Here is a 42,769-nt window from a genome sequence, read left to right on the forward strand (position 1 = left end):
GAATTTTCTCGGGGCGCGTCAGCTCTATGAAGGAGGAGACCTCCCGGATCAGCAGGGAGATTTCCAACGTATTCGATTTTGTCAGCCGCGCCTTCGGCGACGGGAATGAAATGCTTCTCCTGGTGACAGAGCTCACGGTCAACGATTACAGCGTCCGTTTTCTCAGTGCGCACGGGAATGAGGAATATTTCCGCTACCATAAAAAGTTCATGCTTTCCGAGAGGGAAAAGGAACTTTCCCGGGAAGTGAATGCGATTTAAGGCAGAATGATACAGGGAAAGGGAACTCTCCCGGCAAGCAAATGCGATTTAAGGCAGAATGGTACCGGGAAAATGAATGCAATGCGAGAAAGAATGGTGCCGGGAAGTGAATGTGTTGTGAAGCAGATTGGAATAGCGCATGGTATCGATAGATAAGTATTTAAAAAAAGACGCAATTCTGTTAAAATATGCACGTAGCGCGGGAGAAAACGAGACAGACAGAATAAAACTTCAGAATTCCGGCACGATTCTTGTGTTTCCGGTTGAGAATACCTACATGATGAATGATCTGCTCACCGGGTTCGGCAGAAACGGGAAGGAGTATGATTTCTCGGTCTATGACAGGGTGCTCGACCGTACCTGGATGGATTCCAGGAGAGTGGAAATGATTCTGATGCGTCTGAAGTATCCGGAGGATCTCGCCCCGGAGAAGGCGGCGGAGTACCGCGGCAGAATCAATGAAAAGCTGGAGGAAATTCTGCGTCATCTCGCGGCTGACCGGAATCTCCCTGTGCTGAAACTTCTGGCGGAAGAGGGATTTTTCAGTGCGGAGAATATTGAGGGCTGCATTAAAACTCTCGAAAGAGCCGGTGAGAGAGAAATGATGCTCTGGCTGATGAACTGGAAGAATCAGGAGATCGGAAGCGACGCGTTTGATTTTTCACTCTGATGCGGCAGGCACGCGTATATGCAGTGGATTGCTGAGATGCGCGCCGCGGAATAAATGATGAATATGATTGAGTGGTTAATAAATCAGGATGATTGTTCCGCAGAGGCAGAATCTGCCTTTCGGATGAATCATAAATCAACTATTTAAATTTTTTCAAAAGGAGGAGCCGGTTATTCCGGCGAGTGGAGATGGAGAAAATTTTCAAACTCAAAGAGCACGGCACAACCGTGAGAACCGAGATCATCGCTGGTCTCACAACTTTCCTGACGATGGCTTACATCCTTGCCGTCAACCCGAATATTCTGGGTACGGTTATGGATCGGAGCGGAGTATTCGTCGCAACAGCTCTTGCTTCGGCGATCGCTACCTTCATCATGGGATTCTTCGCAAATTACCCGATTGCTCTTTCCGCAGGTCTCGGCCTGAACGCGTATTTTGCTTATACCGTATGTCTGGGCGAACTTGGAGGACAGGCAGATGCATTCACAATCTGTCTGACTGCTGTATTTATTGAGGGCATTATCTTTATCATCATGTCCCTGTTCAAGGTACGTGAGCAGATCATCAACGGAATCCCGGCAAACCTGAAGAACGGTATCTCCGCAGGTATCGGACTGTTCGTAGCGTTCATCGGTCTTCAGAATGCGAACATCGTCGTTGCAAATGATTCCACAAAGGTTGGCCTTGGAGACTTCAGCAAACCGGATGTCGCCCTGGCGCTGATCGGATTCATCATCATCCTGATCCTGGTGCATTACAATGTAAAGGGTTCTGTACTGATCGGCATTATCGTTACCTGGGTTCTCGGAATGATCGCACAGGCAGCCGGCTGGTATGTCGTTGACGTTGACGCGGGCGTTTACAGTGTATTCCCGAACTTCTCCGCAGGTCTTCAGCTCGGAGGCATCGCGAACACGGCGTTCAAGTTTAATTTCGCATGGGCAGGACAGCACCTGATTCAGTTCATCGCGATCATGTTCAGTTTCCTGTATGTAGATCTCTTTGATACTGTTGGAACGGTTGTCGGCGTTGCGGACAAGGCGGGACTTCTGGATGAGGACGGAAATCTTCCCCGTGTAGGCCGTGTACTTATGTCTGATGCTATTGGTACTGTTGCAGGTGCCTGCCTTGGTACATCCACGATTACTTCCTTCGTAGAGTCCAGTGCAGGTGTCGCTGCAGGCGGACGCACCGGTCTGACCGCGGTTACAACCGGCGTGATGTTCATCCTGTCCCTGTTCCTGAGCCCGATCTTCCTTGCAATTCCGAGCTTTGCTACAGCACCGGCTCTTCTGTACGTCGGCATGCTGATGATCTCGTCAGCGAAGAAGATTGAATTTGACGGAGATATCGCTGATACGGCAGCCGCGTACATGGCGATGCTGATGATGCCGCTGGCGTACTCCATCGCGACAGGTATCATGTTCGGTATCCTGTCATGGGTTATTCTGAAGGTATTCGAGAAGAAGGCAAAGGATGTCAGCCCGGTAATGTGGGTGGTATTCGTTCTGTTCTGCCTGAGGATTGTATCTCTGGTTACAAACTTCTCGTAAATCAGACAATCAGATCCATCGATTAAATTCAGGCATTAAATCCGGTGTTAAATATGCTTGGTAATAATTAACAGCAATGCATGGCAGTGAAATGAATTGCAATGCGGCGAAGGGGCTGTCGCGTCATCTGATGCGACAGCCCTTTCGCTGCTTAAAAGCCTTATAAAATTCATCTGTGTACCAAACCGTCCGCCAGAACAGGCATTTCCCCCTGCGCTGCAACGGTTTATACAATTCATCCAAGTGTCACGACGACATTTACGTCAGTTTTACCCTGGACAGGAGGAATCACATTGCCTTCGATCGGAGTGCCGTCTATCGTCAGGGATTTCACACCCTTCTGCACATGAGCGGAGTTGTCCACGGTGATGTGGTATCTGACGCCGCGGAAGGTGCGGTCAATGGTGTATCCCTCCATGTTGTCAGGAATGCACGGATCAATTTTCAATCCGTGGAAGGTAGGCTGAACACCGAGGATGTACTGACTCATGGCCGTGAAGGTCCACGCGGCGGTGCCGGTGAGCCAGCTGTTTTTGCCCTCTCCGAAGGTTGGCGCGTCAATGCCGGCGACCATCTGACAGTACACATAGGGTTCTGTGCGGTGAATCTCGCTGATCTCTTCGAGATAGATCGGGCAGGTCTTGCGGAACACCTCGAAGGCGCGGTTGCCGTGGCCGAGAACGGTCTCCGCGCAGGCAATCCACGGATTGTTGTGACAGAAGATCCCTGCGTTTTCCTTATACCCCGGAGGATAAGAGGAAATTTCACCGAGCTCGACATGATATTTTGTGTAAGCCGGCTGCAGCAGGACGATGCCGTATTTTGTCTCGAGCTTCTGCTCAACACTTTTGAGTGCGGTTTCGGCCTTTCCGTCCTCTACTCCGACACCTGCCATTACGCACATGCCCTGAGGCTCGATATAGATCTGGCCCTCTTCACAGGTATGGCTCCCGACAGGCTTGCCATATGCGTCATAGGCACGGATAAACCAGCTGCCGTCCCATCCGGCATCTTCGATGGCGGTCTCCATTTCCCTCACATTCCTGCGGACTTCCGCAGCTTCTTCATCAAGACCGGTCTGATCACACAGTTCTGCATATTCCGTTCCGTATTTGACATACATTCCCGCGATAAAAACAGACTCTGCCACCGGTCCCTCGCTCGGACCGAAGGTCTGAAAGCTTTCGCCGGGTTCCTCTGAGAAACAATTCAGATTCAGACAGTCATTCCAGTCAGCGCGGCCGATCAGCGGAAGACTGTGGGGCCCCCGGTGTGTTGAGGTGAAGCGGAAGCTTCTTCTCAGGTGCTCCATCAGCGGAACGGCCCTGGAAAAATCGCAGTCAAAGGCGCATTTTTCGTCCAGAATTGAGAAATCGCCGGTTTCTCGGATGTATGCACAGACCGCGGCAATCAGCCACAGAGGGTCGTCGTTAAAGCCCCCGCCGATGTCCGCGTTTCCTTTTTTGGTCAGAGGCTGGTACTGATGGTACGTGCTGCCATCCTCGAACTGGGTATTCGCGATATCGATGATCCGTTCACGCGCTCTTTCGGGGATCAGATGGACGAATCCCAGAAGATCCTGACAGGAATCCCGGAATCCCATTCCCCTCCCGAGACCGCTTTCGAAATAGCTGGCGCTGCGGCTCATATTGAAGGTCACCATGCACTGATACTGGTTCCAGATGTTCACAAGGCGGTTCAGCTTTTCATCATCGGTGTGCACGGTATAGGTGGATAACAGCCGGTTCCAGTAATCCTTCAGTTCCTGAAAAGCCTGATCAACCTGTTCATCGGTCTGATATTTTGCAAGAAGCTCATTTGCCGGCTTCTTGTTGATGACATTCGGGGCCTCGAACTTCTGATCCTTCGGATTCTCACAGTATCCCAGAACGAAAATAAAGCTTTCCGAGGCACCTGGCGCGAGATCGACCTTGAGATGGTGGCTTCCAACCGGTTGCCAGCCGTGTGCAATGCTGTTCCTGCTTTCTCCTGCAAGCACTGCCTCGGGATTGGCGAAGCCGTTGTAGAGTCCGATGAAAGCTTCTCTGCTGGTATCGAATCCGGCGATATCGCGGTTCACCGAATAGACGGCATAGTGGTTCCGGCGCTCGCGATACTCGGTTTTGTGGTAGATCGTATTCCCGAGTACCTCTACCTCACCGGTGGAAAAATTGCGCTGGAAGTTTGAAGCGTCGTCCTGTGCGTTCCAGAGACAGAACTCTACGAAGCTGAACAGATCCAGATGCCGCTGGGAAGAGGAGTTGTTTGTCAGAATGATGCGGTTGATCTCACAGTTGTCATGAATCGGTACAAATGCCTGAAGCGTAGCCTCGATCTGATTTTTGCTGCCGGTGATAATGGTGTATCCCAGACCGTGGCGGCAGGAATAGCTGTCGAGTTCGGTCTGTGTCGGCTGCCAGCCGGGATTCCAGATGGTATCCCCGTCTTTAATATAGTAATAACGTCCGCCGTTATCGAGAGGACAGTTATTGTAGCGATATCTGGTGAGACGCAGGAGCTTCGCGTCTTTATAGAAGGAATATCCTCCAGCCGTATTTGAAATCAGGCTGAAAAAATCCTGCGAACCCAGATAATTGATCCAGGGAAGGGGAGTACGGGGAGTGCTGATTACGTACTCTTTGTTCGCGTCGTCAAAGTGTCCGAATTTCATCTGATATCCTCCTTTCAGATTCAGGTGGTTCTGTATATGCATACATAATATAAGACGGGTCTCTTGCGTGCGCGGCGTGACAGCCGGCTTTGTAATCGTCAGGATTCATCATCTGTCAGGTCTCTTGCGCCTGCCGCAACAGGCGGCATTGTAATCGTGAAGATTCATCATCTGTCAGATCTCTTGCGCGTGTCGTTACAGCCGTCCAGACTGGATTTTCGAAGAATCTGTACGAATACGTTTTCGTAACTAGTTTTAGCTCATTATAAGCTTCAATTATTTGAAAGTAAATAGCGAAAACGTTTTCAAAGACAAAGTATATGTAAACTAAACAAAAATATCGGAATATAATTGTGAAATGACAATAATTGACGAATAACCGAAAACGATTTAGAATGAGGTCAACGAAAACGATTAAGCGAGACGGACCAAAGGAGAGATCAGGTCATCATGGTGACGATTAAAGACTTATCAAAACTGTGCGAAGTTTCTCCGGCGACGGTCAGCAAGGCGTTGAACGGCTACGGAGACGTAGGAAAAGAGACGACGGAGCGGATCCTGAGGGCAGCCCGGGAGATGCATTACATGCCGAACGCAGCCGCGAGACAGCTGAAGACCAATATCTCGCATAATATCGGAGTCGTATTTGAGGACGAGACCATGAGTGGTCTGACCCATGAATATTTTTCGCAGATTCTGAACAGCGCGAAGAATACGGTAGAAGCTCTCGGGTATGACATTACGTTTATCAGCCAGACGATCGGCGGGAGATCCTTCACGGAACACTGCAGATACCGCAAGTGTGACGGGGTGCTGATCGCCAGTGTGGACTTCACAAGCCCCGCGGTGCGGGAACTGATTGACAGTGAGTTTCCCACGGTAACGATAGACTATACGTTTAATAATCACAGCTGTGTGATGAGTGACAATGTGAACGGTGCGTACCGGCTGGTGCATTACCTCTATGATAAGGGACACCGGAAGATCGCATTTATCCACGGAGAACAGACGTCGGTTACACAGAAACGGCTGAGCGGATTCTACAAGGCGTGCGGTGAACTCGGAATCGATGTGCCTGAGGACTATGTCATCGAGGGCAGGTATCACGACACAAGGGTATCGGGGGAGGCGACGCGCCGGCTTATGGAGCTGAAAGACCCGCCAACCGCGATCATGTACCCGGATGATTTCTCGTATATCGGCGGAAGCAATCAGTGTGAACGAATGGGGATTTCCATTCCGGGAGACCTGAGCGTGGTCGGATACGATGGCATCAATCTGTCGCAGGTGATTCGCCCGAAGCTTACCACGTGGTATCAGGACGCGGCAAAGATCGGAGAAGTCTCCGGGAGAAAGCTGGTTGAGTCCATCGAGCACAAGAAGAGCTGCATCGCAGAGGAGCTGCTCGTTGAGGGAAAGTTGCTGGAAGGACAGACGGTCAGAGATATTTCCGGAGATCCGCAGACTGCCGTGTAAGCGGTGTGCCGGATCGGGGTAACCGGGAAGTAAACGGGATCGTCTTCCATGGGACTTCCGTGTAAGCACTGTGAATGTGTCAGACGGGCGGTTGAATTGCAGAAAGTCCCGCCGCGAAAGCACGGATCAGATATACAGGCAATAATATTGCACCCAGATGTAATTAATACATAGAGGTAACCTGTCGTTTTGTATATCTAAAAAGAACTCTGTATCAAAATCCAAATTATGACAGCAGAGCTATTTAATGTAAGGGAGGAAAAAACATGAAGAAACGTATGAGAACATTACTCAGTCTTGCAATGGTGGCGGCACTGGTAGTGCCGATGGCAGCGTGCGGCAGCAGCTCCACGGCTTCATCATCCGCGGCATCCTCGTCCGGATCGTCCGCAAGCAGTGCAAGTACATCTGCTTCTTCCGGTGCGGCGGAAGAGACCACGGCTGCATCCTCAAGCTCGGCGGCTGAGGCGACGTCTTCGTCTGCAGATGCTTCCGGAGAGGGAACCGTTCTGAATATCCAGTGCTGGAATGATGAGTTCGCAAATCGTCTTGCGGCTCACTATCCGGGATTTGAGGCTGCTGATCCGAATGATGCCACGAAGGGCGGCAAGATCGGCGACGTTACCGTGAAATTTACCGTTACTCCTTCCGATGACAATGCATACCAGAACAATCTGGATACCGTACTTCCGCAGAACGCGGATGCATCAGCGGACAAGAAGGTTGATATCTTCCTGGTAGAAGCGGATTACGCGCTGAAGTATATTGACGCTGACGCGGATGTTGCGATGAAGCTCTCAGACCTTGGCATTACCGATGACGATCTCTCCAAGCAGTATCAGTATACAAAGGATGTCGTGACGGACGCGAACGGAGATATCCGCGGTTCTTCATGGCAGGCATGCTCCGCAGGACTGATCTTCAACCGTGATATCGCGAAGAAGGTTCTCGGAACAGACGATCTGGACGCGGTTCAGGATGCGGTTTCCAGCTGGGACAAATTCAATGAGACCGCCAAGAAGGTAAAGGATGCGGGCTATCAGATGTGCTCCGCTATGGATACCTATCGTGTATATTCCAACAACGTTTCCGGACCGTGGGTTCAGGACGGCAAGGTTGTGGTTGATGACAACATCAAGGCATGGGCAGATGATTCCAAGGCTCTTGTAGACGCAGGCGAGGAGAACTCCTATGAGCTGTGGTCTGACGACTGGTCAAAGGGATTCTTCAAGGATACTCCGGTATTCTGCTACTTCGGACCGGCATGGCTGATCAACTTCTCGATGCACAGCGATGAGGACGGATCCGTCGGCAAGGACGGCGGCTGGGGTCTGGTAACAGGACCGCAGGGCTTCTACTGGGGCGGCACATGGATCTGCGCGGCAAATGGAACGGACAACCCGACGCTTGTAAAGGACATCATCCTGAACATGACGACAAACGATGATATCATGAAGGAAATCGCTGTTGATGATTCTGACTGTGTAAACAACAAGACCGTTCTGGATGCTCTCGCAAGCGACGAGTCCTTCGGAAACCCGATCCTCGGCGGACAGAATCCGTACGCGATGCTGTCAGCAGGTGCTGAGAAGGTAGATATGAGCAACATCTCCATTTACGATCAGGGATGCAACGAGGAATTCCAGACCGCTATGAAGAACTACTTCGATGGAAATGCTTCCTATGACGATGCACTGGCGCAGTTCAAGAGCGCAATTCAGGAGAAATATCCGGATGTCAGCGTAGACTGACGGAAGGAAAAGGAAAGGAGCGATGGATCCGTGAAAGCTTAAGGATCCGTCGTCCCGGTCGGGGATCTGCTCTGACGGATCCCCGTTTTTATACGCAGATATAAATCGGAGCCATTTGAGTCGGGAGGTCAGGGTATGGAAAAACATAAGAAAAGCAGGATCAAAAGGCATAACCGGTACGGATATATTTTTCTGATACCCTTTATGGCAGTGTTTGTAATCTTTCAGATGATTCCGCTGGTTTCTACCATTTACAACAGTTTTTTTGAAAATTACAGATCGGGTCTGAAGCAGATCGGACCGAATTTCATCGGACTTGCAAATTACGCAAAGCTGTTTACGAGCGGTGATCTGCCGAAGTATTTCGCGAACACCATGATCATGTGGGTGCTTGGATTTGTGCCCCAGATCGTAGTCTCACTGGCGCTTGCAGCCTGGTTCACCGATCCGTCCCTGCACTTGAAAGCGCAGAGATTTTTCAAGACTGTGATTTATCTCCCGAACCTGATTATGGCATCGGCGTTTGCCATGCTGTTTTTCACCCTTTTTGCGGACAGCGGGCCTGTCAATTCGATTCTGATGTCTCTGCACCTGATTGTGAAGCCTTATAAGTTCATGTCTCATATCGGAAGCGTCCGGGGTATGGTCGCGTTTATGAACTTCCTGATGTGGTTCGGCAACACGACGATCCTCCTGATGGCAGGTATGCTGGGCATCGACTCGTCGCTGTTTGAGGCGGCCGAGGTAGACGGCGCCAATGCGAGACAGATTTTCTTCCGCATTACGATGCCGATTCTGAAACCGATTTTTGTGTATGTCATGATCACATCCCTGATCGGCGGCCTGCAGATGTTCGATGTTCCACAGATCCTGACGAACGGAAGCGGAGATCCGATGCGTTCTTCGATGACGCTTATCATGTATCTGAATAAGCATCTGTACAGCAAGAACTACGGAATGGCCGGTGCCCTGTCGGTGATTCTGCTGATCATTACCGGTTTACTGAGTATGGTTGTGTTCAAGACAACAGCGGACAAGCAGGACTGAAAGGAGGGGACAGGAGATGGCTGCAGTACAAAATAACGAAGAAAAAACAGCGAAGGGAACTGTCAGGGGAAGAAGAATTTTTTCCTATATAATACTCATCCTTCTGACCTTCCTGTGTCTGATCTGGTTCTACATTCTGTTCATCAATACCACCAGATCAAACGGTGAGCTGGGCAAAGGGTTCACGCCGATACCGAGTTCACATTTAATTGAGAATCTGTACAATATGCTGCACGGATCGCTTCCCTTCGTGCGGGGCATGCTCAATTCGCTGATCATTGCCGGCCTCAGCGCCCTGTGCAGCACGTATTTCAGCACGATGACCGCATATGCGATTCACGCGTATGATTTCAAGGGCAAGAAGGCCATTTATACCTTTATCCTTGCAATCATGATGATACCGACGCAGGTGTCCGCGCTTGGTTTTGTACAGCTGGTCAGCAAGATGAATCTGATGGATCACTATCTTCCGCTTGTGGTTCCGGCTGTCGCGTCGCCGATAGTATTCTTCTATATGAAGCAGTACATGGACTCGAATCTTCCAGGCTCTCTTCTGGAGGCCGCGAGGATCGACGGAGCCGGTGAATTCCGGATCTTCAACACCATTGTCATGCCGCTTATGAAACCGGCAATCGCGGTGCAGGCGATCTTCACCTTTGTCAACAGCTGGAACAATTACTTCACTCCCGCGCTGATTCTGCACAAGGAAAGCATGAAGACCCTTCCCGTGCTGATTGCGGAGCTTCGTTCCGCAGATTGGCTGAAGTTTGATATGGGACAGGTATATGCGGCTATCACCTTCTCCATCTTCCCGGTCATCTTCGTATATCTCTTCCTCTCGAAGTATATCGTCGGAGGAGTTACGGCCGGAGGTGTGAAAGGCTGATCCGGTATATAACAGGAGTTACGGACGGAGGCGTGAAAGGCTGATCCGGTATATATCCGGAAATTGAATACTGATTCAGAAAGAGGCTGTGAAAGCGGGTACGCTTGAGCAGCCTCTTTGTTTACGCGAACAGTGAGCCGCAGCCGAATGCGAAGTATTCGTGTGCGGCGAGCGTCGCGATAGCGAGATAAAACTCGCGCAGCGTGTTTTATCTCGTTGTGCCCGGGAAAGTTTTTCTGTATATGCACCGCGACACAGCGAAATTCGTCGTCAGTATGATTGCCGCTTGCGGGCATGACGGTTTTCTGTATACGCACCGCTTAAGTTCTTGCCGTACATAGATGGGGCGAAAGTAACTGGGCGGGTGGAGCTTTAGAAAGTAGTGCGGGTATGCATTGCGCGGCAACAAAGGGTTGTGCTATGATAAAACTATCTATGCAAAAAGGACATGAAACAATGAATTATATTGTCTTTGATCTTGAGTGGAACCAGAGCCCCTACGGCAAAAGCCGGGAGGTGAAGCGTCTTCCGTTTGAGATTATTGAGATCGGGGCCGTAAAGCTGGATGAGAACCGGGAGATTGTCGATACGTTTCAGCGTGTGATACGGCCGGTTGTCTACAAATCTTTGAATTACCGCACGCGGGAGATTGTGCATATCGGCAGAGAAGAACTGAAGAACGGCGATTATTTTCCGGATGCGGTCCGGCAGTTCCTGGCCTGGGCCGGTCCGGAATCGATTTTCTGCACCTGGGGCACCGTTGATCTGACGGAGCTTCAGCGAAATATGAAATATTATCAGGTGCTTGAACTGCTGAAGGGACCGCTTCATTACTATGATGTTCAGAAACTGTTCGCGGTCCAGTTCGAGGACATGAAGAGCCGCAGAGCACTGGAATACGGGATTGATTACCTGAAGCTCGGAAAGGACGAGGAATTCCATCGGGCGCTGGCTGATGCCAGGTATACCGCGCTGATTTTTCAGAAGATCGATATGGATGTTGTGCTTGCCTACGACTCCATCGACGTATATCAGAACCCGAAGAAGAAAACCGAGGAAATTCACACGATTTATAACGGGTACAGCAAATACATCTCCAGGGAGTTCAAAACCAAGGAGGAAGCGATGAAGGATCCGGAGGTCTGCAGTACCTACTGCTGCAGATGCGGAAGGAAGTCCCGGAAGAAGATGCGCTGGTTTTCCGTGAATTCGCGGAACTACTACAGCGTGGCCTGGTGTCCGGAGCACGGTTATCTGAAGGGAAAGATCCGGATGAAGCATACCGATGAGGGAAGGGTCTACGTGGTGAAGACCATCAAGATCAGCAGTGAGGCTGAGGCGGATGTGATCCGCAGCAAGCGGGACGGACTTCGCGCGAGAAGGCGCAAAAAAAGGCATGAAACCAGTGGAATGGCTTGACAATGCTTCAGCCGTCTTTTTATAATAGATTGCCTGAAAGGCATATATGGTTTTTTACATGTGACGAGAAAACATTGTAAACCAAAGGAGGAAATTACTGATATGTACCGAAAAGTCGATACAAACCTCAACTTCGTAGAGAGAGAGGGAGAAACAGAGAAGTTCTGGGAAGAGAACCAGATCTTCGAGAAAAGTGTAAAGAAAAATGAAGGGCACCCGATGTATATGTTCTATGACGGACCGCCGACGGCGAACGGCAAGCCGCATATCGGACATGTACTGACCCGTGTGATTAAGGATATGATTCCCAGATACCGCACGATGAAGGGATATGAGGTCCCCCGGAAGGCCGGATGGGATACGCACGGACTGCCTGTTGAGCTGGAAGTTGAGAAGGAAATCGGCATTGAGGGAAAGGATGAAATAGAAGCCTACGGAATCGAGCCCTTCATCAAGAAGTGCAAAGAATCCGTATGGAAATACAAGGGAATGTGGGAGCAGTTTTCCGGCAAGGTCGGGTTCTGGGCCGATATGGACAACCCCTACGTTACCTATTATGATGATTATATCGAGTCCGAGTGGTGGGCACTGAAGGAAATCTGGAAGAAGGGTCTTCTGTACAAGGGATTCAAGGTTGTTCCTTACTGTCCGAGCTGCGGAACGCCGCTCTCCTCCCATGAGGTTGCGCAGGGCTACAAGACCATCAAGGACCGCACTGCGATCGTCCGCTTCAAGGTAAAGGGCGAGGACGCATATTTCCTGGCATGGACCACCACGCCGTGGACGCTTCCCTCCAACATCGCGCTCTGCGTGAATCCGGAGGATGCGTACGCGAAGGTGAAGTGCGCGGACGGATATACCTATTACATGGCTGTCGCTCTTCTGGACAAGGTTCTCGGCCCTGTCGCGAAGGAGGAGGGAGAAAAGCCATACGAGATCCTTGAGACCTTCAAGGGAAAGGATCTGGAATACAAGGAGTACGAGCCGCTGTATCAGTGCGCGGCGGATGCGGCCGCGAAGCAGCACAAGAAGGCATTTTTCGTGTACTGCGATGATTATGTTACGATGACCGACGGTACCGGTATCGTTCATATCGCACCGGCATTCGGTGAGGACGATGCCCGCGTTGGGAGAAAGTATGACGCTCCGTTTGTTCAGATGGTAGACGATCACGGCCGCCTGAAGCCGGAGACCGGAAAGTTCGCGGGAATGCGCTGCAAGCCGACCGAGCACGAGATGAAGGATGAGGGTGCGGTCAGCGCGGATCCCGAGGTCCTGAAGGATCTTTCCGAGAGAAAGCTTCTGTTCGCGGCTCCGAAGGTAGAGCATGATTATCCGCATTGCTGGAGATGCGACACTCCTCTGATTTACTATGCGAGAGAGTCCTGGTTCATCAAGATGACAGCCGTTAAGGATGATCTCGTGCGGAACAACAAGGAGATCAACTGGATCCCGCCGACGATCGGAGAAGGCAGATTCGGAAACTGGCTGGAGAATATCCAGGACTGGGGTATCTCGAGAAACCGTTACTGGGGCACGCCGCTTCCGGTATGGACCTGTCCGGACTGCGGAAAGCAGATCTGTGTCGGCTCCAGAAAGGAACTCGCGGAGCTGACCGGAAATCCGGACGCGGAGCACACCGAGCTTCACAGACCTTATGTGGATCAGTTCACGATCAAATGTCCGGACTGCGGAGGCGAGATGCACCGTGTGCCGGAGGTTATCGACTGCTGGTTTGATTCCGGAGCGATGCCCTATGCGCAGCTTCATTACCCATTTGAGAATAAGGAGCTGTTCGAGAGGGAGTTCCCGGCGCAGTTTATTTCCGAGGCGGTGGATCAGACCAGAGGTTGGTTCTATTCTCTGCATGCCGAGTCCACACTGCTGTTCAACAAGCCTGCGTACAAGAATGTAATCGTGCTCGGCCTTGTGCTGGACAAGGACGGCAACAAGATGTCCAAGTCCAAGGGCAACGCGGTGGAGCCGATGTCCGCGCTGCGCAAGTTCGGAGCGGATGCGATCCGCTGGTACTTCTATATCAACAGCGCGCCGTGGCTTCCGAACAAGTTCCATGACAAGGCTGTGATGGAGTATTCCAGAAGATTCATGGGAACGCTCTGGAATACCTATGCGTTCTGGGTGCTTTACGCGAATATCGATAATTTTGATCCGACAAAGTATAAGCTGGATTATGATAAGCTTTCTGTCATGGACAAATGGCTTCTGTCCCGTCTGAATTCTACAATCAAGGAGACGGATGCGGATCTCGATCAGTACCGGATTCCGGAGGCTGCGAAGAGTCTGGAGTCTTTTGTCGACGACATGAGCAACTGGTATGTGCGCAGATCCCGTGAGAGATTCTGGGCGAAGGGAATGGAGCAGGACAAGATCAATGCGTACCTGACGCTTTATACCGCTCTTGTCGAGCTCTGCAAGGCAGCGGCTCCGATGATTCCGTTCATGACAGAGGACATCTATCAGAACCTCGTCCGCAGCGTGGACAGCAGTGCTCCGGAGAGCATTCATCTGTGCGATTATCCGACCGTGAACGAGGCGTGGATTGATCAGGAGCTTGAGCAGAACATGCGTGAGGTCACGAGGATCGTCGTGCTCGGACGTGCCGCGAGAAATGCTTCCGGAATCAAGAACCGTCAGCCGCTTTCCAGAATGTATGTCAAGGCGGACTTCCGTCTGGATGACTTCTATACCAAGATTGTGACCGATGAGCTGAATGTAAAGTCCGTGGAATTCTCGGATGATCTGAAGGTGGAGTACAGCATCAAGCCGCAACTGAAGACAGTCGGTCCGAAGTACGGCAAGCTGGTCGGAGGCATCCGGAAGGCCCTTTCCGGGCTGGACGGCGCAGAGGCGGTAGAGGAACTCAACGCGAACGGTGTGCTGACGATTTCTGTGGACGGACAGAGCATTTCTCTTTCAAGAGAGGATCTTCTCATTGATATCGCGCAGACCGAGGGTTATGTGGCGCAGGCGGATCAGGGCGTGACCGTGATGCTGGATACCACATTGACTCCTGAGCTGATTGAGGAGGGCTTCGTCGCGGAGCTGATCAGCAAGATTCAGACGATGCGTAAGGAAGCCGGCTTTGAGGTTATGGACCGCATCAAGGTCTATGCAAAGGGCAACCGTCATATCGCGGACATTCTGAAGGCGAACAAAGAAAAGATCTCCAGAGTCGTTCTGGCCGATGATATCGTGATCGGCGAGACGGCCGGCTATACCAAGGATTGGAAGATCAATTCTGAGGAAGTCACTCTGGGTGTCGAGAAACAGTAAGGATATTTCTGGGAGCCCGGATTTGCCGGACTCCCTAATGTCATATCAGCGTCAGGTAAGCCAGAGAAGCTGCGAAGCAGCACAGAGACGCGGGGGTCTGTACAACTGTCAGACCATATTTTATGGCGTCATATATGGTATGGCCGTTTCGTTGAGGTGAGCGCCGGCGGAGAAGATAACCCGCGAGGTGTGTTTGTCTCGTTGTCCGTAGGTACGCCGGTGAGTCTCCGGCAGTGTTTTTTCAGTGAAAGGGGAAAGAATGCTTAATCCGATATTCAAGAAAGATAATTTCAAGAAGGAAGTTAAAGATGAGATCAGAAGACTGTTCCGGACGACTCTGGAGGAAGCAAGCAATCATCAGATCTACCAGGCGGTATGCTATGTCGTCAAGGATGTCATTATCGACAACTGGATGGCGACCCAGCAGACCATGAAGAAGGATGATCCGAAGATCGTATACTATATGTCGATGGAATTTCTGACCGGAAGATATCTCGGCAATAACCTTCTGGCGCTTACCGCATACGGTGAGGTGAAGCAGGCACTGGATGAGATGGGAATTGATCTGGATGCCATCGAGGATGAAGAAAGAGACCCTGCACTTGGAAACGGCGGACTTGGAAGACTGGCTGCCTGCTTCATGGATTCACTTGCCACTCTTGGCTACACCGCTTACGGCTGCGGAATCCGTTATCACTACGGCATGTTCAAGCAGGAGATCAAGGATGGCTATCAGATTGAGAAGCCGGACAACTGGCTGAAGGACGGAAGCTACCCCTTCGAGCTGAAGCGTCCGGAGTACGCGAAGGAGATCAAATTCGGCGGGTACGTCGCGGTTGACTACGATGAGAAGACCGGCAGAAATTATTACCACCAGGAGGGCTATCAGTCGGTACGTGCCGTTCCCTATGATCTTCCGATTGTCGGCTACAACAACAATGTGGTAGACACCCTGCGCATCTGGGATGCGGAGGCCATCAATGATTTTTCGCTGGATTCCTTTGACAAGGGTGATTATTACAAGGCAGTGGAGCAGGAGAATCTGGCACAGACGCTGACCGAGGTTCTCTACCCGAACGACAATCATATGGCCGGCAAGGAGCTTCGCCTGAAGCAGCAGTATTTCTTCGTTTCCGCAAGCATCCAGACCGCGGTGAAGAAGTTCCTGAAGGGACATGATGATATTCATAAGCTTCCGGAGAAGGCGTGCTTCCATATGAACGACACACATCCGACGCTTACAGTCCCGGAGCTGATGCGGATTCTTCTGGACGAGCAGCATCTGGAGTGGGATGAGGCATGGGAGATTGTGACAAAATCCTGCGCTTATACGAATCACACCATCATGGCCGAGGCTCTGGAGAAATGGCCGATCGAGCTGTTCTCCCGTCTGCTTCCGCGTATCTATCAGATCGTCGAGGAGATTAACCGCAGGTTCTGTGAGGCAGTCAAGATCAAGTATCCGCAGAACAGCGATGAGAAGATCCGCAGCATGGCGATTATCTACGACGGCCAGGTGCGGATGGCAAACCTTGCGATCGTAGGCGGATTCTCGGTAAATGGTGTTGCGAAGCTTCATACCGAGATTCTGGAGAAACGTGAGCTGAAGGATTTCTATGAGATGTATCCGTGGAAGTTCTCCAACAAGACAAACGGAATCACGCAGCGGCGCTTCCTGCTTCACGGAGATCCGCTTCTGGCAGAGTGGGTAACCGGTCATGTCGGCAAGGAGTGGGTAACAGATCTGTCCACGATCAGCAAGCTTGCCATCTATGCGGATGATGAGAAGGCGCAGGCGGAATTCAGCAATATCAAGTACCAGAACAAGCTTCGTCTGGCAAAATATATTCAGGAGCACAACGGAATCGAGGTCGATCCCCGTTCCATCTTCGACGTACAGGTAAAGAGACTGCATGAGTATAAGCGCCAGCTGCTGAATATTCTTCATGTGATGTATCTGTACAATAAGATCAAGGAGCATCCGGAACTTCCGTTTTATCCGAGAACCTTCATTTTCGGAGCAAAGGCAAGTGCGGGCTATGAGCGTGCAAAGAAGATCATCAAGCTGATCAATAATGTGGCGGATGTGATCAATAATGACGCGAGCATCAAGAACAAGATCAAGGTTGTCTTCATCGAAGACTATCGCGTGAGCAATGCGGAGATTATTTTTGCGGCGGCGGATGTATCCGAGCAGATTTCCACCGCGAGCAAGGAGGCATCCGGAACCGGAAATATGAAGTTCATGCTGAACGGTGCGCTGACGCTGGGAACCATGGACGGTGCAAATGTAGAGATTGTCGATGAGGTCGGCGAGGATAACGCCTTCATCTTCGGACTGACTGCTGAGCAGGTCATCGATTATGAGAAAAACGGCGGCTATGATCCGATGCAGTATTTCAACAACGACGCCGATATCCGTCAGGTTCTCATGCAGCTGATCAACGGCATGTATTCCAACGGAGACATGGAGATGTTCCGGGACATCTACAATTCCCTTCTGTACCCGCAGAACGGAAACCGCGCAGATGTTTACTTCATTCTCGCGGACTTCAAGTCCTACGCGGCCGCTCAGGAACGCGTGGAATCCAAGTACCGCAATTCGGAGGAGTGGTACAAGAGCGCAATTCTGAATATTGCACATTCTGGAAAGTTCAGCTCGGACCGCACCATCCAGGAATATGTCGATGACATCTGGAAGCTTGACAAGATCGAAGTGAAATCATCTGATTTTCGTGGAGAGGTTTCACCGGAATAACCAGTTGTGCCCGGGGAGCGCAGGCAGCGCATGGATAAGGGATTTCAAGGAGTATAGATAAGATAAACGGGAGGCGATAAACCTTGGATAAAGAGGAATATCATCAGAAATTAGACGAACTGACGGCTTATGTCAGGGAGAAGGATTATGAAAACGCCCTGAGCATCGTCGATTCGATTGACTGGCGCCGTGTCAAGAGCATTAACACCCTGAACATGGTGGCAGATGTATATGAAGTAAATAAGGACTATGAGAGCGCTAAGGATATTCTGGTTCTGGCGTACAGCCGCGCTTCGATCGGGCGGAATATTCTGTACCGCCTGGTAGAGGTCTGCATCCGTCTGAACCAGATCGACGAGGCGGAAAAATATTTCCGGGAGTTTTCCAAGGTCGCCAAAAACGACAATTCACGCTGCCTTCTGCAGTATAAGCTGTTCAAGGCAAAGGGCGCGCCGCTGGAGGCACAGATCGATGTGCTGGAGGAATACAAGGAACGGGAGTATACCGAGCGATGGGCTTATGAGCTTGCCGTCCTGTATTCGAAGGCAGGTGATACAAAGAAATGCGTGGAAACCTGCGACGACCTGATTCTGTGGTTCAGCGAGGGCAGATATGTCATGAAGGCCATGGAGCTCAAGAAGCAGTACGCGGCTCTGACACCTTCACAGGAGCAGAACTATAACCGGATGAAGGCAGCGGCAAACCGCCGGAAACAGGAGCAGAGTGCCGGTGTGGCTTCTGAGGATACAGAGAGCACAGAGGAAGATGCTTCCGCGAGAGCCGGGATATTTAAGGAAGAGGAAAGGGAAGTTCCGGAATCCTCGTCATTCGTGAAGCATGACAGAAATCGCGGGGAAGCCGCTGGTTCTCTGGAGTCAGAAAATCAGGTTTCCGGAAGAGGAAAGCGTTCGGAGCAGGAACATCCGGCGGAGTCCGCGGCCGTGGAATTCAAGGACAGACTGGAGAAGGGCTTCCATCATGTAATGCATTCCTTTGCAGAGGAGGGCGAGACCATTGATTCCGGAAGAAATCAGGATGAGAATGCGACCGTAGATTCCAGAAGGAATTCGGGTCAGCATGCGGGATCTGATCTCCGCAGAACTTCAGATGCGGGGCGGACAGCCGATACAGAGAGAGCTTCAGATGAAGATCTGCGATCGGACTTCGAGAGAAGCGCTGACGGATCGCAGGCTTCGCGTGTCAGCGGAAGCGGGAGACCGTCGAATAATCCGGAATTGAAACAGCAGAATTCTGTTTCAGCGAGAAAACTGACGCCGGCGGCTGCCGCGGCTGAGAAGGCGCGCAGAGAAGGAACCAGCAGGAAGATGGACACCGGAGATTTCAATCTGGATGCATTCCTCGCTGAGACAGCGGGATCCTTCTCGAGCGAAATCGCAGCGGGAGCTGCGAAAAGTGAGACGGCAGGTGATGCAAAAGCCGAAGCGTCTGTGAAAGAGGCAGGCATCGCGAAAGCTGAGGCTCCTGCAAAAGCAGAGGCTCCCACGAAAGCGGATGGGGCTGCGAGAGATGCAGTACCTGTGGAAGAGACAGAGACTGTCGAAATCGAGACTCCGAAAGCAGAGGCTGAGATAGTGGAAGAGAAGGTCTCTGACAGGACAGGAGTTAAGACCGGGACCCGGTTTGAAGAGGCCGAGGTAGTCGAGGAAGAATCACTGGAAGAGGCCGAGGTGGTGGAGGAAGAATCACCGGAAGAGGCCGAAGTAGTCGAGGAAGAATCGCCGGCAGAGGCCGAGGTGGTCGAGGAAGAATCGCCGGCAGAGGCCGAGGTAGTCGAGGAAGAACCAGCGGCAGAGGCCGAGGTAGTCGAGGAAGAATCGCCGGCAGAGGCTGAGGTGGTCGAGGAAGAATCGCCGGCAGAGGCCGAAGTGGTCGAGGAAGAATCACCGGAAGAGGCCGAAGTGGTCGAGGAAGAATCGCCGGAAGAGGCCGGGACGGTCGAAGAGGAAGTACCGGAGGAGACAGAAAAGTCGAAGAATCTGGCGGGCGGGATCCGGCTCCGTGATCTTGAGGAAGAAGATTTGTCCAGAGAGGTCACACCGGAGACATTGAAGACCGGGTCTGGGACAGAAGGAGCAGCTGCAGGCACCGGAAGCGTACCGTCGGAAGAAGTCAGAACAGATGGCACCTCAGCAGACGCGGATTCTGCGAAACCGAAGAAGAAGGAAATTCATTACATCGAGGAACTTGAGATTCCGGATCCGCAGCCTAGTGAGGCGGAGAGAGCCTCTCATACGCATACGATACCTCTGGATACGATCGGTGCTAACACTGTACCGATTTCAATCGACAAGATCCTGAGTGAAGAGACTCCGGAGGAGCGCCGGATCCGTATCATGAACCGGGCAAAGCCGACGCGGATGAATGAGGAACAGCGTAAGATCTTTACATATTTTGCAAGAATCCCCGGAATGGACGCTCAGATTCTGGAAGCGATCAGCTGTGTATATGAGCACGCAGGCGAGAAGACATCCCTTCACGGCAATATCGCGGTCATGGGAGCCCGTGGAACCGGAAAAACCCGTCTGACACACGGACTTGTCGTCGCGATGTGCAAGGATCTCGGCATGGATGCAGCAAAGGTTGCCAGAGTCAGAGGCACTGATCTGAATGAGAAGGATCCCGCAAGAGTTGTAGCCAGAATGGCAGGCGGCTTCTTCATCATCGAGGATGTGTCGGGAATGAACGAGGCTACCGTTGAGAAGCTCAGCCAGGCAATGGAATTTCGGACGGACTGCATGATCACTATCATCGAGGATGAGAAGGTCGCGATGCGGGCGTTTCTCAAGAAATATCCGCGTTTTGCCGCAAAGTTCGACCGCGTCATCTCCATTCCTGTCTTCACAAATGACGAGCTGATCACATTCGCCAGAACCTATGCGACAGAAAATGGTTATAAGATCGACGATATGGCGATTCTTGCGCTTTACACTATGATCGGCAATATGCAGACTGAGGAAGAGCCTGTGACCATCTCCATTGTGAAGGACATGATTGACAAGGCGATCGGCCGCTCTTCGGCGAAGCGGCGCAGAAGCAGGAAGAACAAGAAAGATAAATGGCTTGTGCTTCAGGAGAAGGATTTCAATCTCACCTGAGCAGGCAGAGGATCTCTGGCCGCACCGGAAACGAAGCCGGCGCGGCCAGCTTCTTACATGCAGAGACAGTGTCATGCTGTAGTTTTTATCAGGGAATAGAAAAATTGAGTGAATCAAGAAAAGAGCCATGGCTCGGTACGCCGGCCAGAACAATTGAGATATTGCAGAAGTATGGCTTTCGATTTCAGAAGAAATACGGCCAGAACTTTCTGATCGATCCGCACGTGCTGGAGAAGATTATTCGTGCTGCCGGGATCGGACGGGATGACTGCGTAATAGAAATCGGACCGGGAATTGGAACGCTGACCCAGTACCTCGCCTATGCTTCACGCGAGGTGTATGCGGTGGAAATCGACCGCAATCTGATACCGATCCTGGAGGACACACTCTCGGACTGGGACAATGTGACGGTCATCAATCAGGACATTCTCACACTCGATCTGAACCGCTTTGTGGAGGAGCACAACGGTGGAAGGCCGGTTAAGGTCGTGGCAAACCTTCCGTATTACATTACGACCCCTATTTTGATGGAGCTTCTGGAGAAGAAGGTTCCACTGGAGTCCGTGACTGTCATGGTCCAGAAGGAGGTTGCGGAGCGGATGCAGGCATCCCCTGGGACAAAGGATTACGGGGCTCTGTCACTGGCAGTTCAGTATTATTCCAGACCGGAAATTGTGGCAAATGTACCTCCGAACTGCTTCATGCCAAGGCCGAACGTAGGTAGCGCGGTGATCCGTTTGACCGGCCGCCTGGCGGAAGAAAGAGTCCCGGTACAGGATGAAGGACTGATGTTCCGTCTGATCCGTGCCTCCTTCGCGCAGCGGAGAAAAACGCTTTTCAACGGACTGAGAAACAGCCGGGAGCTTGATTATTCCAGAGAACAGATTGAATCTGCCATGGAGAAATGCGGGCTTTCGGAGAACATCCGGGGCGAGGCACTGGATCTGAAGCAATTTGCGGATCTTGCGGACGCGTTGTCCGAAAACCACTATATCCCTGAAGATGGGTAAATCTTTGGCTGCCTGGCACCCTTTGGCAGAATACCATATTTCCGAATACAAAAACTCCCCGGCATCAGCTGTTCGCTGCCTTGGCAGCGTTCAGATGTGATGCCGGGGAGTTTATATATCAGCTTTCTCGGATTATTCTCCGAAATATCTCTTCAGAAGTCCCTCGAATGCCTTGCCATGTCTTGCCTCATCACGAGCCATCTCATGAACAGTGTCATGGATTGCGTCCAGATTCTCAGCCTTTGCTCTCTTTGCAAGCTCGAACTTTCCTTCTGTTGCGCCGTACTCAGCCTCTACACGAAGCTCAAGGTTCTTCTTTGTGCTTGTGGTTACAACCTCGCCAAGGAGCTCGGCAAACTTGGAAGCATGCTCTGCCTCTTCATGAGCAGCCTTCTCATAGTACAGACCGATTTCCGGATATCCCTCGCGGAATGCTACACGGGCCATTGCCAGATACATTCCAACCTCAGAGCACTCACCCTCGAAGTTAGCCTTCAGGCCTTCCTTGATATCTTCCGGAACGTCAGCGGCAATGCCTACTACATGCTCGGCAGCCCATGTGCGCTCAGCAGTCTCATCGATCTTTACAAATTTGGATTTCGGCTGTTTGCAGGTCGGGCACTTCCAGTCAGCAGGAAGATCCTCGAACTTAACGCCTTCAACCTCTTCATCATAGATGTGTCCGCATACTGTACATTTCCATTTAGCCATTTGAGTTACCACCTTTCTTAAAGAAAAATTGTGCTGTCGTTTTACCTCCTCAGGGTAATCGGACAAAAACCATCATAACCAACTGCAACAATTACACAACAAATCTTATTGGAGTTACAGCTTATGCTGTGGGCTGAATCCCGACGGGGTGATGCGTCTCAGAAGAGTATTCTTCTTCAGACAGGTTCATCGCTTCCTTTTTCTTGCAGTCTGCGCAGATCCCGTAGAAAACAATACTGCAGCTTTCAATTTCGCCGTCAAAGCGGCGGGCTGCTTCCTCCTTGAACCGTTCCGTATCCACAAAATCCATATCTGTCATGGCTCCGCACCTGCGGCAGATAAAGTGATCGTGCGGAAGGACGTTTCCGTCGAACCGGTCCGCGACACCGTCTGCGGCAAGTTTCTGGATTTTGCCAAGATCAGATAAAAGGGAGAGGTTACGGTATACAGTTCCAAGACTGATATTCGGAAATTCCTTCCGTATATCCGCAAAAATCATATCCGCTGTTGGATGATCCTTGCGATGCTGGAGATTATTGTAGATAGCCTCCCTCTGGCGGCTGTGTTTCAATACTGCCATGCCTTTATCCTTTCTTTAAAATAATAATGAGAACGATTACTGTTTATAGTATAGGACTTACCTCCCTTGTTGTCAACAGGTAATTGAAAAAATTTTACATTTCTACATTTCTGCTTTTACAATGCAGATGTGATTCAAAAATTCTGTTTTTATTATACACTGCATCTTAAAAAACGTAGCCTTGTCTGCAAAAAGTCTGTCTTACCTGGTGTAAGTGAGCGACAGTAAGAATTCACTTATTTCGATCGTGCTTCCGTTCCTCAGGAGCCTTGTATCCGTGCAGGCCGATGAGACGCTGGTTGCGGCTTCCGCGGAACAGAAGAGTGACGTCCTTCTGCGCTTCAATGAACTCACCGTCGACGATGAGATCAATATAGGAGAGCATCTCCTCCGTTACATCAGTGTACACTTTTCCGCCCTTCATCAGATCAACATCATAGGTGTAGCCGGTGTAGCACCAGATGTCCTTGGAGGGGTATGCCTCGCGGACCCGCTTCAGAAGCCGGACAAGAACCTGCTGGTTCTCAGGCTCAAAAGGCTCGCCGCCAAGCAGCGTGAAACCCTGGATATAATCCGGTCTGAGTGCTTCAAGAATCTCCTCCGTGGTTTCTTCGGTAAAAGGTGTTCCATAATTGAAATCCCAGGTCATGGAATTAAAACAGCCTTTGCAGTGGTGTCTGCAGCCGGAGACAAAGAGACTGACTCTGACGCCAGGGCCGTCCGCTATATCAAACTCCTTGATGTTCGCGTAATTCATAGACACAATCCTTTCGTAAATACTTGTTCATTTTCTTTAAGAAACATTTTTGACACCTGATGAATTGTTTGACGGATTAACTTTCGTATTATTTTTCCGGACGAAAAAAATACTGCTGAAAGAAGCTGTCATATGCCGGCACAAGCTCTGGCAACTCCGTATCACCCCCGCGATCACCCGCGTTTAAGATGTGTGATGCAAAAGAGACCGCCGCACCGGCCGCTTCCATGATTCCGTGTGTCGCCTGATCCGCTCTGGTGTTCCGGATGACGGAGTCGGGCAGTAGATGCTGCCGGAGACACATGCGGGAGACATATATTCATGGAAGGTGGCTGGTGTGGCGGTCTCAATCAATTCGTAGCTTATATCTGTCAGCGGCACGGAAGCTGCGAAGCGGTTCTCGTGCCGCGGGGACTTATACAGTGCGCAGCACGGAGCAATCCGCAGCTTATACAGTGTGTGGCACGATTTATCGTATGGCGTTACTGTATATTACAGCACTATAGAACACAGATTACAGATTACAGATGAAGGACTCTGTCCTTGATTTCCTGTGTGCGGCCCTGGTTCCAGAACTGGGTTCCGATGTATCCGCAGGTGCGGCGCGCGACGGACATCTTGCTCTGATCGGTGTTTCCGCAGTTCGGGCATACCCAGATCAGTTTTCCGTGCTTGTCCTCCTTGATCTGGATCTCTCCGTCATAACCGCAGACCTCGCAGTAATCGCTCTTGGTGTTCAGCTCGGCGTACATGATGTTGTCGTAGATAAACTGCATCACGGAGATTACGGCAGGGATATTGTCCTGCATGTTCGGAACCTCGACATAGCTGATGGCTCCGCCCGGGGAAAGCTTCTGGAAATCGGCCTCGAACTTAAGCTTCTGGAAGGCATCGATCTTCTCGCGGACGTTGACATGATAGCTGTTCGTGATGTAGTTGTGGTCGGTGACATCCTTTATCACACCGAAGCGCTTCTGCAGGCACTTTGCGAATTTGTATGTGGTGGATTCCATCGGGGTTCCATACAGAGAGTAGCTGATGTGCTCCGCGGCACGCCACTCGGCGCACTTGTCATTCAGGTGCTGCATAACCTTGAGAGCGAACGGTTTTGCCTCAGGGTCGGTGTGACTCTTTCCGGTCATGTATACGCACATCTCATAGAGACCTGCATATCCGAGACTGATGGTGGAGTAGTTGTTGTACAGGAGCTTGTCGATGGTTTCACCCTTCTTCAGTCTCGCGAGCGCGCCATACTGCCAGAGGATCGGGGCAACATCAGAAGGTGTCCCCAGCAGTCTCTCGTGGCGGCAGCGGAGAGCACGGTGACAGAGCTCAAGTCTCTCATCAAGGATCTCCCAGAACTTGTCCATATCCTTTTTGGAGGAGCAGGCCACATCAACAAGATTGATGGTAACGACGCCCTGGTTGAAACGGCCGTAGTACTTGTGCTTTCCGTCGATGTGATTTCTGGATCCGGATTTGTTGTCGTTGTCGCAGAGACCTTCCGGTACACTTTCGTTGTCCGGTGTGAGGAAGCTTCTGCATCCCATGCAGGGATATACATCACCGTTCTTGTATTCCTTCATCTTCTTTGCGGAGATGTAGTCGGGAACCATGCGCTTAGCGGTGCATTTAGCCGCAAGCTCGGTCAGATAGTAGTACTTTGAGTCGGGATGAATGTTGTCCTCGTCCAGAACGTAGATCAGCTTCGGGAAGGCGGGGGTGATCCATACACCTTTCTCGTTCTTGACACCCTGCATTCTCTGGATCAGAACCTCGCGGATGATGGCGGCGAGATCGGTTCTCGTCTGCCCGTCCGGAACCTCATCCAGATACATGAACATGGTAACGAAGGGAGCCTGTCCGTTGCAGGTCATCAGAGTGATGAGCTGGTACTGGATGGTCTGGATGCCGCTCTTGATTTCTTCCGCAAGACGGCGCTCCGTGATGAGGTTGATAATCTTCTCATCCATGTCCTCTCCGCACTCCTGACGCTCGGCGATAACCTCCTTGCGGATCTTCTGCCGGCTGATGTCGACGAAGGGCGCGAGGTGGGCGAGGGTAAAGGACTGACCGCCGTACTGGTTGGAGGCAACCTGAGCGACAATCTGTGTGGTGACATTGCAGGCGGTGAAGAAGCTGTGGGGCTTTTCAATCAGAGTCTCACTGATGACAGTTCCGTTCTGCAGCATGTCCTCGAGGTTGATCAGGTCGCAGTTGTGTTCCTTCTGCGCGTAGTAATCGGAGTCGTGGAAATGAATGATTCCGGCCTCATGCGCCTGTACGATATCCTCCGGAAGGAGAATACGCTTTGTCAGATCCTTGCTGACCTCTCCGGCCATGTAGTCACGCTGGGTGGAGTTGATGACAGGGTTCTTGTTGGAATTCTCCTGCTTCACCTCTTCATTGTTCTGCTCGATCAGCGAGAGAATACCATCGTCTGTGGTGTTTGATTTTCTCGCGAGCGTTCTCTTATAGCGGTAGCGGACATACTTCTGCGCAACCTCAAAGCCACGCATCTCCATGATTCCGGTCTCTACCATGTCCTGGATGTCCTCGACATTGACCGCGTGAGGCGACTGGCTGACACGGTCTGCGACATTGTCAGCAATCGCCTGGATCTGATACGGGTTCATCTGATGAATCTTGTCGACTTCCTTGTTGGCCTTTGCAATTGCGTTGCAGATCTTCGTAATGTCGAAGGTGACCTCTTCGCCATTTCGTTTAATGACATTTGTCGTAACTTTCTTTTCCATTTCTAATCCCCCTGGGTAGTGAAAAAACAGATTCTGGAACTCTGCCTGTTTGAATGTACTATATTTTGTTAAAAACAAAAAGTAGGGCACAACATCTTGTGTGCCCTACTATAATAACCTAACACTTGCAGAATGTGAAGGGGAAACTTGCGAAAAAAGTTCACAAGAAATCTCCGGTAAATTCAGCGTTTTTTAGTGTATAAGCTCTTCGAAAACGCAGAAGGGCTCGACGCACGCGAAGCGTGCGAAAGAGCCCGGATGCGATTTCGAAGGCAACAGGTATGAGGATGAAGCGCGAATGCGCGAAATCCGAATACCTGTTAGCGGCACGGAAGCTGCGGAGCTGCGAAGTGACGCGAAGCTTATACAGAGTAATAAAAGAGAGCTCTTCGAAAACGCAGAAAGGCTCGACGCACGCGAAGCGCGCGAAAGAGCCCGGATGCGATTTCGAAGGCAACAGGTATGAGTCTTTATTAATATGCCTTTGCCCAGATAACCTCGTGCTTCGCGGGCTTTCCGCAGCATACACACCGGTCGCTGATCCGGATCTGCTTGAAGGGAATGCAGCGGGAGGTAGCAGTGGTATCTGCCTTGATCTTGTTTTCACAGGCTTCATCACCGCACCACATCGCTCTCACGAAGCCCGGCTTTTCTGCAACAGTTTTGCAGAAGGTATCATAATCAGTCGCGTCATAGATATGGGTGTCCAGGTGCTCCTTTGCGCGGCGGAACATGTCAGCCTGAATGGTTTCAAGCAGAACGGGAACCTGCTGCGGGATCTCTTCGATCGGGACGATGGTCTTTTCGCGGGTGTCGCGGCGGACAAGAACGGCCTGACCCTTCTCGATGTCCTTCGGTCCGAGCTCGATACGGATCGGGATGCCGCGCATCTCCTGCTCGGAGAACTTCCAGCCGGGACTCTTCTCTGAATCATCGAGATTCACACGGACGCCGGCAGCGGCAAGGGCAGTTTTTACTTCAAGAGCCTTGTCCATGACGCCCTCGGCATCCTGGCGGATCGGAATGATCATGACCTGAACCGGAGCGATATGAGGAGGCAGTACGAGACCGCTGTTGTCTCCGTGCACCATAATCATGGCTCCGATGACGCGGGTGGTCATTCCCCAGGAGGTCTGATGCACATACTTGAGGGTATTGTCCTTGTCTGTGAACTGTACGCCGTAAGCCTTTGCGAAGATGTCGTCAAAGTTGTGACTGGTGCCGGACTGAAGGGCCTTTCCGTCGTGCATCATGGCTTCGACGGTGTAAGTGTGCTTTGCGCCTGCAAATTTCTCCTTCTCGGTTTTCTGTCCCTTAATTACAGGGATAGCCATATCCTGCTCCAGGAAATCGGCATAGACGTTCAGCATCTGAACGGTTCTCTCTTCCGATTCCTCTGCGGTTGCGTGAGCAGTATGACCCTCCTGCCACAGGAATTCACGGGAGCGGAGGAAAGGACGGGTTGTCTTCTCCCAACGCAGAACGGAACACCACTGGTTGTATAATTTTGGAAGATCTCTGTGGGAATGGATGTCTTTTGCATAAAAATCGCAGAACAGTGTCTCGGAAGTCGGGCGCACACAGAGACGCTCAGTCAGCTTCTCGGATCCGCCCTGGGTGATCCAAGCAACCTCCGGAGCGAAGCCTTTCACAAGCTCCGCCTCCTTGTTGAGAAGGCTTTCCGGGATCAGCATCGGCATATATACGTTCTGAACGCCGGTCGCTTTGAAGCGGGCGTCGAGATTATTCTGGATATTTTCCCAGATCGCATAGCCGGCGGGTTTAATCGCCATGCAGCCCTTTACGCTGGTGTATCCGATCAGATCGGCCTTGACGCAGACATCGGTATACCACTGCGCAAAATCGTCTTCCATCGACGTGATTTGCTCTACTAATTTTTTATCCTTTGCCATAGTGAACTCCTGATTATTTATCGATCCTGTACATAACGGTACTTAATGTGGTTGCGGTTTCTTCGTGAACGCAATCAGCATAAATTCTAACCTCAATAGAAATGGTTGTCAAGGCTGACGGTACCGCTTCGTTTGACGATTTTGCCACCGCACGCTCGTGACTTTAGTCATGAGTTAGGTGGCATTTCCTTGAAATTTTAGTGCACATATGGTGTAATATTTATATGGATAAAGATACTATATTTTCAATACCTAAAGATGTTACATATGGTAGAGGTTATGTATATTCCCTGCAATATCATATCGTATGGGCTACAAAGTACAGGAAGTCCATATTCATAGGTGAAATAGAGACGGATATTAGAAATTATCTCCTCGAAACACTTAAATCTTTAGACATGAATATCATTGCCATGGAAATTATGCCCGATCATATACACCTGCTTGTGGATTGTAAACCGCAACTTCGGCTATCGGATGCTGTTAAAGTGCTTAAAGGCAATACAGCAAGGTGGTTATTTTTAAACCATCCTGAAATCAAGAAAAAACTTTGGGGTGGTCATTTATGGAATCCATCATACTTTGTTGCTACTGTGAGTGATGAAGTCTAAAACAGGTTACAGACTACATCAATTCTCAGAAGATTAAATAGGAAGGAGGTCTGCGGTATGCGGATATACACAACTTACAGCGTTAAGATTAAGCATTACAACCATATATTCAAAGATACTGTTGCTATATACAGGCGTGCCGTAGATTATCTTATTGCTGTCTGTATTGATAAATGGGATACCGTTGTTACTTTCAAAGGACAGAGCAGACTTACATATATCGAAAGTCTTGTTCATGCCACGAAGGATAATCCAAGTCCTGAATACGATTTTGATTTAAGATTCTATAAAATGCCAAGTTATATGCGCCGCGGTGCAATTAACGACGCCATCGGAAAAGTATCCTCTTATAAAAGCAATCTGGCTAATTGGAGGGGAAACCCTGCTGGCAAAGAGCCGTTATATCCCAAAGCAGGATATGTATTTCCATCAATGTACCGAACTGTAATGTACAACCAGACAGATGATTATGCTGCACAGATTAAAGTCTATGTCCGTAATACATGGGACTGGATTACTGTAGCCCTTCGTAAAACAGACATGGATTATATATACAGGTATTGCAAAAACAGGAGACAGTGCGCTCCTACTCTTCAAAAACGTGGCAAGGAGTGGTTTTTGGATTTCCCATTTGAAGAAAGCACTACACTTAAAGAGGTATCCATATATGATAAGACCATTGTTTCCGTAGACCTAGGCATAAATACAGCCGCTACTATTTCTGTAATGCGTTCGGATGGCACTATTCTCGGGAGACATTTTTGTAAACTCCCTAAAGAAACAGACTCTCTGATGCATAGCATTAATCGTATCAAAAAGGCACAGCAGCATGGAAACTACAAAACTCCGAGATTATGGGCTAAAGCAAAAGGTATTAACCACGGCATTGCATCAAAGACCGCTAATTATATTATGGATATAGCAGTTCTCTATAATGCAGATACCATAGTATTTGAACATCTGGACCAAAATGGCAAAGTCCGTGGTTCCAAAAAACAGAAGCTCAAAATGTGGCGAAGTCAGGAAGTTCAATCTATTGTTACAAATAAAGCCCACAGATTAGGAATGAGAATCAGTCATATCTGTGCATGGGGAACAAGTAAATATGCATATGATGGAAGCGGCATAGTTCTTCGTGGAAAGGCTGGTGGATTTAACACATATGAACTTTGTAAGTTCCAAAACGGTAAAATCTACAACTGTGATTTATCTGCATCCTATAATATCGGAGCAAGATATTTTATACGTGAAATATTTAAATCCCTGGATGAGAGTTCGAGGTTGGCAATTGAGGCAAAAGTTCCTCAGTCTGCCAAGAGAAGCACCTGCACATTCTCTACTTTAATTAGCTTGAATGCGGAGCTTATGTCTTTAGCGGCATAAGTATCTGAGTTTTAGCTGTATGGTAGAAATGTAGTCCATCTGCTTAAAGCAGATGCAGCCATAAGGCTGTAATAGGAAGCACGCGACTTTAGTCGTGTGAGGCTTCACAGGCTGACGGTACCGCTTCGCTTGCATCAGGCTGTAAAACGGATTATGATGGTAAAAGTTCAGACGGAGAATTTCCGAAAAAGCTGAAGTGAGAGTGGAAAGGTACTGCGTAGTATGAAGATAAGAATACCGGCGACTGTCCGCATGGTTCTGGACAGCCTGCATGCAAAGGGATATGAAGCTTATATCGTAGGCGGATGTGTGCGTGATTCCATTCTGGGAAGAAGGCCGGAGGACTGGGATATCACGACGTCGGCCCTCCCGGAGCAGGTGAAGCGGATTTTTGTGAAGACGGTGGATACCGGAATCGAGCATGGAACGGTGACGGTGCTTGTGGGCGGCAGGGCGCATGAGGTGACGACTTATCGGATTGACGGTACATATAAGGACAGCCGTCATCCGGAGAACGTTACCTTCACGGCGAGTCTGCCGGAGGACTTGAAGCGCCGGGATTTCACCATCAACGCGATGGCATACAATGAGGAAGAGGGTCTGATTGATCTCTACGGAGGAATGGATGACCTGCAGCGCAGGTGCATCCGCTGTGTAGGAAACCCGGAGGAACGTTTTTCAGAGGACGCTCTGCGGATCCTGCGTGCGGTTCGTTTTTCGGCGCAGCTGAATTTCGGAATTGATCCGGAGACGATCGCGGGAATTGTAAAGCTGGCTCCGAATCTGGCGAAGATCAGTGCAGAGCGCATCTGCGCGGAGCTTACGAAGCTGATTACATCAGATCACCTGGAGTATCTGAAGGTGGCTTATCAGGCCGGGATCACAAGGATCATCCTTCCGGAATTTGATGAGATGATGCGAACGCCGCAGAACAATCCGCATCACATGTACAGCGTCGGCGAGCATACTCTCGTCTCCATGGCGGAGGTGAAAAACGACAGAATTCTGCGTTTCACGATGCTTCTTCATGACGTAGGAAAACCGGCATGCAGAACGACAGACGCAAATGGAATTGATCATTTCAAAGGGCACGGAGAGAAGGGCGCTGCCATGGCTGTGAAGATCATGCGGCGGCTGAAGATGGACAACGACACCATCCGCCAGGTGCGGACGCTCATCATCTATCATGACTGGAGAGTAAAGCCGGATGAGAAGCAGGTCCGTCATCTTATCAATAAGGTAGGGAAGGATCTTTTTCCTCTCTTCATCAGGGTACAGGACGCCGATACCATGGCGCAGAGCGAGTGGAAGCGCGAGGAGAAGCTTCGCCGTGTGATCGGAGTGGCTCAGGTCGGAGAAAAAATTATCAGTGAGAATCAGTGCGTGGATCTGAAAGGCCTGGCGATTAACGGCAGAGATCTGATCGACGCAGGAATTCCGAAGGGACCGGAGATCGGCGTCTGTCTCCAGAAGGCACTGGAGCTTGTGCTGGATGATCCGGAGAAGAACAATCGGGAATTTCTTCTCGGCTTCTGTACGGGATCGTCCGAAGAACGGAGCAATCGGTAGCTTGTACAGCATGTGGCATGATGTATCGCATGGCGGTTTATTGTACTGAAAATGCAGGTGAGAGAGCGGCTGTGAGTTCAGACGATTTTCAAAAAATGCCCTGATCATGACGAGAAATTTAAATTCAGACAGAGATCGCGAATCCGTGCGCAGGAAAAATCCTGTGCCAATCGGGAAAAAACAAAAAGGCGGTTGTCAGAAGCCGGAGGATGGTATAAAGTAAACTCTTGAGGATGCTTGAAACACTTGGATTTTCTTGACAAATCAGGCGTCTGATAGTATAAAAAGACCATATATTGTAAATTTTAGGAGGAAGTATTACATGAACAAAACCGAATTAGTGGCAGCAATCGCCGAGAAAACGGGACTTTCGAAAAAAGATTCTGAGAAAGCTCTTGGCGCATTCATTGATACTGTAGCAGAAGCGTTAAAGGACGGAGATAAGGTGCAGCTTGTTGGATTTGGAACCTTCGAAGTATCTGAGAGAGCAGCGCGCAGCGGAAGAAATCCTCAGACAGGTGAGACCATCGAGATTGCAGCATCCAAATCTCCGAAGTTCAAGGCAGGAAAAGCTCTGAAGGATATGATCAAATAACAGCAGCTGCTGAAGAACGGTTGCAGAGCGTTATACAGGTGAAATGACAGGGTGGGACTGCAGCATGGCTGATCCATGCAGCAGTCCCATCGTGTCGTTCGGGCAGTGCCCGTATGACTCTTATATACAGTTTGCGTTTCTTTGAAAACGGAGCAGGATAACAGAAGACAGAAAGGAATGCCATGAGATTAGACAAATATCTGAAGGTATCGAGACTGATCAAGCGGAGAACCGTCGCGAATGAAGCCTGTGACGCGGGGCGCGTCCTGCTGAACGGGAAGACGGCAAGAGCGAGCGCAGAGGTAAAGGCAGGCGACAGAATCGACATCCTCTTCGGCGAGAAGACAGTTTCAGTGCGGGTGCTGAGTGTCCAGGAGACCGTCCGAAAGGAGGACGCACAGTCGACGTATGAGTACGTCTGATGTCGTGCCCGGGAAATCTTGCTTTTTCAAAAACGGACTGCTATACTTCGTATAAGTTCTCTGAAAATGCGGGTGACCGGCGGCGCGGGAAGTGTTAAACAGGCTGCCTGTGGTTTCGGTAACTATCCCTGGTTTTGCGGAATGCAAGGCAAGCGAGGGAATGTTAAGCGGACTGCCTGGCGGTTCGAGGGGAGCGGGTATGATGAAAGCGGATATCATTCTGAAGTGACGCGAGAGCGGCACGAAAGGGATACCATATATTTCTGTGACAGGGGACCGGAATGCGTCAGAATAAAAAAACAATGTTGTGTATCATTGCTGTGGTGGTCGCGCTGATGATCGCGCTGATGGCGGGAAGTGCCAGGCTCAGCAGCAGAATTGCCGAGGGCAATACTCAGATAGAGGAGCTCAAGAAGGAGAACGAAGAGGAACAGAAGCGCACGGAGGAAATCCGCAGCGAGTCGGAATATATACAGAGCGATTCTTACAAGGAGCAGGTAGCGAAGGATAAACTTGGCCTGATCAAGGACGGAGAGATTATTTTCCGGGAATCGGATACGGCCGGAGCAAACAGCGGCACATCTGCTCCTTCAGATTCTTCTTCATCTGCGTCATCTTCTTCATCCTCGGAAGATCAGGAATCCGGGACCGAGAATGCCGGCGGAGATACAGCTTACGGTGGTACCGGCTACTGATGAGATGACCGGGAGCCATATCCGATTCTGCGGATATGGCTTTTTTCAGTGATAAAAAGAAGAAAGCCGGACATTATGGGATGCGATATCCGATTCAGAGGATATAGTTTTTTTCAATGACGGCGGATCGGGAGTGAACAGATGGATCTGATAAGAGAGGCGGATGCTTATATCCGCAGATTCCATATGATCGATGAGGGAGATGTGGTGATTGCCGGTGTTTCCGGCGGTGCGGATTCCGTCTGTCTCCTTCTGGTTCTGGACGCTTTAAGGGAGAAGAGAAGTTTCCATCTGGCGGCTGTGCATGTGAATCACAACATCAGAGGCGCGGATGCGGATGCGGATGAGGAATATGTGAGAACGATCTGCCGTGAAAGAAAGATCCCTCTGTATGTATATTCTTTTCCGGTCACGGAAATCGCGAGGCGGGAAAAGAGGGGACTCGAGGAAACCGGGCGGCTTCTGCGACAGCAGGCGTTCCGGGATGCTGTGGGTAAGGCGGAGAGGCTATTCTTGTCGGAAGAGACAGGTGAGCGTGCAGATAATCCGAAACGAAGAAGGGTAACAGAAGTCCGCGGTCGCGGGGGTGCGGCAGAAGGAGTGAAGATCGCGCTGGCGCATCACGCAAATGATCTCGCGGAAACCGCACTTTTTCAGGCTGTTCGCGGAAGTTCTCTGGCAGGGCTCGCAGGCATCCGTCCGGTCAGCAGGATCGGTGGTGCATGGGAAGACGCGCGTAGGGAAGAACTGACGGTGATACATCCTCTCTTGTTTGTACGCAGATGGGAGATTGAGGAGTGGCTTCAGGAACAGAACATCTGCTGGCGGACCGACGCGACGAACCTGGATGAAGAATACAGCAGGAACTGTCTGAGACAACGGGTGATTCCGTATCTGGAAGAGCATCTGAATCCGGAGGCGGTGCGTCACATTCGCGAGCTGGCCGAGGATGCGGCAGAGGCGGATGAATACCTTCATGCGGAAGCGCGAAAGCGGGAATCCGGACTGGTGGAGGTGGGTTCGAACAGCGATGGCGGCGTCATTGTTTTTCTGAAGGACGCGGTGATGCAGGAAGCAGAGGTTATACAGCGCTATATTCTGATGGATGCTCTGGAGATGGTGTCCGGAAGAAAAAAGAACCTCGGGCGCGAACAGCTGCGGCAGCTCCGCGAGCTGTTCGGCATGTCTGTGGGAAAGGGAGCAGATCTTCCTTACGGCGTCCGCGCAGTTCGGCGATATGACGGAATCCGTCTTGTGCGCGGGGGCGCAGAGCTTTCCCATAAAAGCACGCGCCTTTCAGGCCCGGGTGCGGATTGTTCCTGTGAGAGCGCTGATCTTTCAGGCGCGGGCGCAGAGCTCGCGAAGAGCGCGGCTGTACCGGTGACGGGAGAAGGAACCTTTTTCTTCAGGGGATGGAAGTTTACCTGCAGGCGAATGCGGGGATACCCGGGAGCAGAGAAGAAAATACCGCTAAATCGGTATACGAAGTACTTCGACTATGATAAAATAGGGAACAATATCGTATTCCGAACGCGGTTTGCCGGAGACCGGATTGCTGTCACGGATACCGGGCAGACCAAGAAGCTGAAGGAATACTTTATAAATGAAAAAATTCCGCGGGATGAACGTGGAGAAATTCCTCTTCTGGCATCCGGCCAGCGGATTTTCTGGGTGGTCGGAGGAAGAATCAGCGGGGACTGCAGGATTACAGACAAAACAAAGAATATCCTGGAGATCACCGCGGAGGAGATGACATGCCAATGAGGAAGGTGGACGGACGAAGAAAAGTCCGGAAAGCAGACGATTGTCCGGAAAAAGCAAAAGGCAAATGGCTGTCCGGGAGGGCACGAGACGACTGTCCGGGAAAGGCATGAGACGGTTGTCCGGATAAAGCGGGAAATAGTGTGATAATGATAATTTTATATAGGAGGATTTTCGAATGAGCGAGAAGGTATCGGTTTTGATTCCGGAGGAGAAGGTACAGCAGAGAGTTGCCGAGCTGGGCGCGCAGATCAGCAGGGACTACGAGGGCAGGACAATCACCATGATCTGCGTCCTGAAGGGCGGAGTGGTATTCATGTGTGATCTGGCGAAGAAGATCACCGTCCCGGTGACCATGGACTTCATGTCGGTTTCCAGCTATGGCGGGGGAACCTCTTCCAGCGGGATTGTGAAGATTGTGAAGGATCTGGACCAGAGCATAGAGGGCAAGGATGTGCTGATTGTGGAGGACATTATTGATTCCGGAAGAACGCTGAGCTATCTCCTGCAGATTTTCAAGAAGAGAAAGCCGAACAGCATTCGTCTGTGCACGCTCCTCGACAAGCCGGAGCGGCGCGTCGTGCCGGATGTGAATGTGGAGTACTCCGGATTCCAGATTCCGGACAATTTTGTCGTCGGATTCGGACTTGATTACGATCAGAGGTACAGAAATCTTCCGTACATCGGTGTCATTTCTTTTGATGACGGGGACGCGCAGTAACTGACGCGGGCATCACGATAACGAAATTTTTTGCGGATGAAAAACCAGTATTTATGCGGGGGAATTGACGCGGGCATCTCGATAACGAGATAGTACGGCAGAGTAAGGAGCATAGAACTTTGAACAGAACGAACAACAGAAGAGGGATGGCGGTGTATCTGATCATCATGGCCGTGATCATCGCTTTTTTCCTGATTATACCGACTCTCATGCAGTCAAACCGCGCGGTCAGCGCATCGGCCTATGAGAAATATCTGAAGGACGGCGAGATCAGCCGTGCAGAGATCAGCCAGAACGCCGAGGTGCCCACGGGTAAGGTTTCGTTCACCCTGCGGGATGGAACGGAATATGTGGTGAATGTCACGGATGTCAACGATGCGATTCAGGAGCTGGAAGATCATGACATCAGTTATACGGTGTCTGACGTGTCCCGGTCCGGAGAATGGAGCACGATTCTCATTCCTTTTCTTCTGGGTGTTCTTCTGGTGGTTATCCTGGCGGGATTCCTCGCAAGATCCGCGGGAGGCGCGGGTAACGCCAACAGCCGGATGATGGATTTCGGCAAGAGCCATGCGTCGATGACAAACGGCAAGGAGAGCAAGGTCCGCTTTGCAGACGTAGCCGGGCTTGAGGAAGAGAAGGAGGATCTGGTGGAAATCGTGGATTTCCTCAAAAATCCCTCGAAATATACGAAAGTTGGAGCGCGGATTCCGAAGGGCGTCATCCTCGTGGGACCTCCCGGAACGGGCAAAACGCTGCTGGCGAAGGCGGTTGCCGGCGAAGCCGGTGTTCCGTTCTTCAGCATCTCGGGCTCGGATTTTGTGGAGATGTTTGTCGGCGTCGGAGCCTCCAGGGTAAGAGATCTTTTTTCCGAGGCAAAAAAGAACGCGCCGTGTATCGTTTTCATTGATGAGATCGACGCGGTCGGCAGACGCCGCGGAACCGGAATGGGCGGCGGACATGACGAGAGGGAGCAGACTCTCAACCAGCTTCTGGTCGAGATGGACGGATTCGGCGTCAACGAGGGAATTATCGTGATGGCTGCCACGAACCGTGTGGATATTCTCGATCCGGCCATTCTGCGTCCGGGACGTTTTGACCGGAAGGTTGTGGTAAGCCCGCCGGATATCAGAGGAAGAGAGGAGATCCTGAAGGTTCACGCGAAGAACAAGCCGCTCGGCGATGATATTGATCTGAAGCAGATCGCGCAGACGACAGCGGGATTCACCGGCGCAGATCTGGAGAATCTTTTGAACGAGGCGGCAATTCATGCCGCGCGCGACTCCAGGGCGTATGTCCGCCAGGAGGATATCAAGGATGCCTTCATCAAGGTCGGTATCGGCACAGAGAAGAAAAGCCGTGTGATTTCCGAGAAGGAGAAGAAAATCACTGCCTACCATGAGACCGGACATGCCATTCTGTTCCATGTTCTGGATTTGATGGAACCGGTATACACGATTTCCATCATTCCCACGGGGCCAGGCGCAGCAGGATATACCATGCCGCAGCCGGAGAACGATGAAATGTTCATGACTAAGGGCAAGATGATCCAGCAGATCATCGTGGATCTGGGCGGACGCGCGGCCGAGGAGATGGTATTTGACGATATCACGACCGGAGCATCCCAGGATATCAAGCAGGCGACGGCGACTGCAAGGGCCATGATCACAAAATACGGCATGTCTCCCAAGCTGGGTCTGGTAAACTATGACCAGGGCGACAGCAATGAAGTATTTATTGGAAGAGACTGGGGTCACACGAAGTCCTACAGTGAAAACGTTGCTGCTGCGATCGACGAGGAAGTCAAGGAAATCATCGAGAACTGCCACAGCAGAGCCCGCGAGATCATTGAGAAGCACAGATTTGTTCTGGATGAGTGCGCGAAACAGCTGATGGAAAAGGAAAAATTAAACCGCAAAGAATTTGAGGCTATTTTTGAAGAGGAAGCAAAAGCTGTGGCGGAGGGAGCTGCAGAATCATAATTGTGAATGATGCACAAAATTATATATTGAAATTTGTTAACTTTGTGCAGACTTTTGGAGGGCTCCGTGTTACTATAATAACCGTAAAAACCCCCCAATACATTATATAGTTTTTGCTACACCCCATAAGAGAAATACCTTCTCCAAAAAGGCAGCCTGAATAAGGCTGCCTTTTTACATATGAATAATGAAGAATGAAAGAGGAAATCGGCATGGATGATCTGGACAGAGAAATTGAATATGCGCTACGAATGCGGCCTCTTTTAAAGAAGAATGCGCTCTACAGTGATGAGACAGAGATGTTTCAGAAGCCGATGGAGCCGCAGCCTGGAGATCTGGTGACGATCCGGTTCCGGACGGCGAGAAATAACGCGGATGCGGTATATCTTCACCATGGCGACGCCAGAATGCGGATGCACTTTCAGGAGTGCCGCGACGGGTTTGATTTTTTCAGCATTCAGATCAAAATCCGGGACGAGGTTTTTTCGTATTATTTTGAGATCGTGGCAGGAAACAATACCTGTTTTTACTGTAAGCTCGGTGTGCAGAGAGAGGCGCCGTCGGATTATCTGTTCCGGATCATTCCGGGATTCCATACGCCGGACTGGGCGAAGGGATGCGTCATGTACCAGATTTATCCGGACCGGTTCCGGAACGGCGATGCCTCGAATGACGTTCTCACCGATGAATACAGCTATATCAACGAGCATGTACAGAAAATCGAGGACTGGAATCAGCCCCCGGCAGATATGGACGTGAGAAATTTCTATGGCGGAGATCTTCAGGGAATCATCGACAAGCTGGATTATCTGGAGAAGCTCGGCGTGGAGGCGATCTATCTGAATCCGGTATTTGTGTCCGCGTCCAATCACAAGTATGATACGCAGGATTATGATTATGTGGACCCGCATCTGGGGAAGATTGTCAGACAGTCGGGAGATCTTCTTGCGCCCGGGGACCATGACAACACACACGCGGGCCTCTATATCAGCCGTGTGACGGATCATGAGAACCTGGAAGCGGGGAACCAGCTGTTTGCCAGACTCATTGCAGAGGCGCACGCCAGGAACATTCGCGTGATCATCGACGGTGTCTTCAATCACTGTGGATCCTTCAATAAATGGATGGACCGGGAGAGAATCTACGAGGGCAGGCCGGGATTCGAGCCGGGTGCCTATATCTCGGAGGACAGCCCCTATCACGACTATTTTGATTTCCAGCGTGGCTCTGTCTGGCCGTATAATTCCCATTATGACGGATGGTGGGGTCATGATACGCTGCCGAAGCTGAATTATGAGGATTCCATCAGGCTGCAGGAGGACATCCTCCGGATTGCCGGTAAGTGGGTGTCGCCGCCGTTCAGCGCTGACGGATGGAGACTTGACGTGGCGGCTGATCTGGGGCATTCCTCGGAATTCAACCATCAGTTCTGGAAAAAATTCCGCCAGAAGGTCAAGGAGGCGAATCCGGATGCCATCATACTGGCGGAGCATTACGGGGATGCGGATTCCTGGCTGAAGGGTGATGAATGGGACACGGTCATGAACTACGATGCGTTCATGGAGCCGGTATCCTGGTTCCTCACCGGGATGGAAAAACACAGTGACTCATACCGGGAGGATCTCCTTGGCAACGCGGACAGCTTTGAGGACGCTATGCGTTATCACATGGCCTCTTTCACCATGCCGTCACTTCTGGTGGCAATGAATGAACTGGACAACCATGACCATTCCAGGTTTTTGACCAGGACCAATCACAAGGTCGGACGTGTGCAGAACCTCGGAACCAGGGCGGCGGAAGAAGACATCGATATTTCTGTGCTGCGAACCGCTGTCGTGATTCAGATGACCTGGCCGGGAGCGCCCACCGTGTATTATGGCGATGAGGCGGGTGTCTGCGGATTCACAGATCCGGATAATCGCCGGACCTATCCCTGGGGCAGGGAAAATGAGGACCTGATCCGTTTTTACCAGGGGATCATTGCGGTACACAGGAATCATTCAGCCCTGCGGACAGGATCGCTGAAGCTTCTGTACAAGGATTACAATGTTCTGGCATACGGAAGGTTCAACGAGGAGGAGCAGATCATTGTTCTGGTGAATAACCGGCAGGAGGATTATTATATGGAAGTCGTTGTGTGGCCGGCAGGGCTGAACCGGTATGCGCACAAGGACAGTTTGACGCGAATTTTCCGATGCGACAGGGACGGTTACTCCGGGGATACGGAAGAAGTACCTGTAGAAGCCGGGGTCCTCAAAACGACGATTCCTGCCTCCGGCGCGCTGGTGTTCGCACACAAAAGCGAGAATCCGGATGATGTCGCGATCTATGATCTGAAGAGAAAGGCACGCCGCTGAAGTCCCGGGCCGGGGCTTCAAAGCAAGGGGAACTGCATTTGTCACGGGCAGGTGCTTCAGAGCAAGGGAAACTGCATTTGTCCCGGTCTGGTGCTTCAAAGCAAGGGGAACTGAACTGCAGTTGCCCCGGGCTGGTGCTTCAGAGCAAGGGTAACTGTATCAGCGCCCGGGAATTGATGTGAGAAAGGATGACCATGAATATTGTAACAAAAATCTTATCGGTGCTGGTAGCGCTTGAATTTTTATACATCTTTTATCTGGAAACAATTGCGACAAGCTCAGAAAAGACTTCGAAAGTGTTCGGCATGACGACGGAGGAGCTTAAACAGAAAAATGTCTCGGTTCTGTTCAAGAACCAGGGCGTTTACAACGGCCTGATCGCCGTGCTGATCCTGCTGGCTGTTTTTGCGTTTGCCAGCAAGGCGGCTGTGATCTGCCTGATGGTCTATATTGTTGCGGTCGCGCTGTATGGAAGCGTGACGAGCAACCCGAAGATCATCCTGATGCAGGGAGGACTGGCAATCCTGACGCTGATCTCCTGCGTTTTCTGAGGTTGCAGGTTACATTCTTCAATAAGGGAGTGAGTGAAGCAATTATATCATGCGGTGATGTTCACCCCAACGATGTACGGCAGGGATTTTACAGTCCTGTTGCTCTTCGCAAACTTTTAACACCCAGTAATGCTCTGGCAAAGGTACTGTAAATCTTAGCCGTTTTAGTGGGCGTGAACAGAATTATAATGCGAAGTTATATAATGTGAAATCATTATATAACTTGCAATCTCATAAAAATTACTATATAATTTCTTGTGTTGTTTAACACAGGCTGGTGTGGCGGAATAGGTAGACGCAAGGGACTTAAAATCCCTCGGTGCTTACACACCGTGTCGGTTCGAGTCCGACCACCAGCATCATATAAATTCCCGGGAATCCTTTAAATATGAGGATATCCGGGAATTTTTCTTTTTTCATTGAAGCAGATTCAAAAGCTGGATTTTGATTATCTGCTCACAGGACATTCTCTGAGGCCGGTGCCGAGGGAAAGGCTGGAGGATTTTATAGGGGCTGCCATGAATCCGGATATTGGGCGGGCGAGGAAGCTGAGGCCGAATGAATTTGCGCCGGGGGTCACACCTCTGCGGTGTTTTGAGAAGAAAAATCCGGAGAAAAGCGGACATGGAAAAAATAAAGCCAGAATCGTGATCAGCAGAGACAAATTATTATAAGGGATATAAAATTTAAAAATTGAAAAATAAGAGTTGACATCCGGAAATTCCGTGGTACTATAAGGATTGTAAGCGTTAGCACTCGTACATGATGAGTGCTAACAAGCCACAAATAAGAATCAGACATCAGAAGAAATCCGCAGGAAACCGATCAGATGATTTTCCGTCGCGGAGGATGCTTCATCCGAAAAGGAGGAAATAGATTATGGGAAAAATCATTGGTATTGACCTTGGTACAACAAACAGCTGTGTAGCCGTTATGGAAGGTGGAAAACCCACCGTTATCGCGAACGCGGAAGGAAGCCGTACGACCCCGTCCGTTGTCGCGTTCACAAAGACAGGAGAACGTCTGGTAGGCGAGCCGGCAAAGCGTCAGGCAGTTACAAACGCGGATCACACGATTTCATCGATCAAGCGTCACATGGGCTCCGATTACAGAGTTACCATTGACGGCAAGAGCTATACTCCGCAGGAGATCTCCGCAATGATTTTGCAGAAGCTGAAGAGCGATGCGGAAGGCTATCTTGGAGAAAAGGTCACAGAGGCCGTCATCACCTGCCCGGCATATTTCAATGACGCACAGCGTCAGGCGACAAAGGACGCCGGCAAGATCGCCGGACTTGATGTAAAGCGTATCATCAACGAGCCGACAGCAGCGGCGCTGGCTTACGGCCTGGACAATGAGAAAGAGCAGAAGGTTATGGTATATGATCTCGGCGGCGGCACCTTCGATGTGTCCATCATCGAGATCGGCGACGGAGTCATCGAGGTACTGGCTACCGCCGGCAATAACCATCTGGGCGGCGACGACTTTGATAAG

General features: G+C 50.7%; 30 protein-coding genes, 1 tRNA gene and 1 pseudogene (1 of these 32 cut by a window edge). 26 read left to right on the forward strand and 6 right to left on the reverse strand.

The features are described from left to right. The 3 genes from ACTQ1O_RS07490 to ACTQ1O_RS07500 form a co-directional block, all read left to right on the forward strand. Window positions 1–260, forward strand: partial view of an ATP-binding protein gene (locus tag ACTQ1O_RS07490; RefSeq protein ID WP_441486741.1) — the 3' portion only. Its footprint begins 1,249 nt before the window's first position; the window shows 260 of its 1,509 coding nt (coding positions 1,250–1,509); its start codon lies off the left edge, out of view; it ends in the stop codon at window positions 258–260. Between the two features lie 139 nt (window positions 261–399). Next, window positions 400–930 carry a hypothetical protein gene (locus ACTQ1O_RS07495; protein ID WP_441486742.1) on the forward strand — a complete coding sequence of 177 codons (531 nt, stop codon included), beginning with the start codon at window positions 400–402 and terminating at the stop codon, window positions 928–930. 188 nt (window positions 931–1,118) lie between these two features. Continuing rightward, window positions 1,119–2,483, forward strand: a complete 1,365-nt coding sequence (locus tag ACTQ1O_RS07500) for an NCS2 family permease (RefSeq protein ID WP_441486743.1) — start codon at window positions 1,119–1,121, stop codon at window positions 2,481–2,483. Window positions 2,484–2,718: 235 nt separating this feature from the next. On the opposite strand, the gene ACTQ1O_RS07505 is transcribed toward ACTQ1O_RS07500, so the two are convergent. Continuing rightward, window positions 2,719–5,154, reverse strand: a complete 2,436-nt coding sequence (locus ACTQ1O_RS07505) for a GH36-type glycosyl hydrolase domain-containing protein (protein ID WP_441486744.1) — start codon at window positions 5,152–5,154, stop codon at window positions 2,719–2,721. A 450-nt stretch (window positions 5,155–5,604) separates the two neighbouring features. Here ACTQ1O_RS07505 and ACTQ1O_RS07510 point away from each other — a divergent pair, with 450 nt between their 5' ends. The 9 genes from ACTQ1O_RS07510 to rsmA all read left to right on the forward strand — a co-directional run bounded on the left by ACTQ1O_RS07510 (window position 5,605) and on the right by rsmA (window position 21,911). After that, entirely contained in the window at window positions 5,605–6,630 is a 1,026-nt protein-coding gene (locus tag ACTQ1O_RS07510; RefSeq protein WP_441486745.1) for a LacI family DNA-binding transcriptional regulator, read from the forward strand. Window positions 6,631–6,896: 266 nt separating this feature from the next. Beyond that, window positions 6,897–8,381 carry a carbohydrate ABC transporter substrate-binding protein gene (locus tag ACTQ1O_RS07515; protein WP_441486746.1) on the forward strand — a complete coding sequence of 495 codons (1,485 nt, stop codon included), beginning with the start codon at window positions 6,897–6,899 and terminating at the stop codon, window positions 8,379–8,381. 135 nt (window positions 8,382–8,516) lie between these two features. After that, window positions 8,517–9,428 carry a carbohydrate ABC transporter permease gene (locus ACTQ1O_RS07520; protein WP_441486747.1) on the forward strand — a complete coding sequence of 304 codons (912 nt, stop codon included), beginning with the start codon at window positions 8,517–8,519 and terminating at the stop codon, window positions 9,426–9,428. Between the two features lie 16 nt (window positions 9,429–9,444). Then, the gene (locus ACTQ1O_RS07525) at window positions 9,445–10,314 is read left to right on the forward strand and encodes a carbohydrate ABC transporter permease (RefSeq protein WP_441486748.1); all 870 of its coding nucleotides are present in this window, start codon (window positions 9,445–9,447) and stop codon (window positions 10,312–10,314) included. Between the two features lie 456 nt (window positions 10,315–10,770). After that, window positions 10,771–11,733 carry an exonuclease domain-containing protein gene (locus ACTQ1O_RS07530; protein WP_441476536.1) on the forward strand — a complete coding sequence of 321 codons (963 nt, stop codon included), beginning with the start codon at window positions 10,771–10,773 and terminating at the stop codon, window positions 11,731–11,733. A 102-nt stretch (window positions 11,734–11,835) separates the two neighbouring features. Further along, a complete protein-coding gene (ileS, locus tag ACTQ1O_RS07535) occupies window positions 11,836–15,027 on the forward strand; it encodes an isoleucine--tRNA ligase (protein WP_441486749.1) in 3,192 nt (1,063 codons plus the stop codon). 259 nt (window positions 15,028–15,286) lie between these two features. Further along, complete coding sequence (locus ACTQ1O_RS07540; RefSeq protein WP_441476538.1) at window positions 15,287–17,785, forward strand: glycogen/starch/alpha-glucan phosphorylase; 2,499 nt, start codon at window positions 15,287–15,289, stop codon at window positions 17,783–17,785. Window positions 17,786–17,868: 83 nt separating this feature from the next. Next, entirely contained in the window at window positions 17,869–20,901 is a 3,033-nt protein-coding gene (locus ACTQ1O_RS07545) for a hypothetical protein (protein ID WP_441486750.1), read from the forward strand. A gap of 104 nt (window positions 20,902–21,005) precedes the next feature. Beyond that, complete coding sequence (gene rsmA, locus ACTQ1O_RS07550; RefSeq protein WP_441486751.1) at window positions 21,006–21,911, forward strand: 16S rRNA (adenine(1518)-N(6)/adenine(1519)-N(6))-dimethyltransferase RsmA; 906 nt, start codon at window positions 21,006–21,008, stop codon at window positions 21,909–21,911. A gap of 132 nt (window positions 21,912–22,043) precedes the next feature. Here the strand turns inward: rsmA and ACTQ1O_RS07555 are convergent, their stop codons facing one another. The 5 genes from ACTQ1O_RS07555 to proS all read right to left on the reverse strand — a co-directional run bounded on the left by ACTQ1O_RS07555 (window position 22,044) and on the right by proS (window position 28,628). Further along, window positions 22,044–22,622 carry a ferritin family protein gene (locus ACTQ1O_RS07555; protein WP_441100462.1) on the reverse strand — a complete coding sequence of 193 codons (579 nt, stop codon included), beginning with the start codon at window positions 22,620–22,622 and terminating at the stop codon, window positions 22,044–22,046. Window positions 22,623–22,743: 121 nt separating this feature from the next. Continuing rightward, the gene (locus ACTQ1O_RS07560; protein ID WP_441476432.1) at window positions 22,744–23,202 is read right to left on the reverse strand and encodes a Fur family transcriptional regulator; all 459 of its coding nucleotides are present in this window, start codon (window positions 23,200–23,202) and stop codon (window positions 22,744–22,746) included. A gap of 232 nt (window positions 23,203–23,434) precedes the next feature. Beyond that, the gene (gene nrdG / locus ACTQ1O_RS07565; protein WP_441476433.1) at window positions 23,435–23,959 is read right to left on the reverse strand and encodes an anaerobic ribonucleoside-triphosphate reductase activating protein; all 525 of its coding nucleotides are present in this window, start codon (window positions 23,957–23,959) and stop codon (window positions 23,435–23,437) included. A 521-nt stretch (window positions 23,960–24,480) separates the two neighbouring features. Then, window positions 24,481–26,715, reverse strand: coding sequence for an anaerobic ribonucleoside-triphosphate reductase (gene nrdD / locus ACTQ1O_RS07570; RefSeq protein ID WP_441486752.1), 2,235 nt, complete (start codon window positions 26,713–26,715; stop codon window positions 24,481–24,483). Window positions 26,716–27,188: 473 nt separating this feature from the next. Further along, a complete protein-coding gene (gene proS / locus ACTQ1O_RS07575) occupies window positions 27,189–28,628 on the reverse strand; it encodes a proline--tRNA ligase (protein WP_441476435.1) in 1,440 nt (479 codons plus the stop codon). Between the two features lie 224 nt (window positions 28,629–28,852). On the opposite strand from proS, the pseudogene tnpA reads away from it, so the two are divergent. The 14 genes and pseudogenes from tnpA to ACTQ1O_RS07645 all read left to right on the forward strand — a co-directional run. Beyond that, window positions 28,853–29,280, forward strand: a pseudogene (tnpA, locus tag ACTQ1O_RS07580) (IS200/IS605 family transposase). Between the two features lie 16 nt (window positions 29,281–29,296). After that, window positions 29,297–30,622: an IS200/IS605 family accessory protein TnpB-related protein gene (locus ACTQ1O_RS07585; RefSeq protein ID WP_441486753.1), complete on the forward strand. Its 1,326-nt coding sequence runs from the start codon at window positions 29,297–29,299 to the stop codon at window positions 30,620–30,622. 222 nt (window positions 30,623–30,844) lie between these two features. Further along, the gene (locus ACTQ1O_RS07590) at window positions 30,845–32,191 is read left to right on the forward strand and encodes a CCA tRNA nucleotidyltransferase (protein WP_441486754.1); all 1,347 of its coding nucleotides are present in this window, start codon (window positions 30,845–30,847) and stop codon (window positions 32,189–32,191) included. Window positions 32,192–32,471: 280 nt separating this feature from the next. Further along, complete coding sequence (locus ACTQ1O_RS07595) at window positions 32,472–32,786, forward strand: HU family DNA-binding protein (protein ID WP_441476442.1); 315 nt, start codon at window positions 32,472–32,474, stop codon at window positions 32,784–32,786. 182 nt (window positions 32,787–32,968) lie between these two features. Then, window positions 32,969–33,208, forward strand: a complete 240-nt coding sequence (locus ACTQ1O_RS07600; RefSeq protein WP_441476437.1) for an RNA-binding S4 domain-containing protein — start codon at window positions 32,969–32,971, stop codon at window positions 33,206–33,208. A gap of 281 nt (window positions 33,209–33,489) precedes the next feature. Next, complete coding sequence (locus ACTQ1O_RS07605) at window positions 33,490–33,903, forward strand: septum formation initiator family protein (RefSeq protein WP_441486755.1); 414 nt, start codon at window positions 33,490–33,492, stop codon at window positions 33,901–33,903. A gap of 141 nt (window positions 33,904–34,044) precedes the next feature. Beyond that, window positions 34,045–35,667, forward strand: coding sequence for a tRNA lysidine(34) synthetase TilS (tilS, locus tag ACTQ1O_RS07610; RefSeq protein WP_441486756.1), 1,623 nt, complete (start codon window positions 34,045–34,047; stop codon window positions 35,665–35,667). A gap of 175 nt (window positions 35,668–35,842) precedes the next feature. Beyond that, window positions 35,843–36,385, forward strand: coding sequence for a hypoxanthine phosphoribosyltransferase (gene hpt / locus ACTQ1O_RS07615; RefSeq protein WP_441486757.1), 543 nt, complete (start codon window positions 35,843–35,845; stop codon window positions 36,383–36,385). Between the two features lie 119 nt (window positions 36,386–36,504). After that, window positions 36,505–38,367 (forward strand): ATP-dependent zinc metalloprotease FtsH, encoded by a 1,863-nt coding sequence (gene ftsH / locus ACTQ1O_RS07620; protein ID WP_441486758.1) that lies wholly within the window; start codon window positions 36,505–36,507, stop codon window positions 38,365–38,367. Window positions 38,368–38,579: 212 nt separating this feature from the next. Further along, entirely contained in the window at window positions 38,580–40,724 is a 2,145-nt protein-coding gene (locus tag ACTQ1O_RS07625; protein WP_441486759.1) for a glycoside hydrolase family 13 protein, read from the forward strand. Between the two features lie 194 nt (window positions 40,725–40,918). Beyond that, window positions 40,919–41,275: a DUF1304 domain-containing protein gene (locus ACTQ1O_RS07630; RefSeq protein WP_441486760.1), complete on the forward strand. Its 357-nt coding sequence runs from the start codon at window positions 40,919–40,921 to the stop codon at window positions 41,273–41,275. Between the two features lie 273 nt (window positions 41,276–41,548). Next, window positions 41,549–41,634, forward strand: a tRNA-Leu gene (locus ACTQ1O_RS07635). 60 nt (window positions 41,635–41,694) lie between these two features. Further along, complete coding sequence (locus ACTQ1O_RS07640) at window positions 41,695–41,949, forward strand: hypothetical protein (protein ID WP_441486761.1); 255 nt, start codon at window positions 41,695–41,697, stop codon at window positions 41,947–41,949. A gap of 205 nt (window positions 41,950–42,154) precedes the next feature. Beyond that, window positions 42,155–42,769: Hsp70 family protein (locus ACTQ1O_RS07645; RefSeq protein ID WP_441486762.1), on the forward strand; the 615-nt coding region annotated here is incomplete at its 3' end.

It is taken from the genome of Bilifractor sp. LCP21S3_A7 (assembly GCF_052118825.1).
Taxonomy (GTDB): Bacteria; Bacillota; Clostridia; order Lachnospirales; family Lachnospiraceae; genus Bilifractor.

What these genes read in the sequence shown, in the direction of transcription:
- ACTQ1O_RS07495 (WP_441486742.1), top strand. Translation starts at nt 400, where the DNA reads ATGGTATCGATAGATAAGTATTTAAAAAAAGACGCAATTCTGTTAAAA.
- ACTQ1O_RS07500 (WP_441486743.1), top strand. Translation starts at nt 1,119, where the DNA reads ATGGAGAAAATTTTCAAACTCAAAGAGCACGGCACAACCGTGAGAACC.
- ACTQ1O_RS07505 (WP_441486744.1), bottom strand. Translation starts at nt 5,154, where the DNA reads ATGAAATTCGGACACTTTGACGACGCGAACAAAGAGTACGTAATCAGC.
- ACTQ1O_RS07510 (WP_441486745.1), top strand. Translation starts at nt 5,605, where the DNA reads ATGGTGACGATTAAAGACTTATCAAAACTGTGCGAAGTTTCTCCGGCG.
- ACTQ1O_RS07515 (WP_441486746.1), top strand. Translation starts at nt 6,897, where the DNA reads ATGAAGAAACGTATGAGAACATTACTCAGTCTTGCAATGGTGGCGGCA.
- ACTQ1O_RS07520 (WP_441486747.1), top strand. Translation starts at nt 8,517, where the DNA reads ATGGAAAAACATAAGAAAAGCAGGATCAAAAGGCATAACCGGTACGGA.
- ACTQ1O_RS07525 (WP_441486748.1), top strand. Translation starts at nt 9,445, where the DNA reads ATGGCTGCAGTACAAAATAACGAAGAAAAAACAGCGAAGGGAACTGTC.
- ACTQ1O_RS07530 (WP_441476536.1), top strand. Translation starts at nt 10,771, where the DNA reads ATGAATTATATTGTCTTTGATCTTGAGTGGAACCAGAGCCCCTACGGC.
- ileS (WP_441486749.1), top strand. Translation starts at nt 11,836, where the DNA reads ATGTACCGAAAAGTCGATACAAACCTCAACTTCGTAGAGAGAGAGGGA.
- ACTQ1O_RS07540 (WP_441476538.1), top strand. Translation starts at nt 15,287, where the DNA reads ATGCTTAATCCGATATTCAAGAAAGATAATTTCAAGAAGGAAGTTAAA.
- ACTQ1O_RS07555 (WP_441100462.1), bottom strand. Translation starts at nt 22,622, where the DNA reads ATGGCTAAATGGAAATGTACAGTATGCGGACACATCTATGATGAAGAG.
- ACTQ1O_RS07560 (WP_441476432.1), bottom strand. Translation starts at nt 23,202, where the DNA reads ATGGCAGTATTGAAACACAGCCGCCAGAGGGAGGCTATCTACAATAAT.
- nrdG (WP_441476433.1), bottom strand. Translation starts at nt 23,959, where the DNA reads ATGAATTACGCGAACATCAAGGAGTTTGATATAGCGGACGGCCCTGGC.
- nrdD (WP_441486752.1), bottom strand. Translation starts at nt 26,715, where the DNA reads ATGGAAAAGAAAGTTACGACAAATGTCATTAAACGAAATGGCGAAGAG.
- proS (WP_441476435.1), bottom strand. Translation starts at nt 28,628, where the DNA reads ATGGCAAAGGATAAAAAATTAGTAGAGCAAATCACGTCGATGGAAGAC.
- ACTQ1O_RS07585 (WP_441486753.1), top strand. Translation starts at nt 29,297, where the DNA reads ATGCGGATATACACAACTTACAGCGTTAAGATTAAGCATTACAACCAT.
- ACTQ1O_RS07590 (WP_441486754.1), top strand. Translation starts at nt 30,845, where the DNA reads ATGAAGATAAGAATACCGGCGACTGTCCGCATGGTTCTGGACAGCCTG.
- ACTQ1O_RS07600 (WP_441476437.1), top strand. Translation starts at nt 32,969, where the DNA reads ATGAGATTAGACAAATATCTGAAGGTATCGAGACTGATCAAGCGGAGA.
- ACTQ1O_RS07605 (WP_441486755.1), top strand. Translation starts at nt 33,490, where the DNA reads ATGCGTCAGAATAAAAAAACAATGTTGTGTATCATTGCTGTGGTGGTC.
- tilS (WP_441486756.1), top strand. Translation starts at nt 34,045, where the DNA reads ATGGATCTGATAAGAGAGGCGGATGCTTATATCCGCAGATTCCATATG.
- hpt (WP_441486757.1), top strand. Translation starts at nt 35,843, where the DNA reads ATGAGCGAGAAGGTATCGGTTTTGATTCCGGAGGAGAAGGTACAGCAG.
- ACTQ1O_RS07625 (WP_441486759.1), top strand. Translation starts at nt 38,580, where the DNA reads ATGGATGATCTGGACAGAGAAATTGAATATGCGCTACGAATGCGGCCT.
- ACTQ1O_RS07630 (WP_441486760.1), top strand. Translation starts at nt 40,919, where the DNA reads ATGAATATTGTAACAAAAATCTTATCGGTGCTGGTAGCGCTTGAATTT.